Origin of the sequence: Agarivorans sp. OAG1, assembly GCF_037076485.1 — a bacterium.
In the GTDB taxonomy this organism is placed as follows: domain Bacteria; phylum Pseudomonadota; class Gammaproteobacteria; order Enterobacterales; family Celerinatantimonadaceae; genus Agarivorans; species Agarivorans albus.
Genome location: NZ_AP028990.1, coordinates 482,643 through 540,313, shown reverse-complemented (window position 1 = coordinate 540,313; position 57,671 = coordinate 482,643). Strand labels below are relative to the sequence as shown.

General features: G+C 44.7%; 54 protein-coding genes (1 of these 54 only partly in view). 29 read left to right on the top strand and 25 right to left on the bottom strand.

From position 1 onward, the window contains the following. Positions 1-223, top strand: partial view of a fumarate reductase subunit FrdD gene (gene frdD / locus OAG1_RS02605; protein ID WP_152785545.1) — the 3' portion only. 131 nt of this gene lie to the left of the window's left edge; the window shows 223 of its 354 coding nt (coding positions 132-354); the start codon falls outside the window, past its left edge; the stop codon is at positions 221-223. Between the two features lie 84 nt (positions 224-307). Here frdD and OAG1_RS02600 read toward each other — a convergent pair whose 3' ends face one another. The 3 genes from OAG1_RS02600 to efp all read right to left on the bottom strand — a co-directional run bounded on the left by OAG1_RS02600 (position 308) and on the right by efp (position 2,006). Next, entirely contained in the window at positions 308-670 is a 363-nt protein-coding gene (locus OAG1_RS02600; protein ID WP_152785547.1) for a hypothetical protein, read from the bottom strand. A 325-nt stretch (positions 671-995) separates the two neighbouring features. Next, entirely contained in the window at positions 996-1,214 is a 219-nt protein-coding gene (locus OAG1_RS02595) for a hypothetical protein (RefSeq protein ID WP_338623693.1), read from the bottom strand. A gap of 225 nt (positions 1,215-1,439) precedes the next feature. After that, the gene (gene efp / locus OAG1_RS02590; protein WP_040307242.1) at positions 1,440-2,006 is read right to left on the bottom strand and encodes an elongation factor P; all 567 of its coding nucleotides are present in this window, start codon (positions 2,004-2,006) and stop codon (positions 1,440-1,442) included. A gap of 34 nt (positions 2,007-2,040) precedes the next feature. Here efp and epmB point away from each other — a divergent pair, with 34 nt between their 5' ends. Continuing rightward, the gene (gene epmB / locus OAG1_RS02585) at positions 2,041-3,063 is read left to right on the top strand and encodes an EF-P beta-lysylation protein EpmB (protein WP_338623690.1); all 1,023 of its coding nucleotides are present in this window, start codon (positions 2,041-2,043) and stop codon (positions 3,061-3,063) included. Between the two features lie 74 nt (positions 3,064-3,137). After that, positions 3,138-3,452 carry a primosomal replication protein PriC gene (gene priC / locus OAG1_RS02580; protein WP_016402029.1) on the top strand — a complete coding sequence of 105 codons (315 nt, stop codon included), beginning with the start codon at positions 3,138-3,140 and terminating at the stop codon, positions 3,450-3,452. Here priC and OAG1_RS02575 read toward each other — a convergent pair. After that, the gene (locus OAG1_RS02575; protein WP_338623687.1) at positions 3,442-5,349 is read right to left on the bottom strand and encodes an EAL domain-containing protein; all 1,908 of its coding nucleotides are present in this window, start codon (positions 5,347-5,349) and stop codon (positions 3,442-3,444) included. The two genes, priC and OAG1_RS02575, sit on opposite strands and share 11 nt — an antisense overlap. 12 nt (positions 5,350-5,361) lie before the next feature. Beyond that, positions 5,362-5,853, bottom strand: a complete 492-nt coding sequence (locus OAG1_RS02570; protein WP_152785556.1) for a molybdopterin-binding oxidoreductase — start codon at positions 5,851-5,853, stop codon at positions 5,362-5,364. Positions 5,854-6,405: 552 nt separating this feature from the next. Between OAG1_RS02570 and OAG1_RS02565 the strand changes: the two genes are divergently transcribed. Then, entirely contained in the window at positions 6,406-8,397 is a 1,992-nt protein-coding gene (locus tag OAG1_RS02565) for a hypothetical protein (protein ID WP_338623683.1), read from the top strand. A 338-nt stretch (positions 8,398-8,735) separates the two neighbouring features. Here the strand turns inward: OAG1_RS02565 and groL are convergent, their stop codons facing one another. Both groL and OAG1_RS02555 read right to left on the bottom strand, forming a co-directional pair. Then, on the bottom strand, positions 8,736-10,394 hold the full coding sequence (gene groL, locus OAG1_RS02560; RefSeq protein ID WP_016402034.1) for a chaperonin GroEL: 1,659 nt from the start codon (positions 10,392-10,394) through the stop codon (positions 8,736-8,738). Between the two features lie 52 nt (positions 10,395-10,446). After that, the gene (locus OAG1_RS02555) at positions 10,447-10,737 is read right to left on the bottom strand and encodes a co-chaperone GroES (protein ID WP_016402035.1); all 291 of its coding nucleotides are present in this window, start codon (positions 10,735-10,737) and stop codon (positions 10,447-10,449) included. A gap of 331 nt (positions 10,738-11,068) precedes the next feature. Here OAG1_RS02555 and OAG1_RS02550 point away from each other — a divergent pair, with 331 nt between their 5' ends. After that, positions 11,069-11,251: a hypothetical protein gene (locus OAG1_RS02550; protein ID WP_016402036.1), complete on the top strand. Its 183-nt coding sequence runs from the start codon at positions 11,069-11,071 to the stop codon at positions 11,249-11,251. A gap of 72 nt (positions 11,252-11,323) precedes the next feature. On the opposite strand, the gene OAG1_RS02545 is transcribed toward OAG1_RS02550, so the two are convergent. Beyond that, positions 11,324-11,806, bottom strand: a complete 483-nt coding sequence (locus OAG1_RS02545; protein WP_016402037.1) for an FxsA family protein — start codon at positions 11,804-11,806, stop codon at positions 11,324-11,326. Between the two features lie 193 nt (positions 11,807-11,999). Between OAG1_RS02545 and cutA the strand changes: the two genes are divergently transcribed. Together cutA and OAG1_RS02535 are read left to right on the top strand one after the other, a co-directional pair. Next, positions 12,000-12,320, top strand: coding sequence for a divalent-cation tolerance protein CutA (gene cutA, locus OAG1_RS02540; RefSeq protein ID WP_220719151.1), 321 nt, complete (start codon positions 12,000-12,002; stop codon positions 12,318-12,320). Further along, positions 12,296-14,092, top strand: coding sequence for a protein-disulfide reductase DsbD (locus tag OAG1_RS02535; RefSeq protein WP_338623676.1), 1,797 nt, complete (start codon positions 12,296-12,298; stop codon positions 14,090-14,092). Before cutA ends, OAG1_RS02535 begins: the two co-directional genes overlap by 25 nt. 56 nt (positions 14,093-14,148) lie before the next feature. Here the strand turns inward: OAG1_RS02535 and OAG1_RS02530 are convergent, their stop codons facing one another. Beyond that, positions 14,149-16,167, bottom strand: coding sequence for a methyl-accepting chemotaxis protein (locus OAG1_RS02530; RefSeq protein ID WP_338623674.1), 2,019 nt, complete (start codon positions 16,165-16,167; stop codon positions 14,149-14,151). 317 nt (positions 16,168-16,484) lie between these two features. On the opposite strand from OAG1_RS02530, the gene OAG1_RS02525 reads away from it, so the two are divergent. Next, a complete protein-coding gene (locus OAG1_RS02525; RefSeq protein WP_016402042.1) occupies positions 16,485-17,381 on the top strand; it encodes a LysR family transcriptional regulator in 897 nt (298 codons plus the stop codon). Between the two features lie 48 nt (positions 17,382-17,429). On the opposite strand, the gene OAG1_RS02520 is transcribed toward OAG1_RS02525, so the two are convergent. Then, positions 17,430-18,452 carry a helix-turn-helix domain-containing protein gene (locus OAG1_RS02520; protein ID WP_221075830.1) on the bottom strand — a complete coding sequence of 341 codons (1,023 nt, stop codon included), beginning with the start codon at positions 18,450-18,452 and terminating at the stop codon, positions 17,430-17,432. 97 nt (positions 18,453-18,549) lie between these two features. Between OAG1_RS02520 and OAG1_RS02515 the strand changes: the two genes are divergently transcribed. Together OAG1_RS02515 and OAG1_RS02510 are read left to right on the top strand one after the other, a co-directional pair. Further along, positions 18,550-19,482, top strand: coding sequence for an alpha/beta hydrolase (locus OAG1_RS02515; protein ID WP_338623668.1), 933 nt, complete (start codon positions 18,550-18,552; stop codon positions 19,480-19,482). Between the two features lie 74 nt (positions 19,483-19,556). Beyond that, positions 19,557-19,934, top strand: coding sequence for a cysteine-rich CWC family protein (locus OAG1_RS02510; RefSeq protein ID WP_246612309.1), 378 nt, complete (start codon positions 19,557-19,559; stop codon positions 19,932-19,934). Between the two features lie 29 nt (positions 19,935-19,963). On the opposite strand, the gene OAG1_RS02505 is transcribed toward OAG1_RS02510, so the two are convergent. Further along, positions 19,964-20,449, bottom strand: coding sequence for an ABZJ_00895 family protein (locus OAG1_RS02505; RefSeq protein WP_338623664.1), 486 nt, complete (start codon positions 20,447-20,449; stop codon positions 19,964-19,966). Positions 20,450-20,712: 263 nt separating this feature from the next. Between OAG1_RS02505 and OAG1_RS02500 the strand changes: the two genes are divergently transcribed. Continuing rightward, the gene (locus tag OAG1_RS02500; RefSeq protein WP_338623662.1) at positions 20,713-21,321 is read left to right on the top strand and encodes a LysE family transporter; all 609 of its coding nucleotides are present in this window, start codon (positions 20,713-20,715) and stop codon (positions 21,319-21,321) included. A gap of 62 nt (positions 21,322-21,383) precedes the next feature. After that, the gene (locus OAG1_RS02495) at positions 21,384-22,049 is read left to right on the top strand and encodes a response regulator transcription factor (RefSeq protein ID WP_016402048.1); all 666 of its coding nucleotides are present in this window, start codon (positions 21,384-21,386) and stop codon (positions 22,047-22,049) included. Between the two features lie 63 nt (positions 22,050-22,112). On the opposite strand, the gene OAG1_RS02490 is transcribed toward OAG1_RS02495, so the two are convergent. From OAG1_RS02490 to OAG1_RS02480, 3 genes are all read right to left on the bottom strand, one after another. After that, the gene (locus OAG1_RS02490) at positions 22,113-23,603 is read right to left on the bottom strand and encodes a phage tail sheath C-terminal domain-containing protein (protein ID WP_338623659.1); all 1,491 of its coding nucleotides are present in this window, start codon (positions 23,601-23,603) and stop codon (positions 22,113-22,115) included. Positions 23,604-23,699: 96 nt separating this feature from the next. Continuing rightward, positions 23,700-24,311 carry a hypothetical protein gene (locus OAG1_RS02485; RefSeq protein ID WP_338623657.1) on the bottom strand — a complete coding sequence of 204 codons (612 nt, stop codon included), beginning with the start codon at positions 24,309-24,311 and terminating at the stop codon, positions 23,700-23,702. 93 nt (positions 24,312-24,404) lie between these two features. Beyond that, on the bottom strand, positions 24,405-27,926 hold the full coding sequence (locus tag OAG1_RS02480; protein ID WP_016402051.1) for a hybrid sensor histidine kinase/response regulator: 3,522 nt from the start codon (positions 27,924-27,926) through the stop codon (positions 24,405-24,407). Between the two features lie 633 nt (positions 27,927-28,559). Here OAG1_RS02480 and OAG1_RS02475 point away from each other — a divergent pair. From OAG1_RS02475 to OAG1_RS02465, 3 genes are all read left to right on the top strand, one after another. Further along, entirely contained in the window at positions 28,560-30,359 is a 1,800-nt protein-coding gene (locus OAG1_RS02475; protein ID WP_152785681.1) for a DUF294 nucleotidyltransferase-like domain-containing protein, read from the top strand. 8 nt (positions 30,360-30,367) lie between these two features. After that, entirely contained in the window at positions 30,368-31,000 is a 633-nt protein-coding gene (locus OAG1_RS02470; RefSeq protein WP_016402053.1) for a 3'-5' exonuclease, read from the top strand. 162 nt (positions 31,001-31,162) lie between these two features. Continuing rightward, a complete protein-coding gene (locus OAG1_RS02465) occupies positions 31,163-31,975 on the top strand; it encodes a family 16 glycosylhydrolase (protein ID WP_338623653.1) in 813 nt (270 codons plus the stop codon). 63 nt (positions 31,976-32,038) lie between these two features. Here OAG1_RS02465 and OAG1_RS02460 read toward each other — a convergent pair whose 3' ends face one another. Continuing rightward, on the bottom strand, positions 32,039-32,548 hold the full coding sequence (locus OAG1_RS02460) for a hypothetical protein (protein WP_338623650.1): 510 nt from the start codon (positions 32,546-32,548) through the stop codon (positions 32,039-32,041). A 373-nt stretch (positions 32,549-32,921) separates the two neighbouring features. Here OAG1_RS02460 and acs point away from each other — a divergent pair, with 373 nt between their 5' ends. Continuing rightward, a complete protein-coding gene (gene acs / locus OAG1_RS02455) occupies positions 32,922-34,874 on the top strand; it encodes an acetate--CoA ligase (protein ID WP_338623648.1) in 1,953 nt (650 codons plus the stop codon). 201 nt (positions 34,875-35,075) lie between these two features. After that, the gene (locus OAG1_RS02450; RefSeq protein ID WP_152785689.1) at positions 35,076-35,438 is read left to right on the top strand and encodes a rhodanese-like domain-containing protein; all 363 of its coding nucleotides are present in this window, start codon (positions 35,076-35,078) and stop codon (positions 35,436-35,438) included. Positions 35,439-35,505: 67 nt separating this feature from the next. Here OAG1_RS02450 and OAG1_RS02445 read toward each other — a convergent pair whose 3' ends face one another. Both OAG1_RS02445 and OAG1_RS02440 read right to left on the bottom strand, forming a co-directional pair. Continuing rightward, complete coding sequence (locus tag OAG1_RS02445; RefSeq protein ID WP_338623644.1) at positions 35,506-38,685, bottom strand: multidrug efflux RND transporter permease subunit; 3,180 nt, start codon at positions 38,683-38,685, stop codon at positions 35,506-35,508. Between the two features lie 23 nt (positions 38,686-38,708). Continuing rightward, positions 38,709-39,932 carry an efflux RND transporter periplasmic adaptor subunit gene (locus OAG1_RS02440; protein WP_016402060.1) on the bottom strand — a complete coding sequence of 408 codons (1,224 nt, stop codon included), beginning with the start codon at positions 39,930-39,932 and terminating at the stop codon, positions 38,709-38,711. Between the two features lie 182 nt (positions 39,933-40,114). Between OAG1_RS02440 and OAG1_RS02435 the strand changes: the two genes are divergently transcribed. Continuing rightward, complete coding sequence (locus OAG1_RS02435; RefSeq protein ID WP_152785693.1) at positions 40,115-40,765, top strand: TetR/AcrR family transcriptional regulator; 651 nt, start codon at positions 40,115-40,117, stop codon at positions 40,763-40,765. Between the two features lie 25 nt (positions 40,766-40,790). Here the strand turns inward: OAG1_RS02435 and OAG1_RS02430 are convergent, their stop codons facing one another. Then, the gene (locus tag OAG1_RS02430; RefSeq protein ID WP_338623640.1) at positions 40,791-41,633 is read right to left on the bottom strand and encodes an AraC family transcriptional regulator; all 843 of its coding nucleotides are present in this window, start codon (positions 41,631-41,633) and stop codon (positions 40,791-40,793) included. A 142-nt stretch (positions 41,634-41,775) separates the two neighbouring features. Here OAG1_RS02430 and OAG1_RS02425 point away from each other — a divergent pair, with 142 nt between their 5' ends. The 4 genes from OAG1_RS02425 to accC all read left to right on the top strand — a co-directional run bounded on the left by OAG1_RS02425 (position 41,776) and on the right by accC (position 45,593). Further along, positions 41,776-43,161 (top strand): MATE family efflux transporter, encoded by a 1,386-nt coding sequence (locus OAG1_RS02425; protein ID WP_338623637.1) that lies wholly within the window; start codon positions 41,776-41,778, stop codon positions 43,159-43,161. 143 nt (positions 43,162-43,304) lie between these two features. After that, positions 43,305-43,751 carry a type II 3-dehydroquinate dehydratase gene (aroQ, locus tag OAG1_RS02420; protein ID WP_152785699.1) on the top strand — a complete coding sequence of 149 codons (447 nt, stop codon included), beginning with the start codon at positions 43,305-43,307 and terminating at the stop codon, positions 43,749-43,751. A gap of 36 nt (positions 43,752-43,787) precedes the next feature. Further along, positions 43,788-44,240 (top strand): acetyl-CoA carboxylase biotin carboxyl carrier protein, encoded by a 453-nt coding sequence (gene accB / locus OAG1_RS02415; protein WP_016402065.1) that lies wholly within the window; start codon positions 43,788-43,790, stop codon positions 44,238-44,240. Positions 44,241-44,252: 12 nt separating this feature from the next. Beyond that, positions 44,253-45,593, top strand: coding sequence for an acetyl-CoA carboxylase biotin carboxylase subunit (gene accC, locus OAG1_RS02410; RefSeq protein ID WP_016402066.1), 1,341 nt, complete (start codon positions 44,253-44,255; stop codon positions 45,591-45,593). Positions 45,594-45,860: 267 nt separating this feature from the next. Here accC and OAG1_RS02405 read toward each other — a convergent pair whose 3' ends face one another. Then, the gene (locus OAG1_RS02405) at positions 45,861-46,889 is read right to left on the bottom strand and encodes an MBL fold metallo-hydrolase (RefSeq protein ID WP_338623633.1); all 1,029 of its coding nucleotides are present in this window, start codon (positions 46,887-46,889) and stop codon (positions 45,861-45,863) included. A gap of 291 nt (positions 46,890-47,180) precedes the next feature. Here OAG1_RS02405 and OAG1_RS02400 point away from each other — a divergent pair, with 291 nt between their 5' ends. The 5 genes from OAG1_RS02400 to fis all read left to right on the top strand — a co-directional run bounded on the left by OAG1_RS02400 (position 47,181) and on the right by fis (position 50,613). Beyond that, on the top strand, positions 47,181-47,576 hold the full coding sequence (locus OAG1_RS02400) for a hypothetical protein (RefSeq protein WP_338623631.1): 396 nt from the start codon (positions 47,181-47,183) through the stop codon (positions 47,574-47,576). A 107-nt stretch (positions 47,577-47,683) separates the two neighbouring features. Then, positions 47,684-48,064, top strand: coding sequence for a hypothetical protein (locus OAG1_RS02395; protein WP_338623629.1), 381 nt, complete (start codon positions 47,684-47,686; stop codon positions 48,062-48,064). 215 nt (positions 48,065-48,279) lie between these two features. Continuing rightward, positions 48,280-49,158 (top strand): 50S ribosomal protein L11 methyltransferase, encoded by an 879-nt coding sequence (prmA, locus tag OAG1_RS02390; protein ID WP_338623627.1) that lies wholly within the window; start codon positions 48,280-48,282, stop codon positions 49,156-49,158. Positions 49,159-49,321: 163 nt separating this feature from the next. Further along, complete coding sequence (dusB, locus tag OAG1_RS02385; RefSeq protein ID WP_016402071.1) at positions 49,322-50,278, top strand: tRNA dihydrouridine synthase DusB; 957 nt, start codon at positions 49,322-49,324, stop codon at positions 50,276-50,278. A 35-nt stretch (positions 50,279-50,313) separates the two neighbouring features. Continuing rightward, the gene (gene fis, locus OAG1_RS02380) at positions 50,314-50,613 is read left to right on the top strand and encodes a DNA-binding transcriptional regulator Fis (RefSeq protein ID WP_016402072.1); all 300 of its coding nucleotides are present in this window, start codon (positions 50,314-50,316) and stop codon (positions 50,611-50,613) included. A 133-nt stretch (positions 50,614-50,746) separates the two neighbouring features. Here fis and OAG1_RS02375 read toward each other — a convergent pair whose 3' ends face one another. The 3 genes from OAG1_RS02375 to udp form a co-directional block, all read right to left on the bottom strand. Then, positions 50,747-51,808, bottom strand: a complete 1,062-nt coding sequence (locus OAG1_RS02375) for a hypothetical protein (RefSeq protein ID WP_338623624.1) — start codon at positions 51,806-51,808, stop codon at positions 50,747-50,749. A gap of 2 nt (positions 51,809-51,810) precedes the next feature. Next, positions 51,811-53,286: an MBOAT family protein gene (locus OAG1_RS02370; protein WP_338623622.1), complete on the bottom strand. Its 1,476-nt coding sequence runs from the start codon at positions 53,284-53,286 to the stop codon at positions 51,811-51,813. 305 nt (positions 53,287-53,591) lie between these two features. Continuing rightward, positions 53,592-54,359 carry a uridine phosphorylase gene (gene udp / locus OAG1_RS02365; RefSeq protein WP_338623620.1) on the bottom strand — a complete coding sequence of 256 codons (768 nt, stop codon included), beginning with the start codon at positions 54,357-54,359 and terminating at the stop codon, positions 53,592-53,594. A 242-nt stretch (positions 54,360-54,601) separates the two neighbouring features. Here udp and OAG1_RS02360 point away from each other — a divergent pair, with 242 nt between their 5' ends. After that, the gene (locus OAG1_RS02360; protein ID WP_016402076.1) at positions 54,602-55,009 is read left to right on the top strand and encodes an META domain-containing protein; all 408 of its coding nucleotides are present in this window, start codon (positions 54,602-54,604) and stop codon (positions 55,007-55,009) included. A gap of 10 nt (positions 55,010-55,019) precedes the next feature. On the opposite strand, the gene OAG1_RS02355 is transcribed toward OAG1_RS02360, so the two are convergent. The 3 genes from OAG1_RS02355 to OAG1_RS02345 form a co-directional block, all read right to left on the bottom strand. Continuing rightward, positions 55,020-56,069 carry an SO_0444 family Cu/Zn efflux transporter gene (locus OAG1_RS02355; RefSeq protein WP_338623617.1) on the bottom strand — a complete coding sequence of 350 codons (1,050 nt, stop codon included), beginning with the start codon at positions 56,067-56,069 and terminating at the stop codon, positions 55,020-55,022. After that, a complete protein-coding gene (gene zntR, locus OAG1_RS02350) occupies positions 56,053-56,460 on the bottom strand; it encodes a Zn(2+)-responsive transcriptional regulator (RefSeq protein ID WP_016402078.1) in 408 nt (135 codons plus the stop codon). The genes OAG1_RS02355 and zntR overlap by 17 nt, the downstream gene beginning before the upstream one ends. A gap of 122 nt (positions 56,461-56,582) precedes the next feature. After that, positions 56,583-57,002: a VOC family protein gene (locus OAG1_RS02345; RefSeq protein ID WP_338623614.1), complete on the bottom strand. Its 420-nt coding sequence runs from the start codon at positions 57,000-57,002 to the stop codon at positions 56,583-56,585. Between the two features lie 128 nt (positions 57,003-57,130). Between OAG1_RS02345 and soxR the strand changes: the two genes are divergently transcribed. Then, positions 57,131-57,592: a redox-sensitive transcriptional activator SoxR gene (gene soxR, locus OAG1_RS02340; protein ID WP_152785749.1), complete on the top strand. Its 462-nt coding sequence runs from the start codon at positions 57,131-57,133 to the stop codon at positions 57,590-57,592. Positions 57,593-57,671: the final 79 nt, after the last annotated feature.

Here is a 57,671-nt window from a genome sequence, read left to right as displayed (position 1 = left end):
GTTCTCTTATGAGCGACTCCTCGCGTTCTCCCAACACTGGTTAGGCGCAGCAGTGATTTGGATAGTGATTAGCCTGCCGTTATGGTTATGTATGCATCGCCTCTATCACACCCTGCATGACTTTGGCATTCACGCTGGCAACTTAGTAAAAGCTTTGTTCTATGGCGTAGCCTTCGCTGGCTCAATCGCCTGCGCAACACTGCTGTTACTGGGCTTAGTATAAATAGCTAAAAATAAAGTGGGCTAAGTTAATTGCCCACTTTATTTCACCACTACATCATCCCTAACTGCTCGCAATTTATTGCTGCTACCCGCTAAACCCTTCGATAAAACATATCGTACTAATCAGCCCAAATGCCAGCCAAGACAAGTGTTTGGCTTTGGTAAAAAACAGTGCTAGCAAAGCGCTCACTAAAAACACACTGCCAATAATCAATAACAACAAAGTGTCGGCGGGTGAAGCGGTAAACAATAAAGCGGCGAAGCCCAGTGCGCATACAGACAATATATGCCAACAAAACCGCAGAGTGCCCTTGGTAAAATGATCACCGCCCAATAAATGCGGAATGTTCTCACGTTTAAACAAACGGATAAGAATGTACTTTTCACCCAAATAGGAATGCACCACAGCAATTAAGATCAATATCAGTGACGCAACAACAAGCAGCATAACTACTCCTTGGATTCAGAATTTAAAAGACTTAGTACTTAATATACCTTGCCAAAACATAGAACAGCGTAACACTGCTGCTAAGCGTTGCTAAAGGAGTTAAGAAAACTGACTCCCTATAGCAACACCCAAGTTTAGTCATTTTGGTGAAAAATAGATGTAGAGAAGAAATGCGATAAAGCTGCTTTAGCTGCGGATGCCGGAAGGAATAAAATAAAGTTAAGCCTAGTAAAAGGGCGGCCAGTGCAACAATACACTCAGTCAAAAACCAATTATCACAGATAACACTTTTACTAGCTTAAAGAGTAAATACGCTGAGTTGGGCTCAGCCTACTTTCATGTCTCGTTGGCAGTTACGTTTAAGTAAACGAATTTCTGATTCTAACTGCATCTCTCGCTGTTTAAGCATATCCAATTCTGCTTCTTTACAAGCTAACTGCTCAAACACCCCGGTTGGGTAATCACCTGCGCCTTTTGCAAAACTCAGTTTATGGGAGTAACGCTTACTTACATGCCCTACAGGTGCTTCTATCACTGCTTCCATACTGATAACCTTTTTGTCATTAAGTGGGTCGTTGATTAAGCATTGCAGACAAATGGCGTTTGCGCAAAGTTTAAAATTGACTTAAATCAAAGCGATTAACGAGGAAATTTTATTCAACTAGCAAACATATTTTTCATCTAAAAAGTTAGTTGAACAAACTAGATCTTAAACAAAAAACCAAATAAAAAAGGGAGCCGAAGCTCCCTACTATTTTTTAAGTAGTGATTACTTTACACGGCCTACATATTCGGCGCTGCGAGTATCAACCTTAACCACTTCACCAATCTGAATAAACAATGGCACACGCACAACCGCGCCAGTGCTTAAAGTTGCAGGTTTACCACCAGTACCGGCAGTATCGCCCTTAAGGCCAGGGTCTGTTTCTGTCACTTCTAACTCGACAAAGTTAGGTGGCATTACAGCAATTGGATTTTCGTTCCAAGTAGTAATAACACATACGTCTTGCTCAACTAACCACTTGGCCGTATCACCCACTGCTTTTTCGTCCGCGGCAATTTGCTCAAAAGTATCGTTGTTCATGAAATGGTAGAACTCGCCATCGTTGTATAAATAGGCTAATTCGTAATCCATTACGTCGGCAGCTTCTACAGATTCGCCCGACTTAAAGGTTTTTTCTAATACTTTACCGGTTAATAAACGGCGTAACTTAACGCGGTTAAATGCTTGGCCTTTGCCTGGTTTTACAAATTCGTTTTCTAGAATTGCGTATGGTTCGCCGTCGAGCATAATTTTTAGCCCGCCTTTGAATTCACTGGTACTATATGACGCCATTTGGTCCTCTACTTACAAGGTAATATCAATTTCAATGTTGCGAATAATACCGCGAAACGACGCTGCTGTGCAGGGTAATTGGCAAAAAGAGCTGGCAAACGCCATCACAGATCCCAAAGATCTGCTGCAATTTTTGCAATTAGACCCAGAAAACTTCCAATCAGACATTGCAGCCCGCAAATTATTCCCAATGCGTGTGCCTTTAAGCTTTGCTAAACGCATGCAAAAAGCCAATCCTAATGACCCACTGCTACTGCAAGTTTTGCCTCAGCACGCTGAGTTTATTGAAGTAGCAGGCTTTAATGAAGATCCCTTAGAAGAGCACCAAGCCGCTGTACCCGGTTTACTGCATAAATATAAAAGCCGAGTATTATTTATTGTACGTGGCGGTTGTGCGGTTAACTGTAGATATTGTTTTCGTCGCCACTTTCCCTATCAAGATAACAGCCCAAACAAACAAGGTTGGCAACAAGCGCTAGATTACATCGCACAAGATCAAGCCATTAATGAAGTGATTTTTAGTGGTGGCGACCCACTAATGGCTAACGACCAACAGCTTGCTTGGTTAATAGAACAACTAGAACAAATTCCCCACTTAAAGCGGCTGCGTATTCACACTCGATTACCAGTGGTAATTCCAAGCCGAATTACTCACGAGCTGACTCAGCTACTGGCACAAACTCGTTTGCAAACCATTATGGTAAGCCATATCAATCACCCCAACGAGATAAACCAAGAGTTAAGCAGCGCCTTTGCCAAATTACATGAAGCAGGCATTACCTTGCTAAACCAAGGAGTGCTGTTAAAGGATATAAACGATGATGCCAGCATTCTAGCGCAATTAAGTGAGACCTTATTCTCGGCTAATATTTTGCCTTACTATTTATTTTTGCTCGACAAAGTTGCCGGTGCAGCCCATTACGATATTGACGAGCAAAGCGCAGTAGCGATAATGCAGGACTTATATCAACGCTTACCTGGCTTCTTAGTTCCTCGCTTAGCCCGCGAGCAAGCAGGCAAACGCAGTAAAACACCCATAGATATTGGCTTGAGCTAAACTAAAGCAACAGAACAAGGCTTAACTCCTTTTTAAGTTAAGCACGCATTCACCCAAATACAGCGACCACATTCATGGATAAAACCAAGCTCATTGAGCAAATACAAGAAAACCTCAAAGACATCTACCACAAGGCCATTGATGCCGACACGGTGATTCAGCAGCAACAAGAGCAAGGCAAAGCCAAGTATACCGAATTGTTTAAAGACAGCTTATTTAAGGCCAAAGATCGTCAGTTTTTGCCCTATGTGGAAGAGTTAGCAAGTGATTTGGTACTACTACAAGAAAGCCAAGACGATGAGCACTTTGTGACTCAACTAAAAGTAATGGTTGCCAAACTAGAGCAAATCCACGGCTTACTGGCCAACTTTAAACAGCTTACTCGCTAGGGCTTTCTGCAAATGCTCTCAGGTAGGGGGAGAACTCTTCGGCTGGCGCCCAAGCAGCAACAGCCGCTCCCAATACCAACACTTCTTTTGTAATCTCTTTAAGCTGCTCTAAATGCTGTTGATTCTCTACGCCATCTACCACTAGTTTCACCCCCAAGCGATTGGCAAACATCACCGTGGCAATCAACATGGGCTGTTTTTCGCTGGCATTAAGCAGGTCCGACATTAAGGATTTAGCACCGCGCAAGTACTGTACTGGCAGGTGATTAAGCAACTCCAAGGGACATTCTGCACTACCAAAATTATCCAGTGATAAACTCACTCCAATGCGGCGTAACTCTCGAATCGCATCCACACAATCTAACAACATTTGTTGGTCGCTATCGATAATGTTAATGATTAAGCGATGCGGCAATATTCGGCTTTCAATTAATACTTTATTCACCAGTACTAATAAATCGTTGTGTAAAGTGGATGAAGAAATCGACACTGCCAATTGCAAGTTGGTATTTAAGCCATGCTGCCAACGTTTAAGCTGCTGAGTAGATGCACGAAGTACCCAAGATTCTAACGCCACTACACAGCCACAAGCGTGGGCAATGTCCACCAACTCGGCCTGCTCTACCCAACCATAAACCGGATGCTCCCAGCGCGCTTGCACCTCGGCCCCCACCACTTTGTCATTCGCCAAGTCCAAAATAGGTTGATAAAACAAGCTCAAATGCTGGTTTTCTAGAGCATCACGAAACTGGCTAAGTAAATGCTGCTCTCGCTCTTTGGCCAGCTGCATTTGCCCTTCAAAAAACTGCCAAGAGCTACACCGTGACTCCTGCTTAGCCTGATACATCGCAGTATCTGCTTGGCCTAATATGGTGAGCCAATCATCCTGGCTGTCTAAGGCGGTGCTAATACCAATGCTGGTGCCTACAAAGCATTCTCGGTCTTCCAAAGACATTGGCTTTTCTATCACGTTAATTAAACGCTGCGCAAAGCCAGAGCAGTCTTCACTTGAACGCACTCGTGTTTGCACAATGGCGAATTCATCACCACCTAAACGCACCGCGTAATCACAATGGCGCATTTGCCCGTTTAAACGCTGCGCCACCACATTTAAGATGCGGTCGCCATACTCGTGACCATAACTATCGTTAATGCCTTTAAAGCCGTTAAGATCTAGCACCATAATCGCGTAATCTCGGCGATTGTTTTCTAGGCTTGCAATAAATTCTCGTAATCCGGCCCGGTTAGGTAAGCCGGTGAGAACATCGTGATTAGCAAGATAGCGATTAATATGATTCTCACGCACTATCATCACAATTAAAATGGAGCCGCTAATTAACAGCGCACCAATGGCAAAAGACAAAATCAGCTGTAGTTGCAATAACTTAAAGTCAGTTTTCTTATCAAACTCGCTGTTTCGCTGAAACTCTTTATTCACCAAGGTATTGATAGGGGCAGAATACATGTTCAGCCGTTCAATCACCTGTACAAACTTCTCGTGACTAGGCGGTAAGGCTTGTAGCAGAGGCTCGATGCGCTGAACCTCTTGAAACAGCTCTCTAACCAGTTGTCTGGCAGACTTTATATTGTGAAAACCGGCGTTTTCTTGGCCTTCTAACAGCACCGGAAAACGGCTCCACAAAATGTCATAACGCAGCATTAAATCAGAATGCTTTACGCCACCAAGTCGGTAAAGTTGCAGCGCATTAATAAAGCGTCGATGCTCCATTTGCAACTGAACCACTGACCAAGACGTCGACGACTTAGGCGACTCAAGTAGCTGAATAATTTGCCTTAATTGATAAATACTGATGACCGCACTAACCACAAACAGCGATACAACTAAGGAAATTAAGAACTTCTTATATTTTTGCGGAAGCTGGGTAAGCCAATTCATCAATAGCTAGGCTCACTTAACAATAATGCTGCGCAACTGCCAAATCATAAAATCGTTATAGGGCATTTGCAGTAGTTCTGGGTGGTCGTCTATCGGCAGCATTAACCATAACGGGCCTTTATCACGCACCCGCATTGGGCGATCGTTATCAGACCAAGCCAAAATAGGCTCAAACTTCTCTATGTCGGAAAAGTCGATTTCAACTTCATAGTTATTTAAGGCCACTAAGGTAAGCTTGCTTGATTGAGCTCCCGCTAACTCGAGTACTTCGGCTACTTTTGGGCCTTTGTAGTGATGGCGGGTTTCAACCCAAGGATGGCGCGTAACAATGGTGTGCTGCGGCAAGGCCTGTAGCATCTTTAGATCAAAGTCAGCTGCGCCTTGATTATTTCCATGCAGAATAAGCCCGGCAATAGTTAATATAGGTTCGTCTTGTGGGCTGGGTAATTCAGCAGAGCTGAAAGAGGAACATACCAATAAACTTAATGCTAACAAAAATCGCATAACTCGTTCTCCTTAACGTGGTTAGCTGCGCTATATCTAGTTACTTCATCATAAACCATAGCGCATTTGCTGCAGTTGTATCCTGAGTATGCGGGAGTTTTAGCCAATAAAAAAGGGCAAGCTAAAAAGCCTTAGCTTTTTAGCGGTTAAGAAAGCCAATTAAAGCAAACCATCAATAATAAACCAACAAACTAATTTTTGATTGGCTGTGGATGACCCCAACATAAGAAAGTTAGTCAGAAAAGTGATAAGCGGCTTAACTCGCTGGCGCTCTTTTGTTTATTCAGAGCACTTTTTAGCTCTCTATCAAGCCAAACTAGCTAAGTTTTGAACGATAACGAGAACACTATTTCTGGCTTAGATAACTCCCCTCATCACTAATCACCAACACTTTCATCAATAACTCGAACTTAGCTGTTTGTTTTTGGCTCTAGTTGATGCAATATTACGCAGTATTTACTGATATTTGGTGTAAGTTGTTGTTAGTAAGCCAATTAATCATGTAATCACCGAACAAAAAACAGCCAATGCTAAAATGGAGTTTTACATTAGATGAAATGCAGAAATATTACTCAATTCACTCTTCTGGGATTGAGTATCGCTTTAGTGGCCCCTATTGCTCAGGCAACCGACGCCGACATGAACAAATGTATCGACCGAGCTGAACAAGCGGTTAGCGGAAACAAACTCGCAGGAGCTAAATCAGCCATCCCTCGCTGCTGGCGAACGTTACAGTCCAGCATCAACCAGCAAAACAATATTGATATTGAAGCGTATAGCAGTCAGCTAAACGAAATCCAACAAGATTTTGAGCAAGCAGGCGGTGATGCACTAGGCAAATTCTTGCTAATTACTGAAGTTGCACCACTAGACACTAAGTACCATAAAGTCTTGGAGCAGATGCAAAATGAGCTGCGACAGTTGCAGCGAGCTATTCAAAAGGGAAGCAGCGACAAGACGGTTAATCGGCACAATGAGCGCTTTGAAGGCTACGCTAAGCGCGTTAAAAAAGCCGATCCCGATTATGACTTAAGCAGCAGCTATGCCCTACGCGACCAGCTTGTTGCAAAAACTGCACAGGCTGAGCCAAGTGCAAGTGCAACCGCAGCTTCAGTAACTGCATCTTCAACTACCACAAAGCAAGCTGAAGTAGACCAACAAGTTGTTAACAGCTCCGAGCAAAGCTCTAAGCAAAAGAAGAAAACTGCGCGCAGTACTGGTAACAAAACCAACGACGCTCTAAACAAATGTTTTAGCCAGTTGGATAGCGAGCTTCAATCTTCTCGTAACGATGGCTTTAGTCGTCAGTTCACCCGCTGCCAACGCGATCTGCAAAAAGCAATTAACGCCCAAGATACCGACAACGCAGAGCACTATATTGCTCAATTGGACAACTATCATAAACGTGGCACTAACGAGCTAAAGATAGAGCTATTACCACCGCTAGTATTCTACCCACTTGAGCCGATTGACCGTAAAGCTAACACCCAAGTAAAGAACTTACAGAATGCCTTACAGCAAATCCATCGTGATATTTTTAAAGGAGCACCACTCGCCTCCTTGTCCAACACGGTCACTCGCTATGAACGTACACTTCAAAAACTTCAGACTGATTATCCAGACTATGATTTCAGCTTATACACTGAGCTAGCAGCCCGCTTGGACGCACAAGCCAATGCTGCCGATGCCGAAGCACAAGAAGTTCGCCAGCAACGCCTGATGCTCCAACAGCTAGATAGACAACTAATGACCTTATCAAGCCAGTTCTACATCTCAGACAGCTACATCGAGCAATGGGAAGCGATTGGCCCCTCTAGCGAATACACTGAAGGCATCGCAGAGTTCCGCGAGCTATACGCCGATGATGAAAGTATTCAATTCTCCTTAGGCTTTATCGAAAAATACTTTGCAGCCCTAGAAGAGAATGCAGATAAACACTACCAGAAAGATCTGCTACCAATGCTGACAGCAATGGCCGAGTACCAAGATAACTCCGCGCAACGCTACTTCAGTAGCGCGCAAGCCGATAAGATGCGTGATGCCGATGCCCAACTGAAAGCCCTTTTACCACGCTTGCAAAACGTACATGGTCACTCAGAGGTTCTCAAGGACATCATCGCTAACCACCAAGAGCTATCAGCCGCACTTGAACAAAAAATCTCAGCTGGAGAGGCTACCATGCGCCAGCGCCTAGAGAGTGAGCTAAAAGACGCACGTATGCCAAAAGCTGCCAGCAGCCAAGATAAGACCCATCAACAGCAAGTTGAAGAACAGCTAGCCAAGGTGATTGGGCGCACCGAAAGCTATGGCAAGCTAATATCGACTCCCATACGTACCAACAGCAATTGGACGCAAGAGAACCACCCTCTAACCGGCTTACCACAGTTGCAAAAAACTGTCTTCCACGCAGCGATGCAAGACCCTGAAGGTAATTGCCACATCATGCAATTGCACGTTGAGCGTGTTTACACAGGTGACGGCTGGAGCGGCCTAAATCTCACCAACTGGTGGAACGAATATCCCATCATGTGCTCGAAGACTTAAGCCTCATGGAGTAACAACAAAACGCTTGTCTATCGAGCGTTTTGTTACCTTTCGCCAAGTACCACATCTAGAAAAAAGCCCCTTGGTTTAAATAATGTTTAACGCAGCTTTAAAAGGCTTGAATAAATTGGTGATAGTTCTTTCGTAGCTAAGCGACTTGTTACCTCAATTTCTTTATCACAGGCCCTCTAACACCTAGTCTTGTGGAAACAACCTCATTCACAGCTAGCCCACGCAATACTAAAAACCCAAGGTTTAAGCATAAAAAAAACCCGTAAAGCAATGCCTTACGGGCTTTAAGAAACTTTATGAGTTTCTATGAATAGCTGGAGCGATGATTACATCATGCCGCCCATGCCACCCATACCACCCATTCCGCCCATCCCGCCCATATCTGGAGCGCCACCAGCAGCTTTGTCTTCTGGCTTGTCGGTGATCATACATTCGGTAGTGATCATCAAACCAGCAACAGAGCCAGCAAACTGCAGTGCAGAACGGGTTACTTTAGTTGGGTCAAGAATACCCATCTCTAGCATGTCACCGTATACGCTAGTTCCAGCGTTGTAACCGAAGCTAGCTTCGCCTTCTTTCACTTTGTTAGCGACTACAGACGCTTCGTCACCTGCGTTGGTTACGATTTGGCGAAGTGGAGCTTCCATCGCGCGAAGTGCTAAGCGAATACCTACGTTTTGGTCTTCGTTGTCACCTTCTAGGCCAGCAACTTTAGCTGCGGCGCGAACTAGTGCAACACCACCGCCCGCTACAACACCTTCTTCTACTGCTGCGCGAGTAGCGTGAAGAGCATCTTCTACGCGGTCTTTCTTCTCTTTCATTTCAACTTCAGTGGCAGCACCCACTTTAATTACAGCTACACCGCCAGCTAGTTTAGCTACACGCTCTTGAAGTTTTTCTTTGTCGTAGTCTGAAGAAGTATCTTCGATTTGCTGACGAATTTGAGAAACACGGCCTTGAATAGCAGCTTCTTCACCAACACCATCAATGATAGTTGTGTTGTCTTTAGAGATAACTACACGCTTCGCGCTACCTAAATCTTCTAAAGTAGCTTTTTCTAACTCTAGGCCAACTTCTTCAGAGATAACAGTACCGTTAGTTAAAATAGCGATGTCTTGTAACATAGCTTTACGACGGTCGCCAAAGCCTGGTGCTTTAACAGCAGATACTTTAACAATACCGCGCATGTTGTTAACTACTAGAGTAGCTAGCGCTTCGCCTTCTAGATCTTCAGCAATGATAAGCAATGGCTTACCCGCTTTAGCTAGAGCTTCTAATAAAGGAAGCAACTCGCGAATGTTAGAGATTTTTTTGTCAGCCAATAGAATGAACGGGTTGTCTAGTTCAACAGTGCCGTTTTCTTGGTTGGTGATGAAGTAAGGAGATAGGTAACCGCGGTCAAACTGCATACCTTCAACTACGTCTAACTCATCAGTTAGCGCTTGGCCTTCTTCAACAGTAATTACGCCTTCTTTACCTACTTTTTCCATTGCTTCAGCAATGATGTTACCAACAGTAGTATCAGAGTTAGCAGAGATAGTACCTACTTGGGCAATCGCTTTAGTATCTGCACAAGGAGCAGATAGACCTTTAAGTTCTTCAACTGCTGCTACAACTGCTTTGTCGATGCCGCGCTTAAGATCCATTGGGTTCATGCCAGCAGCAACGGCTTTTAGGCCTTCGTTTACAATGGCTTGAGCCAATACTGTAGCAGTAGTAGTACCGTCACCGGCAGCATCGTTGGCTTGAGAAGCAACTTCTTTCACCATTTGTGCGCCCATGTTTTCGAACTTGTCTTCTAGTTCGATCTCTTTAGCTACCGAAACACCATCTTTAGTGATGGTTGGTGCGCCAAAAGATTTGTCTAGCACTACGTTACGGCCTTTAGGACCTAGTGTAACTTTAACTGCGTCTGCTAGTACGTTTACACCCGCTAGCATTTTGCTGCGAGAATCATTTCCAAAAATTACGTCTTTAGCTGCCATGATACCTTTCCTAATATTCGTTCAGCTTTTTCTTAACCAGAAAAAAGGGAGATTATTCTACAATTGCTAGAATGTCTGACTCAGACATGATCAGCACTTCTTCGCCGTCAACTTTTTCAGTTTTAACGCCGTAGCCTTCGTTGAATACAACAGTGTCACCAACTTTTACGTCTAAGGCTTGGATTTCACCATTGTCAAGCATACGACCTTTGCCTACAGCAAGTACTTCACCACGAGTCGACTTTTCAGCCGCAGAGCCAGTAAGCACGATGCCACCAGCTGATTTACTCTCTTGGTCTTTACGTTTGATGATAACGCGGTCATGCAACGGACGGATGTTCATTGCTATCTCTCCTTAAATAAAACAATCGTGTTTTGTCTATGAAAATGCAGCCAAGGGCCACAAAGCTTTAATGTTGAATTTAAGATGGGGGCGTAAACGCTGCATACAAGGGTTGCTAGCAATTTTTTTTTGGTTTTTTGTCTTAAAAACTTGGCCAATATCAAAATGAAAACATTTTCAGTTACAAATTTTACAAAAAACACTTGAACCCAGACAAAAATTTGAGCAGGATCACAGCGACTGGTCGTACTAGACAGTTATACCAACAATTAGATAACAAACTAATAACAAATGTTGGTTTTATTTGGCGTAACAGCGGGAGCACTTGATTATGCAGCAAATCTATATTGCATTTGAGCGTTTAAGTGGTTTTCTAAGCAAAGAGAAAACTGTTTACTTACCTTTTCAAGGTAGCGTTAAAGAAGCCGAAGAGCATCTACGTTCCGACGAGTTTGATTCGTTTTTGTCTACCAGCAAAGGCTTGAATCCTCGTGTGGTAACACAAAGGCACTAATTGCCTGAGCAACAATTATCGATAAAAAAAGAAGGGCTATTGCCCTTCTTTTTTTATATCCAAATTTTGTTATTAATCGTCTTTTCTTTCAAACTCACCCTCAATGGTGCTGCCTGGCTTGTTATCAACCTTGCCGCTAGGTGGATTGGCGTCTTTCACATTGCCCTCTCCAGGTGTTTGAAAACGCATAGACTGCATTTTTAAGGCCTGAGACTTTAACACTCGAGCAGCTAATAGGGCTCGTAGTGGCGGTAGCAAAATAAGCAAACCGAAGAAATCGGTAATAAAGCCTGGCATCACTAACATTGCACCTGCAATGATTAGCATTAGGCCTTCAATCATTTGTTGAGCAGGGGTTTCTCCTCGCTCCATTGCCGAACGCGCCTGAAAAGCGGTTTGTAATCCTTGGCTACGAACTAGAGATGCACCAACCAATGCAGTAAGAATGGTTAAGGCAATAGCGCTTAACGCGCCCATTTGGCTGCCCACCTGAATTAACACATAAATCTCTGCGTAAGACAGGCCAGCAAACAATAAAAATACATATAAAAACAAGGCGTAGTTCCTCAAAGTCATGGAGAAGCTGAAAATCTGCTTCACCTTAAGGGTAAAATATGAGGGCAGTTGGAGCAAATTTAAAGGCTTATGCTCAATAAACCAGCAAACAACAGGACATTTCGCTTATTTAATGGCGCTTCAATAGCTACTTTCTACACTCAAAGTGACATCTGCTTACCAGAGGCTCAATATGGAAACCGCTTGCTATTTAGTTCTCACCACTTTTGATAATGTAGATGCTGCTCAGCACTTTGCGCAGCAGCTTGTAGAAAAAAAATTGGCGGCTTGTGTTAATATTTTGCCGCAAGTCAGGTCTATTTATCGCTGGCAAGACAATATTGAATCCAGTAGTGAGGTACAGCTGCAAATTAAAACCAATTTGCGCTGCTTACATTCCTTACAGTGTTATTTTAAACAGCATCATCCCTATGATTGCCCAGAATTTATTGCGCTACCCATTGAACAAGGAGCGAGTGACTACCTGAAATGGCTAAACGATTCTTTACAATAGTATTTTTGCTCTGCTTGAGCTTACCGAGTATTGCCGACAACTTACTCGACCAACTGCCCGGCCTAAAGGCCTCTCCTAGTTCTAATGCAAATGAATTCTTACCTGTAGATAGCGCTTTTGCCTTCAACTTTATTGAACAAGACGGTGCCCTGCACCTTAGTTGGCAAGTTGCCGAGCAATACTATCTTTACCAAGCTCAGTTTAAAGTTGTGGCAGACGGCCAGTCGATTGATTTAAGCAAACTTCTGCCACAAGGTAAGCTATATAACGATGCTTACTTTGGTGAAGTGTTTATTTACCCGCAAGATGTCTCTTTCTCTGTGCCGCTTAGTGAGTTAAATCAAGCCAACAATATTCAGGTCACTTATCAAGGCTGTGCCGAAGCCGGTTTATGCTATCCACCAGAAACCAAGCAAGCTTTTCTTTCACAATCTTCCGCTGTTAATGCTGGAACACAAGCGCCCAGCACAACAACAACAGCAGCACCAATTGCAAACAACGAAGGCTCGGTACCGATTAGCCAACAATGGGTGCTGGCCGATCGCCTCACCAACAACAATATTTGGCTAAATGTATTGCTGTTTTTTGTATTAGGCATTGGACTCGCTTTTACGCCTTGTGTATTTCCCATGTATCCCATTCTTACCGGCATTATTGCCGGTGCAGGTAAACAGCTAAGCACTAAGCGCGCTTTTAGTTTATCGATGGCCTACGTGCAAGGTATGGCGGCCACCTTTACCGCCTTAGGCTTAGTGGTGGCCAGCGCGGGTTTACAGTTTCAAGCGGCGCTGCAACACCCAATCATATTAGGCGGCTTAGCCGTGCTCTTTGTGGTGCTAGCGCTGTCTATGTTTGGCTTGTTTAACCTACAACTGCCCAGCAGCCTGCAGCAAAAGCTAAATAGCTTAAGTAACCAGCAGCAGGCAGGTTCGTTATCAGGTGCTGCCATAATGGGCATGATATCTGGCCTAGTTGCTTCTCCTTGCACCGCCGCCCCACTCTCTGGGGTACTGATTTACGTAGCGCAAAGTGGCGATCTCGCCTTAGGCGCGATTACCCTATACAGCTTGAGTTTAGGTATGGGCTTACCCTTGTTACTGTTAGGCGCTAGCAGCGGTCGTTTACTGCCAAAAGCAGGGGCGTGGATGAACCACGTAAAAACCTTCTTTGGGGTAATGCTGCTTGCGGTTGCCATTTTAATGCTAGAGCGTTTTTTATCTGCCGAAGCGATTCGCATCCTGTGGGCAGCATTAGTCATTGGCGCCAGTGGTTATTACTATCATCAAAACCGCTTAGCCCTATTAAGTGGCTGGCAAACCTTTAGGCAACTATTGCTGCTAGCAATAATGGCAATCAGCTTGTTGTGGGCCGCTCAACCATGGTTTGCACCTGCGCCAGCCCAGCAGCAGGGAGAGTTTATTCAAGTGGCCAACCTAGAAGAAATGCAGCAACAGCTGCAACTAGCGGCACAGCAAGGAAAACCTGCTTTAGTGGATTTTTATGCAGACTGGTGCACCGCCTGTAAAGATTTTGAGAATAAGACTTTTCACGCTCCGCAAGTTGCTGCCAAGCTGGATAAGATGGTGCTAATCCAAGCTGATGTTACTCAAACTAATGCCACAGCCATTAAGCTGCTCAATCATTATGAAGTGCTAGGTTTGCCCACCATATTGCTGTTTGACCAAAGCGGTGAAGAGTTAAAACAAGCAAGAGTCACCGGCTTTATGAACGCCGAAGCCTTTACCGCACATTTAATCCTTAACGGTTTATAAGCCATAAAAAAGCCACCCTAGGGTGGCTTTTTACTATTCATTATTGCGAGTCAAGCTTAAGCAAATTTAAAACCTTGTACTAAGTCTACCTGCTCTTTAGCTACAGATTCCAAATCATCGCTCAAGCGGTTTAGCTCAGTTACTACTGTAAGGTTTTGCTGAGCAGCGCTAGAGATGGTTTCCATACTGCAAGACACATCCACACTGGTGGTTTGCTGTTGGTTAGTTGCCACACTAATCTCTTCGTTAAGCAGCGATAAATGCTCAATGTGGCTAGCAATATCACCAATTTTTTGGTTAATCGCATTCACGTTACTCGCATTTAGCTCCATGCTCTTATTACACTGCTCAATTTCCTTCACCGCTAGCTCAGTATCTTGCTGCAAACCACCAATCATGGTTTGAATTTCGGTGGTAGAGGAAGCTGTGCGCTGGGCTAACTGGCGAACTTCGTCGGCTACTACCGCAAACCCTCGGCCTTGCTCACCCGCACGTGCTGCCTCAATGGCGGCGTTAAGCGCTAACAAGTTAGTTTGCTGGGTTATGCCTTCAATCACTTCTAGTATGCCAAAGATAGCGTTACTGCTTTCGCTCACATGTTTCACTCTGTCGGTTGAGCTAGCAATGTTTGAGGCCAAAGCTTGGTTGTTTTCTAAGGCTTCTTCGGTTAGACGAACGCCATCTTGCGTGCTATCGCTGATCTCCCGCATACCTTGTGCAGCAGAGTCTGCTCGGCGCGCGACATCTTGAATCGCCTGTTCCATTTCGGTCATGGCGGCCGACACAGTAATACATTGGCTACGCTGCTCATCCAGCTGCTTCATTATGTCGCTACCGTGCTGACGGTTTACGGTAGAGGCTTGCCCTAGCGCTTCACTCTTTTCACGCAAGCCCGTTACAGTGTCTCGCTGCTGTTCAATAACTTGGTTTAGCTGATTGCTCAACATGCCAAACTCGTTGCCACTTTGATACTGACAGCGCTGGCTTAAATCACCATCCGCTAAGTGCTTAAGGGTATTAATCAATTGCTTCAGCGGAGTTCTAATCAACTGCTGAATAATTAAACCCATGGCGATACAGAACAAAATAGTAAGAGGAATAACCACCGCACCACTGTTTATCAAGGTAGAAATACTGCCAGAAGCTTCTTCGATTTGCTGCTCGGTGGCGCTTTGGCTCTCTGCAGTAAGTGCACTTAAATTACTATTCACGTCTTGTAGCTGATCAGTAATTGAGGCTTTAAGCTTCATCAGTTTGTTCTGCTTAATTAGGTATTGTTGGTACTGACCTAACAGGCCACCAAACTCGGTCACTTCGTTAAGTAACCAAGGAATTTGTGTTACTAGCTCATGCTCACCTTGTGCATCTTTTAGTTCTTTCTCAATAATCAAATCACCAAAATCTTCTTCCACAAAAGTTTTGGTTTCACGATTACTGGTAATCACCTTTGAGACTTCGCGAGGATCGGTAGAGTTAAGTACATTAATAGTAGCCAACTGCATAGCCGAGAGATCGGAACTAACTGCATCAAGCAAAATCTTAAGCATACTAGGGTCTTCTTCATCAAACAGCTGACCTAGCAATAAATTAATACGTAGTGATATACCTTGGAAGCTAGCAGTACGCTCAGTTAAGGAAGTGCCGCTAGAAATTACATCTTGATGCAACTCAATAAGGTATTCTGCATCTTCGAATAACAATTCATTTTGCTGTTGAACAAGGCTAAAGTTTTCACTTTCTACGCCATTTTCCGATAACCAATTTACCAATACTTGCTCTGCCGCTTGGTAATCGGCCACGCGTTGATGGTATTGCTCAATAAGCTGGTTAACTTTTTGCTCATCGCGTTCTTGAATAGTGTTATTCAGCACACGTTCAACCGCGGTTAAACTACGATCAAGCTGGTTCGTATGTCCCATTAAAGGGAAAGCTTGAGTGATCACTTCACCCATTGTGTTTTCTGCCTGTTGCATTTGTTTCCATGCAACTAAACCGAGCACCAGCAATACGATACATAGCATTGAAAATGTCGCCAGAATCAACTGGGTAATGGACAATTTTTTATGTACTAGCATCTTTAATCTCACTTCTTTAATTAGTTCACTTCCGTATGTAAGCGCTTACATAATAACCGTGCGACCAGCTGCTAAAGATTATGTTTTCATAATATAAATTTATGAAAACACGTTTTCGAGAGCTGCTCGATCTTTATGCTGAGGTTAATAATATGTTACTGATTAAAAGGGTGATTTGGCTCATAAAACCAGAATAGGCAAGGCTTAAGCCGTGGCACAAAGCACATTCTAGTTATGAAATAAAATTAGTTTTGGCTTGCTATACAGAATCGCTATAGCCGAGTAAGCTAGGCACGTAGACTAACGATGAGCTCAATATGCAACTTGGAAAAATTAACTTAAATTTACTCAGTGCATTGTATTATTTACTGCAAGAACAAAGTGTTACTCGCGCTGCAGAAAAAATGCACCTAAGCCAGTCCGCCATGAGTAAACACTTAGCTAAATTACGCGAAGTATTTGGTGATCCTTTACTGGTGCGAGTGCAAGGACAACTACAGGCAACGCCCAAAGGCATTGAGCTAAAAGCCCAAGTAGCACCGTTATTAGACTCTGTGGAAAACTTGCTACACCAACAAGCCTTTGAGCCTAGCTTATGCCAGCGTACTTTCACCATTGCTACCTCAGACTATGTAAGTGAACACTTACTGCCAAAAGTTCTCGGTGGCATCTACCAGCAAGCACCTCAGCTAAACATTGAGCTATGTAACTGGGACCATACCACCAATCGGCTATTACACAGTGGCGAAGTAGACCTAGGCATGACACTGCCTCCCCGGGATAGCACTGAGTTACACGCTACCACCTTAGGCACCGATCACTTAGTGTGTTTAATGCACCAACAACACCCCTATTTATCGATAGCGCAACCCAGCATGAGCGACTACTGCCGCTACCCACACGCCATCATTACTACTGGTGCAGACAAAAACAGCCATATTGACCGCCACCTTAGCCAGCAAGGTTTACAGCGCCAAATTCAATTTCGTGCCTCTTCCTATCCAGCCACAGTACAAATTCTCAGTGAGACAAGATTCATTCTTACCTTGCCCGCCAAAATCGCCAAACAACTGCTAAAACAGCGCCCTTTAGCAATGGTTGCTTTGCCCTTTGAGGTTAGCCCTTTTGACTACTCGTTGATTTGGCATCATCGCAACCATCACGATCCCGCTCACACTTGGTTTAGACAGCAAATCCATCAAGCAATGACTTAGCCATGTAAGCACTTACTTACCCTCTTACTCATAAATTAAATGGCTTTGCTAACCAACAGCCATATGTTGCTGATGTTGAATACCAAATTGCTGCCGGTAGCTTTCCATAGTCATTGCCATTTGTTTTTTAAATAAACGACGAAAACTGCTTTCGTCTTGATAGCCAACTTCCAACACAATTTTATTGCTGGGTAATTGGGTCGCCTCGAGTAGGCTGCACGCTTGATTTACTCTAAGCCGCTGAAGGTACTGCAAGGGGGAACAATCTAAGGCCGCAGCAAAGCGGCGCTTTAGTTGGCGATCACTAATGTTTAATTCTTGGGCCACTTCCACCATGCTAATGTCTTGGCTGCTATTTCGCTGCAAGTAAAGCTGAGCCTGTTGCACTAAGGCATCTTGATGTTCTGGTTGGTACTGGTGAGCACGATAAGGCGCAGCTGGCGGGGCATTAAGATCCATCATCAACAATTTAGCGGTGTTAATGGCTGTTTGATGCCCGGCAAAGCGCTCTACTAGACGCAGTACTAAATACTCATAAGCCATACTGCCACCAATCGAACACAGTAAATTGCCATATTCAGCAATGGTATTCTGGCTATCAATGCTTAAGTGCGGAAAGGCACGGCGGAAATGATGCTCATTACGCCAATGCATTAATGCCGGATTCTTGCCCAGCAAATCGGCTTGCGCTAGCAAAAAAGCGCCAGTGCACATACACACAATCATTTTGTTATCTGCTACATGCTGCTGAAGCACAGGTATCATTACTTCGCTTTGGCGCATCGCCGTTTGCACTTTTTCAAAGTTGCTAGCCGATTGATAAATGCCAGGAATGATCCATATATCGGGTTGTTCAGAACGCGCTATAAAACTAGCTAAATCGCAATCGGCCTCAATGCGCAATCCATTGGTGGGAGTGACCCGATTACCATCTAGCGACACTAGCTCCCACTCAAACAACGGCATGGCACCAGATTTAATCAAGCTGTAATTAGCCGCAATAAGCGCATCTAATATGCCATTAATACCCGTGCCAAAGCAGTTATCCATTAACAAAATTGCAGCTTTCATAGCCTTGTCCATTTTCACCATCACAATGGCAAATATGACACTTTTTAAGCCTATCAGCAAATAGGATACTAGTGACTAAATCTCAGGGAGAGACTATATGACTCAGCCAAATCAAGCCAACTCACTAAACTGTGATACCCCGCAGCCAAGTAACAAACAAAAACGACACCAACGAGTGGTGCCCTTACGTTTTCAAGCAGCAGGGTTAGCATTTAACCTGGCCGGCTTAGTCAATCAAGCTTGGGCGGCAAACACATTGGCTAAGTTATGGTTTCGTGTTTTTAAGCGGAAGGTTAGCCCTAATACTCAAGCCTTTTGGCAAAGTGCCGAGCAAACCATCACACTCAAGGTAAATCAACATAAGCTACCCTTGCACTTATGGGGGAAAGGACCTTTAGTGGTTTGCTTGCATGGCTGGAGTGGCAGCGGCGTGCAGTTTCGCCATTTTGTTCAACCTTTGGTTGATGCTGGCTACCAAGTTGCGACATTTGATGCCCCCGGACACGGCAGTCATCAAGATTCGCATAGCCACTTACTCGAATTTAGTGACAGCTTAATGGCCATTCAACAGCAAGTTGCCAAGGTGTACTGTGTACTTGCTCATTCCTTTGGTGCTATGGCCACTACCACAGCCCAGTTACGTGGTTTTGCTCCAACCAAGCTAGTTATGTTGGCTCCTCATTTAGATGTAGAAGAGATGTTCTCCACCTATGCCAATCTACTAAACTTACGTCAGAAGCTTAAAGCTACCTTTAAAGAACAAGTGGGACAAAAAATGCAGAAGTTGTTGGCGGGAGACGATCCTTGGCAATTGTTTAGTGTAGAGCGCTTAACCCCGCAAGCTACGCCAGGTTTGTTAATTAGTGATAGCCAAGACCAAGAAGTTAGCCAACAACAATTTAAGCAAATTCAACAGTGCTGGCCAAACGCAAAACACCAGCAAACAGAAGGACTAGGCCACTTTCGCCTGCTAAAAGACCCTCAGGTTATTGCTGAGACTGTCAGTTTTGTTGGAAATCAAAGCCACTAAATGCAAACTCACATAGGAAGCAAAGGCTAAATACTTTATGCTCAAATAAAAGACATTAACCAAGAAACATGCTCGTGGCACAACAAGTCCCTTCAGATTGCCCAGGCTGCGGAGCCTCAGTCGGCTGCACAGCTAATGAACAATGCTGGTGTATGAATATGCCAGCTATTTTGCCAGTAAGTGCAGATCTCAATGAGCGGGCATGTCTTTGTCAAACATGCTTGTCCAAAAAGTTGGCCGAGAAATTAACGCTGTTGATAGCCAATACGCCTCATCATGAATTACTCGAATTAGCGGCACGCTACCGAACACCAGCTAACCAACAAGCTGCCTTGCAAGAACATCTAGACTTCAGCATGGAAGATGGCTTAATGGTTTTTAGCGCTTGGTATCACTTAAAACGAGGCACCTGCTGCGGTAATGGCTGTCGACATTGCCCTTATCCTAAATAAACTCAAACAAACCCAGCAGCAAACAACAGTTAAGCCAAAGTGTTTACTTGCTTAGTGAAAGCTTTATTAGCAAAGCCATAGGCTAAACGAGTTAGCCCCCAGAAGATGAGCAATACAACGGCAATAATTGCATAAAGTGCGTGCAGGTCAATCGACAGTTCAAACAATAAAGCAGCTAGCTCGGGTTGCACATCTAGCCATGCGATAACGCCATAAATCTCGTAAAACGAATAGGCAAATACCGCTAATAGCTCTGCTACAGAGATAAACACCGACGCAAGCCACGACCAAAAGCTCAAGTAGCGTAGCTCTGCACGCATAAGTGCCCGTTGATGGTCTTTCACGAACAACTGCACCGCAATGGAGGCCGACAGCATAAGGACAATAATGCCCAAAAAACTATTCGACTCTAAATCCAACCACGACACTACGGTGCCAAAAACTAACGAACTGGCTAAATAAACCAGTGCGAACCACATTAGGTACTTGTTAAGTGATACTTCAGCCGTTTGCATGCTCTTCCTTTAACCTTACTGCCTAAACTACCCGCGCATATTAACACTAAGACGACAAAATTTAGCATTAGCCCAAACACTTCTACTTACGCAATATCAATTTAATCTGCGCTGAAAAATTCCAGCTCACAGTTTTAAATTGTTTACTCACACATAATTCCAAATTGGAATACTAGAAATATCTATAATTCCATTTTTATAAGCAGTAGCAACTTCTACACTAGCCGCAGTTTTTAAATCTCAATACTTTCAGGGATGAACGCGTGTTAGAAGCATTAAGCGCACTTTTATTAATCAATTTATTAGGCATGTTAAGCCCTGGCCCAGACATGGTAATGGTATTGCGCCATGCCAGCAGCGGAAAACGCCAAGCAGCATTGTGTGTAATGGGCGTATTGCTAGGCTTTAGTATCCATATCGCGCTAGCCATTGGCGGCTTATCTATCATCATTAAACAATCGCCTTTATTGTTTGAAGTATTGCGTTGGGGCGGCGCAGGCTTTTTGGTATTCCTAGGCTTAAGAACCTTATTTAGTCGCTCCGAGCTGATGGAACTCGCCAGCCAAGGCAAACCTAAGCGCGCTAAAAAAGTGGTGCTAAGCGGTATTGCTTGTAACCTACTCAACCCAAAGATTTTAGTTTTTGTAGTAAGCGTATTTAGTCAGTTTATTGGTAGTGAAACACTACTCAGCGAAAAGCTGATACTCGGAGCTGCTTTATTACTAGAAACCGCATTATTGTGGTACCTATTGGTGCGCATTTTATCGCATCATAAAGTGCAAATTCAGCTACAGCGCTACCAACAATGGGTGAATAGATTTAGCGGTACAACCCTACTTGGAATGGGAACTTTGCTCGGCCTTCACAGTTAAGCCCTCTGCAAATTGAAACCCGCAGGGCTTGGTGCTATGGTCAAAAAAAAGGCAGATGAATCATGGTTATGGAAGATACCTACAAGATCATTATCGCTGACGACCACCCCTTGTTTCGTAGTGCTCTTCAGCAGGCAGTACAAACTGCCGTTCCCGATGCTCAGTTACTAGAAGCTGAGAATGTTAACGACCTACTTAAACTGCTCGAACTAGAGCGCGAACCCGACCTACTATTATTGGATTTGAAGATGCCCGGCGCCAATGGCTTCTCGGCATTTACCCACTTACATGGCCAGTACCCTGAATTGCCAATTGTGGTGATCTCGGCCAGCGAGGAAGTAAGCGTAGTACAAAAAGCCAAGCAGCTTGGCGCCACCGGCTTTATTCCTAAATCGACCCCGCTACAACAATTGGTTGCCGCCATTCAACACATTATTGAAGGCGACGACTGGTTCCCAGAAGGCATAAGCTTTAGCGCTCAAGCTGAGGAAGACCCTCTAGCCGAACGCTTAGCCAGCCTTACCCCTCAGCAATACAAAGTATTAGTAATGCTTAACGAAGGCCTGCTAAACAAGCAAATTGCCTACGAGCTAAATGTATCGGAGGCCACCATTAAGGCCCACGTTACTGCGATTTTCCGCAAACTTAACGTGAAAAACCGCACCCAAGCAGTAATCGCCTTGCAGCAATTAGAGCTAGAGCCAAGCCCAGAAGATAACGAGATTTAAAAAGCTTCTGAAAAATTAGAAAGCCCGCTGGTCGGGCTTAGTGTTTTAGGCAATAAATTAAGCTTAAGATTTTTGCATTTGCTGCTGGAAAGTAATTTCAATAAATTCGGCAGGGCGAGTCATCGCAACAAGTACTGTAATCTTTAAAATCCCTTCAAGAATATCCTCACTGGTCATGGTTTCACCTAAGCCAACATGCACGCTAAAGGCTTCTGCTGGCACCGATCCAGCTAAGCCCCCTTGTTTCCAGATTCCTGTAAGGAAGTTAGAAATCATGCTTTTAATCGTGACCCAAGTTTGTGCATCGTTTGGCTCAAATACATATGCTTTAGCCGCTAGTTTTAGCGATTGTTCGAGCATAATCATGGTGCGGCGCACATTAACGTAACGGTAATCCAAGCTATTGCCATCCAGAGTTCGAGCCCCCCAAACTAAGGTTCCCTGACCGGTAAATGAGCGAATCGCATTTATCGATTTACCATTGCCATCTGCGTTTAAGCTTTCTTGCTCTTCGACGGAAACAATCAAAGCAGGTGAAGTGACGCCAACTACTTCAATATTCGCAGGCGCTTTCCATACTCCTTGCATATTGTCGGTCATGGCATACAAACCGGCCATCGCGCCAGATGGAGGCAGCAAATTGAGTTGACTGCAAATTTCTTTAACAAGTGCTGGGTAAGTAATACAGGATGCACGTAAGGCTTTATCAATAACTTCGGGAGTAGGATCGTCATCACCTGTTTCGGTAGCAGTAAGTCCTGCCAACATTCTACCTATATCTGACGTGGCATCAGGTGCACCAAGCTCTGCGTTTATAGCCGCTTGCAATACCGCTTTACCTTCGTCACTTAAAAAGCCGAAGTGAACATCTGAATGACTAAACAAAGTGCTGTTTAGCCATGGGAAATACACAGCGCCAAAACCACCAATCTCTTTATTTGATATTACAGCTCTAAACGCTGCCACACTGTCTTCTTCGTCTTGAAATCCGTTATGAACATCTAACAGTGCAATACGGCTGCGCATTTTACTGCCACAATGCATCAGCATTTGCTGCTGCACCGCGTAACAATCGGCAGCTGCAAGACTGACTGCATCAGGAATCACCACCAGGGTAGGCTCTTGCTCTTCAACTAAGGAAGTAATGCCAGCTAACATTGCGTCTTTAGCCATGTCTGTCGCGTAATCACCAACCGATACGATGTAGCAAGGACCACCGCCATTTAAGAAAAACATCTGCATACTTTGGTACAAACGATACTTATTGCCGCTTGCTGCAACTGTATAGTGCTTGTCATCTAAAGACATATCTGCGCTTGCAGCGTCAGCGGCTTGTGCAAAATCAAACTGCAATCTAGCTCCAAAACCAAAAACACTTTGAAACTCAGCCATCGAGCTTATCCGAATAGGTTTGTTTAGTACTGACTTGTTATTTTTACTAGCGGTTTGGGTATAGCCGATAAATGCCGGTACTGCAGTTGCTACTTCCACGACTGAATTTGGAAACGCATTTTTTTCAACAATATACACACCGGGAGTTTTTATGTTTCTCATGCCGTTTTCCTCTTATAGATCCACTAATATTTCTGAGGCTTTGATCTTCTTTGCTGCGTCGAGATAGGTATAACAAACCAAGAAAACTACACATACTCAAAACATCTTAGTCAAATGCTCTGCGGCCGGAGGAATAAATTTGCTGGTACGATGATAACGCTCTCCATCAAACGACAACCACCCGAGCTTAGTAAGAGTACGTAGATCACGGCTCACTAGTGGCTTAGCAAATGCTGGTTCGAGCTGCTCACATCGCCATTCAGCTATATGTGAGCTTGTTGTACTGTGATAAGTCAGCTCTTCTGGATACTGATCCAGCGCTTGCAACCACCAGAGTTGATGAACACTAATTCCCAATTGGCGCGCTCGTTTTACTTCTTGAGGGTGACTCTCTGCCTCTAATACTAGCTTCTGGACTTCTTGGCGGAGCATCGTTTGCACAAAACCTTTACTATATTCAGCCATCAATGGAATTAGTTCTGCCCAACTAACTAGCAACTCACGATTAACCAAAGACAAATACAAGGTTCTTTCAGCTGTTTCAAAAATTTGCCAACTGCCGGTTGGAGATAACTTACAAGTTGGAGCGGGTAAGGTTTTAGGTTTAGCCACTATAAAACAATCGAACACCTGCCAAGCACTGCCATTCCAATTGGCCATCAGCCGCATATTAGTGCTAAGAAAACTATTTACTCCCCACCTAATCAAGCTACCCCTCCCGTTTATAGAAATGAAAAATTAGCGACATCGTAAGACTATTGTTGTTCAAGTACGCGTTAAAACATCAACCATTCTGTCCACTTAAGAGCTCGGCTTTAGCCAATCATTAGCGCCTTTTTGGCTATTAAGCAGCTGCTGGCAGAGTTTTTTCAAACGCAATGGACGCAGTGGTTTACTTAAGTAGGCAAAACCTTGAGCGCGTACGCGGTCGATTAGATCAGTTTGCCTATCGGCGCTAATAACAATGCCATGACAAGAGAGTTGCCCTTGATGAATTAAGCGCTGCAGCGCTTCTAAACCGGTTTTGTCATAGTCGAGGTGATAATCACTAAGAATTAATTCTGGCACCCAACCGCCCTCTATTACTTCTGCGGCGGTATCGGCATCTTCACAGCAAATCACTTCGTAGCCCCAACGGCTTAGCAGGCTTTCCATGCCGGCAAGAATGTCGGGCTCATTGTCAATACAGAGTACTTTTGCGCCTTGAGTAGTGCTAATGGGAGCACCTTCTAATTGCTTAGCTTTATAGATATTGGCTGCTTCAACCACAGGAACAGTAACGTAAAATACCGAGCCTTTGCCAAGTACCGATTCAACACCAATGGGAATTTCCAGTAACTCGGCAAAGCCTTGGGCAATTGCTAAACCTAAACCTAAGCCTTCTTCCCTAGCTCGGCCAGACTTTTGTAACTGTTGAAACTCTTCAAAAATTTGCTGCTGTTTGCTTTGCTCAATACCAGGGCCATTGTCCCATACTTCCAAACGTAAGCTATTGCCTTTGCGGCGCGCCCCCAATAAAACCTTACCTTTAGGGTTGTAACGTAATGCATTGGTAAGAAAGTTCTGCAAAATGCGGCGTAACAATTTGCTGTCGCTGCTTACAGTAAGCTTGCTGGTATGTAACTTAAGCTCTACCGCTTGTTGTTGGGCTAAGGGGATAAATTCAGCATGAATATGGTCAAGCAAATGGCCTATTTCAAATTGCTCTTTACTTACCACCACGCGACCTGACTCAAGGCGTGAAATATCCAGCAAATCACTAATGATTTCCTCGGCAGAATACAGCGACTTATCGATGCTTGCAGCCAAAAACTTGGTGTCGTTTTCTAAGTCGGCTTCAAGCAAAGAGCCAGCAAACAGCTTAGCGGCATTTAACGGCTGCATAAGGTCGTGGCTTACCGCCGCCAAAAAGCGCGTTTTAGATTGGTTAGCTTGCTCTGCGGCATGGGTAGCATGCACCAACTGTTGGTTAATAGACGATAACTGTTGAGTACGCTGGGCAACTCGCGCCTCAAGAATCTCGTTAGCTTGTTTGAGCATGTCTTCTGCTTGGCGAAAGGTGGTAATGTCACTAAAGGTCATTACATAGCCACCATTTGGCATCGGGTTACCTTGCACTTGAATCACCCGACCATCACGCCTGATCCGTGAAGAGGTGTGGCTATTGCCACGACGCAAATGCTCTACCCTACGTTCTACGTGTTCTTCAATATCACCCGGACCACACAAACCATTGATAGCATTATGGCGAATTAGATCTTCAATCGGCCGACCTACTGCAATCATGCCATTAGGAAAATCGAATAGCTCGGTATAGCGGCGATTCCACGACACCAATTTTAGCTCTTTATCTACAATGGCAATGCCTTGATCAATGTGCTCAATGGCCCCTTGTAACAGGTGTTTATTAAACTGCAGTAGCTCCGAGGCTTCTTCGGCAATCGAGGCAAACTCTTCAAGTTGAACTTGCTTACCTTGCAGGGCAGAACCCAGCACTAAACGCGCCGACGATGAACCAAATACCCCACCTAACATGCGTTCCGTTTCGGCAATCAGCTCCACCGGCGCTTGTTGATTAGGGCTAAGGTCCAGATCTCGAGAGCTCGCATATTTACCAAATGCCTCGCTAATGCGTTGAGTCCCCAAAAAGCGCGATGCCAGCATGTGAAGCTCTTCTACACTCACCTTTGATTGGTATAGCGCGCCGGCATCATCACTTTTACCGGTTTGGCCAACAAAGTTACTGGCTTGCAGCCACTCGGAAACGGCTGGGCTAGATAACTTAGACACCAATAAATACGCCAGCAAGTTACCCAACAAACTAAGCACAATGCCCCAGTTTTCATTGGAGATCAGCGCGTGACCAGCAAGTTGCGGTGCAGTCAGCCAATCGGCAATCCATTGGTTAAAAATCAAGGGATTTAGGCCATCGGTCATATTGAGTAAATTGAGTAGCCATAAGCTCATGCCCACTAACAAACCAGCATAAACACCGGTTCGATTGCCTTCTCGCCAGTACAAACCAAAGATAAGTGGAATCGCTAATTGAGCGATTGCAGCAAAAGATAAGAAGCCAATATCAGCAAGGTTTGTTAGCTCACCCAACATTAAGAAGGTGCCCCAAGCCAACAACAAAATCACCAAAATGGTGGTGCGGCGAACATTAAGCAGTAGTTCGCTAAACTGAGCAAAATTGCGACGGCTCAAACCGCCTTGTTTTAGCAGCAGCGGTAACACTAAATCGTTGCTCACCATAATGGCTAAAGCAATGGTCGACACCACCACCATGCCGCTGGCGGCGGAGGTTCCACCTAAAAATGCCACCATGCCTAACCAATCATGCCCTGCCGCAAGCGGTAAACTAATTACATAGTTATCGGCGGGCGTATTTGCCGGTAGCAAAACATCACCAGCAAAGGCGATGGGTAATACAAAAATAGCCAGCAACACCAAATAGGCAGGAAATAGCCAACGCGCGGTTTTTAAATCATTAACTTGGTTGTTTTCTACCACAGTTACATGAAATTGGCGGGGTAAACAAATAACTGCCGACATCGCTAACAGCGTGGCAATTACCAAATCTGTCACGTCGGCAACGCTAATCTCTTGCCATTTAAAGCTAAAGGACTCACTTACCGCTTGCTGGGCGCTAAGCGGCAAATCCCACAGTATCGATACCGCTAGCAAACCCACACAAACAAAGGCCACCAGCTTAACCAGCGACTCAAAAGCAATCGCTACAATCACCCCACGGTGATGCTCCGTGGCATCAATATGGCGAGTGCCAAATAACATGGTGAATATCGCCAAGGCGATACTCACAAACAAGGCGATTTGCGAGCTACTGCCTTTGCCCACGGCTTCACGCATTGCATCGCCGCCAAACAAGTCTAAACCCATCACAATGGCGCGTAATTGCAATGCGATATACGGCAAAACACCAATAATACAAATAAGTGAAATAACTACTGCTAAGGTTTGTGACTTGCCATAACGTGCTGCGATAAAGTCGGCAATGGTTGTGATGTGTTCGCGTTTAGCGATTAACACCACTCTAGCGAGTAGTTTCCAACCAAACAGAAATAGCAGTACCGGACCAAGGTAAATGGGAATAAAAGATAAGAAGTTCTCGCTGGCTTGGCCCACGGTGCCGTAAAAGGTCCACGAGGTACAATAAACAGCGATAGAAAAGCTATAAAAAGCCGGTTGCCAGCGCAAACGGGCACTGGCATTTTGATCGGTAAAATAGGCGATCACAAATAGCAAACCCAAGTACGCCAACGACAGCGGGATAACTAACCAGCCCTCACTTACTATTTGCATTTATTCTTTCTATCCTTGTGATCACTAAGCCATTTAATACAAGGCTTAACCCAGCCTCCACTATCAACAACTAGAACAACATCCATTTTTCTACCTGCCTACAAACATTGATTTACTGCTCATTTTATCTGCAGCTCGTTCACTTAACTTACGCTAGCAAAAAAGATTGTCGATAACTGTGATTAATACAAAGAGTTATCAAACTATTACTAGGGTCTGTTGATCTTTGCTGATGGTTTTTGCAGCAATTTCTTAGCCATTTAGGCAAGGCAGTGAGTGTGCAGTTAAGTGGGCTGAATAATCACTCGCTAACGCTGAATAAATGGCTAAGAAATGCTGCCCGCAGGGTTCGGGTAAGCGAACTTTACTCTTTGTTAAGCACTTCTTGCTTAGCCCACTAGGCTTCTAAGTGCTCGCCGCGATTAAAGCCCGCTTAGCTCGAACAAAATTTCAACACCAAAGATCAACAGCCCCTAGGAAAGCAGGGAATTTAAACTTAACAAAAACTGCATTTTCTAGCTGCCAAAATCCGCTTAAGGCCGCGTTTAGACTAAAGTCGTCTAGGTTCGCTAAGCAAAAAATATCATGCTAAATACGGATAAATACCTGAGTTAAACACGACTAGGTGAGGCAATGAGTACCGACTTTAATTTTCAGCACCCGCCCTTTGATCAGCTTGAGCCCAAGCAGCGTGAACTGGTGTCTAGCAATCTAGACATTCACTATTTTCAAAGCCAGCAAAAAATAGTTACAGCGGGCGCACAAGCCTCCAGTTTGTTCATTATTATTAAAGGCCAAGTTGAAGAGCGCGCCGACAATAATGATGAGGTATTTGCCCACTACACGCTAGAAGACTGGTTTGATGTACGCTCGCAATTTGGCGGCTATGCAAAACATGACTACATCGCCCTAGAAGAAACCCTTTGTTACGCCCTGCCTAGCCAAATCTTCCGCCGCTTAGTGAGTGAAAACAGCGATTTTGGTGACTATTTTCAGCGTGACTTAGCCACCCGTCACCAACTGGTAGAGTCTCGCGAAGGCAATAAGAACTTGGCAGAGTTTATCCTCACCACCATTGATGAACGCAACGTACAACCCGCAGTGGTCATTGAAGGAGAGACCTCGCTGCAGCAAGCCACCCTAATTATGCGCGAGCAAAAGCTTGAGTCATTACTGGTCAATCACGACGGCTGCTTTGGCATGCTAACTGGTACCGACTTACTCCATGCTGCAGTACTGGTGCAGCAATCTCTCGATACTCCGGTTTGCCAGTTAGCCAACTTCAACTTAATCAGTGTGAACAAAGGCGATTTTTTGTTTAACGCCATGCTGTTAATGACGCGCAACAGCATCGAGCGAGTGGTGGTAAAAGACCAGCAAAAGATCATTGGCATACTTGAGATGGCGCATCTGCTTAGCTTGTTCTCGACCCACTCTCACGTATTGGCTTTACGCATTGCTCGCGCCTCAAGTATTGAAGAACTCAGCGAAGCGGCACACACCCTCAATAAACTAGTAGAAAACCTCTGCAATAACGGCATTCGCACCTTATTTATTATGAAGTTGCTAGCCACCATGAATGAGCAAATTATTAGCCGAGTGTTTGAACTGAGCATCCCTCACCAACATCACAACCACATATGTTTAATGGTGATGGGCAGTGAAGGTCGCGGCGAGCAAATCGTTAAAACCGACCAAGATAACGGCTTAGTCATCGAAGATGGTTATGATTGGCCAGAGCGACAACAGCAACTAAATCAGTTTAGCGAATACCTGCTCGAGTTAGGTTATCCGCCTTGCCCCGGCAACATTATGGTTAACAACCCAGAATGGGTGCAGCAACAAAGCCAATGGAGTAAAACCATTGCCAATTGGATAGAAACCGGCCACGGCGATGCCATGATGAACCTCGCCATAGTATTAGATGCCCACGCCATTGCAGGCAATAAAAGCCTTCTGCGTAGATTACGCAAAGATCTAATGGCACAAATGGCTAATCGCAGCGTTACCTTGGCGTTTTTTGCCCAGCCAGCCTTAAAGTTTCATACCCCACTCACCATGTTTGGCAATATTAAATCCAAACAAGCAGGCTTAGATATCAAGAAAGGCGGGATTTTTCCTATTGTGCATGGGGTGCGCGCCCTAGCCTTAGAACATGCAATTAGCGCGACCAATACCTTAGAGCGCATAGAACAGCTCGCCTCATTAAAAGTGATAGACGAGGACAGTGCAGCTAACCTTAAAGAAGCACTATTGCTGTTTTTTAAACTGCGTATTCAACAGTTATTCCCCGCTGAAGAGGGCCAAGACTATCACGTGCTTAAGCTAGACAAACTCAATCACAGTCAGCGAGATTTATTACGCCATGGCTTACACGTTGTGAAAAAGTTTAAGCAGCTATTAGCGCTACACTTTAATATTCGCGATTACTAGGCGGTTAAATGTTGCAGCGTTTGCTTTACCAACGAAAATATAAAGACAGCGAATTCGCCACGTTGTTTGCCCCTTATCGGGGTAAAGAATATGTAGCATTAGATTTAGAAACCACCAGTTTAGACACCAAACTGGCCGACATCGTTTCGATGGGTGCGGTCATCATCAGTGAAAATCGTATTTTGGCCAGCCAGTGTTTTGATATAAAAATTCGCGCTACCGATAAACTTGCTGGCGACTCAATTAAAGTGCATCGCCTTCGCCACAGTGATTTAGCCCAAGCCTGCAGCATTGAAGAGGCTTTGCCGAAGCTGCTGCAGTTTATTGGCGCTCGGCCAATCGTGGGTTACAACATTGGCTACGACCAACGGATTTTAAACCGCCATTGCAAACAACGTTATGGTTTTAAATTGGTGAATCCACTCATCGACGTAGGTCGAATGTTTGCCGACAAAGTACATGTAGACCACGTGGGTATAAGCCCCAACCAAGACTTAGTGCATATATGTCAAAGTTTAGGTATTCCGCTATCTGGTCGCCATCAAGCGATTGACGACGCGATAACTGCAGCGATGATCTATTTGCGTTTACAACTGGGCCCAAGACCAACCAGTGCGCTGCCTCAAGCCATATCAGCTTAACCACCCTGTTGATAAAATAAACGCTAGTATGAATGGGATTTCATCGTTCAATTAAGCTATAAGCGCTTAATCACAGCTCTGTGATTTGCCGAGAAAAGCCGCTAGTTCCAAGTATATTTTAAGGCTACATTAGCCCTAGTTTTCTCCAGTTTGGAAGGTTAAATGAAAAAACTCGCCCTATTAGTTTTACTTGCCAGTTCAGTCTCTTACTCTGCCTTTGCAGAGCAACCAAACCAAGATACCTTGGCCCAAACCGGTGCGCTAAACAGCAGTAAAACGCCGCTATTTGGCGCCGAAGTTTACAGCAACGACAAAGTGCTATACGGCAAATTTGTGGTACGCATGAAGTTAGTATCCGAGCCCGGAGTAGTTTCGTCGTTTTTCACTTACGACAACGAATCTTGGCAAGGCAATGGCATTCCGTGGAGCGAAATAGACTTCGAAGCCATTGGTAAAACGCCTCATCAGCTGCAAACCAACCTCATCACTGGCCAAGCCAATAAACGCAAACACAGCGAAAAGAAACACAAAGTTCCACAGCTAGAAGAGTTTGTTGAATACGCCATAACCTGGACACCAAACGAGATTATTTGGGAAGTAGATGGCGAAACAATCCGCCACGACACCGCCGAAAATTCAAAGCAAGTTATCGCCATGCGCGACATTCCACAAAGTTATCGCATGAACATTTGGATTTCGGAAGCCATTGGCTGGGTAGGTCGCTTTAAAGCCAGTAGTTTGCCACTTCACCAAGTTGTAGATTGGATTGAGTATTACGAATACCAAAATAACGGAGAGTTTGCCTTAACTTGGCGTGACGATTTTGACAACTTTGACCAAAAGCGCTGGGGCAAAGGCGATTGGGGCTTTGAATCAAACTTAGTCACCTTCTCTCCGAACAATGCCAACATTGTTAACGGTAAGCTAGTTCTTAGCCTAAGCGCCGAAGGCATGGATTTAGACTACAGCGAGTAACTCAATCAAGAATCCCAGCCATCTAGCTGGGATTCTTTAAAAACTAGTTAACCTGAGCTCAGCTTAGTTATATTGAGTTTCACTAGTTCTATCAAACACCTCACCTTGAGTGTTATCAACAGTGAGTTTAATTCTGCCGGTATTGTAGCGGGTAATCATAACCTTTGAGTTGGTCTTCAAAGCCACTTCATCGGCTTGAGTTATTTCCATCACCTCACCTGAGTTAGACTCCACCAAGTACTGAAAAGCCTCTATCTCTTTATTATTATTGGCTTCTATTGCCGCGCCCACTAAGCCAATTACCGCTAATGCCGCTCCCGCATCACGTGCGTTTTCACTACGCCCAGCACCAGCCATAAGACCGCCAGCAGTCGCGACAGCGAGTCCAGTATGTAAGCCTTGTTTATCTATATCAGAGGGTTTTACTCTTACCTGCTTAACACTAAGAACCACTGCTCGTGTCACCTGAACCGCACTTTCATCAGAATTATGTACATCTGGATCATAACGGTCGGCCATACTTGAGCACGCGCTGGTAACAATAACCATGGCAATGACGAGAAGTTTTTTCATAGTGTTTCCCATTTGAGCTTGTTAAAAAACCCAAATGTACCCGCACTTGAACAAGTTATTAAACGAACACCTTTAAGCGAAACTAACAGCTAAAGTTATCTCCCTTAGCTGCAAAAACCACCAAAGCAAAATAGCGTTAATTAGAAAGTGTTGCTTTAGCTCGCAAATTAATCCAACACAGGCCGTGAGCCGCCTCTCAGTTTCATCGCACAACATAAAAAATCACTTTGATTAATAAAGCATTTTACTATTCTTCACAAATAATTAACCAAAAGTCTAATTGTCGACAACCTGTGTCAGTGCGAGTCTAGATTAAAATCCGAGACGTCAATGACGATATCCCGCCTCACATCGAGGAAGCAAGGAGAGGAAGATGAGTGAACAAAAGCTGTACCCCGTTAAAGCTAACATTGCAGACAACTGCTTACTAAACGATCAGCAATATCTAGATATGTATCAAGAATCTATTACCCAGCCTGATCAGTTTTGGGGGAAGCACGGTAGCGAGTTACTCGATTGGATCCAGCCTTTTACTAAAGTAAAAAACACCTCATACGACCCTGGTCATGTAAGCATCAAATGGTTTGAAGATGGCCTGCTAAACGTAAGTGCCAACTGTATTGACCGTCATCTACAAGAGCGCGGTGACGAGGTAGCAATTATTTGGGAAGGCGACAACCCAGAAGAAGACAGCAAGCTCACTTACAACGAACTGTACCAACAAGTTTGTAAGTTCTCTAACGCGCTTAAACAGCAAGGCGTTAAAAAAGGTGAAGTAGTGTGTTTGTACATGCCAATGGTACCAGAAGCAGCGGTGGCCATGTTGGCTTGTACCCGTATTGGTGCCGTGCACTCGATTGTATTTGGCGGCTTCTCTCCGGAAGCACTAGCCGGTCGCATTATTGATTCAAATTCTAAATACGTGATTACTGCCGATGAAGGTGTTCGCGGCGGGCGTGGCGTACCACTTAAAGCCAACGTAGACCAAGCCTTAGAAAATCCAGACTGTGAGTTTGTTAAAAGTGTTGTGGTACTAAAACGTACCGGCGGTGAAGTAAACTGGAATGCCAACCGCGATGTATGGTGGCACGACATTACCGAAAACCAAGCTGCCGATTGCCCACCAGAGCCAATGAATGCCGAAGACCCGCTGTTCATCCTTTATACCTCTGGCTCTACCGGCAAACCTAAAGGCGTATTACATACCACGGGCGGTTACCTGCTTTACGCCACAATGACCTTTAAGTATGTATTTGATTATCACCCAGGCGATATTTACTGGTGTACCGCCGATGTCGGTTGGATTACTGGCCACAGTTACTTGGTATATGGGCCATTAGCCAATGGTGCCACCACCATCTTGTTCGAAGGTGTGCCTAACTACCCTACCTCAGCTCGTATGAGCGAAGTATGTGACAAACACCAAGTGACCATTTTATACACGGCTCCAACCGCTATTCGCGCCCTAATGGCGCAAGGTGATGCCGCCGTGCAAGGTACCAGCCGCAGTAGCCTGCGAATTATGGGCTCGGTAGGTGAACCGATTAACCCAGAAGCGTGGGAGTGGTATTACCGCACCATTGGTGACGAGCGTTGTCCAATTGTCGACACTTGGTGGCAAACCGAAACCGGCGGTATTTTAATTACTCCACTACCAGGAGCAACCGCACTTAAACCTGGTTCTGCGACTCGCCCATTCTTTGGCGTGCAACCAGCCTTAGTAGATAACGAAGGTAATGAGCTAGAAGGCGCTGCCGAAGGTAACCTGATTATTAAAGACAGCTGGCCAGGACAAATGCGCACCGTTTATGGTGACCATGAGCGTTTTGAACAAACCTACTTTTCAACCTTCCCTGGAACCTACACCACCGGAGACGGCGCACGCCGCGACGAAGACGGCTACTTCTGGATTACTGGTCGTGTAGATGACGTACTAAATGTAAGTGGTCACCGCATGGGTACCGCCGAAATTGAAAGCGCACTAGTTGCCCACCCTAAAATTTCAGAGGCTGCCGTGGTAGGTGTTCCTCATGAAATTAAAGGCCAAGGCATATATGCTTACATCACCCTTAATGCCGGTGAAGAGGCCAGCGCCGAGCTACATAAAGAAGTGAAAGCCTGGGTACGTAAAGAAATTGGCCCAATTGCCACGCCGGACATTTTACACTGGGCAGAGGCTTTACCTAAAACCCGTTCAGGCAAAATTATGCGCCGTATTTTGCGTAAGATTGCCACCAACGAGACCGACTCTCTAGGTGATACCTCGACCCTAGCGGATCCATCAGTGGTTGATAAGCTAATAGAAGAAAAATCGAATGCAGCTTAATTGCTAAAACCAAAAAGCCGCTTTAGTTAGCGGCTTTTTTCTGTCCAGAAATAATGCAACTTGGTACCAATCTGTATCCAAAAGTTAACAGCAAGCTTAAAAAATCGTTTAACCAGATCAAGAATTTCGTCATCAATTACCGATACACTATTAAGCAATTTCACATCACCACACTGGCTTCTGAACAAGGATGAGAAGAAGATGATTAATGTATTTAAAAGCCTAGTGCTTTGCAGTTTTATAGGTCTATTGTCTCAAGCCCACGCTTCAGAGCGCTCCGATCTTGCTTGGCAAAGCGTAGAGCAACAACACGCGATACTCATTGATGTTCGCAGCGAAGGAGAGTTTAGCCAAGGGCACTTGAGTAACGCACATAACATTCCGCACACCGTGATTGCCCAGCAGATCACCGCCATCACCAAAGATAAAAGCCAGCCTATCGTTGTTTATTGCCGTTCGGGTAATCGTTCTGGTTACGCCTTACAAGTATTACAAGCTATGGGTTACCAGCAGGTGGTAAACGGTGGCGGCTTAAAAGAAATGCTCGCCTCAAAAAGCCATTGAACACCCCATACAAAAACGCCGCTACATAATCTGTAACGGCGCTTTAGAGTAATTGCCACTGTCTGTGTTACTTAGCAGCCAATATATCAGCGTCTAGCGCCAGCGGCTCGGCTTGCTCACTGGTTTTAGGATTACGCTTTGCCAGCAAATAGTAAAATAGTGGGGTAAGTAGCAAACCAAAAATAGTAACCCCAATCATGCCAGAGAACACCGCCACTCCCATCGCTTGACGCATCTCTGCCCCTTCACCAGTAGAAAACACCATTGGCACAACCCCCATAATAAAGGCGATAGAGGTCATTAGAATTGGCCGTAAACGTAAGCGTGATGCTTCTAATACCGCTTCCATAACTGTGCGACCTTGGTCTTGTAACTCCTTAGCAAACTCGACAATTAAAATGGCATTCTTCGTAGCCAAGCCTACCAATACAATCAAACCAATTTGAGTGAAGATGTTGTTGTCTCCACCCCAAAGCAATACCCCACTAATGGCCGATAACAAGGTCATAGGAATGATTAAAATAATCGCCATTGGCAAACGCAAGCTCTCGTACTGAGCAGCTAACACCATGAATACCAAAATAATCACCAAGGGATAAATCAGCATTGCAGTATTACCCGACAGCTTTTGTTGATAGGTAAGCTCGGTCCACTCAAAGGTCATACCGATGGGCAAAGTTTCCGCCAAAATCTGCTCAATGGCAGCCTGCGCTTCACCCGAGCTATAACCCGGCGCTGGCCCACCATTGATCTCGGCAGTGGTATAGCCGTTGTAGTGCATCACTCGGTCTGGGCCCGCCACATAAGAGACATCAACAAAGGAGCCTAGCGGGATCATCGCACCATCGGCATTTCTCACCTTAAGTTGGCTAATTTGCTCAGGCGATTGCCTAAAGGACTCATCGGCTTGGATATTCACCTGATAAGTTCTGCCAAACTTATTAAAGTCATTTACATAGGTTGACCCCATGTAAGCTTGCAAGGTAGAAAATACTTCATCTATCGCCACCCCTTGTTGCATGGCTTTGGTTCTATCCAAATCCAAATCAAGCTGCGGCACATTTACTTGGTAACTTGAAAATATGCCGGTAAGAGCTGGCGTAGCCCAAGCCTTCTGCATCACTTGCATGGTGACATTGGCCAACTCTTCATAACCAAGGTTTGCGCGGTCTTGGATCTGCAATCTAAAGCCACCAATAGTGCCTAAACCCTGCACCGGTGGTGGAGGGAAAATCGCAATAAAGGCTTCTTGAATACCAGCAAACTGTTGGTTAAGCGCACCAGCGATGGCATTGGCCGAAAGGCTAGGGTCTTGGCGTTGGTCAAAATCGGCCAAAGGTGTAAACAAAATCGCGCTGTTTGGGCTGTTGGTAAAGCCGTTAATACTTAAGCCAGGAAACGCCACCGCGTGTTCAACCCCAGGTTGCGCCAAGGCAATCTCAGACATTTTTTTCACTACCGCTTCGGTGCGCTCTAACGAGGCAGCATCAGGCAACTGAGCAAACGCCACTAAGTATTGTTTGTCTTGCCCTGGCACATAACCAGTAGGAGTGGTGTCAAATTGATAAGCCGTAAGCCCTAATAAACCCACATAAATAATGCCAACCAAGGCCGACAAGCGAATTGTCTTTTTGATGATGCCACCATATACATTGGCACCTTTATTAAATAAGCGATTAAACGGCGCAAATATAAACCTGCCAAACAAGCTGTCCATAATGCGAGTTAAACGGTCTTTCGGTTCGTCGTGACCTTTTAGCAACAAGGCAGACAAAGCAGGACTCAAGGTTAATGAGTTAATCGCTGAAATAAAGGTAGAAATGGTAATGGTTAAAGCGAACTGCTTGTAAAACTGTCCGGTTAAGCCAGACATAAAAGCAGTAGGAATAAACACTGCCGCCAGTACTAAGGTAGTTGCCACAATTGGCCCCGTCACCTCTTTCATGGCGCGCTGGGTAGCCGCTACCGGGCTTAAACCTTCGGCAATATTTCGCTCTACGTTCTCCACCACCACAATGGCATCATCCACCACAATACCAATCGCTAATACCAAACCAAATAACGACAAGGCATTGAGCGAGAATCCCATAAGGTGCATAAAGGCAAAGGTACCGACTAAAGAAACCGGTACTGCCACTAATGGAATGATAGAAGCGCGCCAAGTTTGTAGGAACAGCACCACCACTAATACCACCAGTAGTACCGCTTCAAACAAGGTTTTAACTACCGCTTCAATAGAGCCACGCACAAACACCGTTGGGTCGTAAACGGTGTCGTAGTTTAGGCCTTCCGGAAAGTTTTGCGCTAACTCGGCCATACGCGCACGTACATCTTCAGAGATCTGGATAGCGTTCGAGCCAGATGCTTGAAACACACCAATAGCAATTGCATCCTTGTTGTCGAGTAACGAGCGTAATGCATAACTGCTAGCACCCAACTCAACCCTAGCAACATCTCGCAAGCGGCTAACTTCGCCTTGCTCGCCCACTTTAATGATGATGTTCTCAAACTCTTCGGTGGTACTTAAACGCCCCTTCACGTTAATCAAAATCTGAAAATCAGACTCACCGCTAGGCTGTGCGCCCAAACTACCGGCAGCGGCTTGCTGGTTTTGCTCTCTAATCGAAGCGATAATTTGATTGGGGTTTAAACCTAGAGCAGCCACTTTGTTAGGGTCTAGCCAAATTCTTAAGCTGTAATCACCCGCACCAAACAAACGCACAGCACCCACACCTTCAATTCGGGCTAGCTCGTCTTTAACGTTAAGTGCCGCATAGTTGGATAGGTACAATAAGTCGTAGCGATCTTCTGGTGAACTAAGGTGAACCACCATAGTGAGATCGGGTGATGACTTTTCGGTCACAATACCTAAGCGCTGCACTTCTAAGGGCAAACGCGGTGTGGCGCGATCAACTCGACTTTGCACCTGCGTTTGAGCTTGGTCGATATCGGTGCCAATGGCAAAAGTAACGGTCAGCGTCATGCGCCCGTCAGAGGTGGCCTGAGAAGACATATACAACATGTCTTCAACACCGTTAATTTCTTGCTCAAGCGGTGAAGCCACGGTTTCGGCAATCACCTTAGGGTTTGCCCCAGGGTAGTTAGCTGTAACTACTACTGTTGGTGGCACCACTTCTGGGTACTCGGTAATGGGTAATTGCCATACGGCAATGGCACCGCCAATAAACATCAGCAGCGATATAACGGCCGCAAAAATCGGCCGTTTAATAAAAAACTGAGAAAACATGGGCGAATCTATCCTTGTTGAACTTACAACTTAGCGTTAAGGCTTAATTGCTGATGTTGTTGGTCAAGTAACTGTTGAGACTCACGCAAGGCAGAAACAACCTCTTCGCTAGCCATCGCGGTGGCAATTGGCGTTACCTGCATTTGCGGCCGTACCCGCTGAATACCGTTAACCACAATTCGCTCTGAACCCGATAAACCTTGGGAAACAATCCGCAAGCCATTAATCCGCTCACCCAACACGACCGGGCGATATTGCACCTGGTTGTTTTCGTCCAATACCAATACAAACTTGTTGTTTAGGTCGGTACCGACTGCTTTGTCATCAATTAATACCGCTTGATAAGAACTACTTCCTGCTATTTGCAAACGGGCAAACATACCTGGCAGTAATTCCCCACTAGGATTACCAAAGCTGGCACGTAAACGGATAGTACCGGTGCCGCTGGCTACGGCATTATCGATAAAGTCTATCTGGCCTAGGTGCTTAAATATTTGCTCATCAGCCAAAGCCATTTGCACTACCGCTACAGTTTCTTGCGCGCCTTGCAGCGGCAATACGTTGCTTAACTCTTGGTATTTCAAAAAGCTTTGCTCATCTACATCAAAGTAGGCATGCATATGCTGGGTAGACACAATACGAGTAAGCTGGCTAGCGCCAAGGTTTACATAGTTACCTTCGGTGATAAGCGCGTTAGACACTCGGCCGCTAATGGGAGCGCGCACCTCGGTAAAGTCTAAATCCAAGCGAGCTCGAGATAAGGCTGCAGTAATCGATGCCACTGCTGCTGCACCCTGCTCTCGCGCCGAAAAGCGATTATCTAAAATTTCATCAGAAATGGCGTTTTGCTTGTTCAAGGCTTGGGCCCGCTTGTACCCTTTTCGCGCCAGTTCTAAGCTACTTTTAGCACTTTGTAGTTCTGCTTCTAGGCGAGCGACTTCGGCAGCAAAAATGCGGCTGTCGATTTTAAACAGCACTTCACCTTTTTCTACCAAGCTACCTTCGTTAAACAGCACTTGTTCGATGTAGCCCGATACTCGCGGCACCACCATCACGGTTTGTGGTGCTTGCAGGCGACCGGTATACACATCGGTTTCGGTAATGCGTTCAAGCAATACTTCGGCTACATCTACACTTGGTGGTGGAGGTGCTTGATTGGTCGCAGCTTCCGGTTTTCCGCAAGCCACTAGGAAAATGCTTAAAGCACTTACTGCGATGAGTTTTGTTAGATCAAAAACTGATGCCATCTTCGTTCCCTCAAGTGATGATAAATTGATATATGGATGATATTTTGTTTTGTACTGGCTGGTATATTAATCACGAAGTATGATCGAGATCAAGATCTTTTTGTACCAAGTGGTATTTAAATATCTAGACAGGTCTGAGTGGCTTAGCTATGATCAGTTTAATGATAAATTGAGGTAGAAAAATGTCCCCCAAGTGCTGTTCTCACATTGGTCGTCCACGCAGCTTTGACGCAAACCAAGCGCTAGAAAAAGCCTTAGAAGTATTTTGGCAAAAAGGCTACGAAGGGGCATCGTTAAATGATTTAACCCAAGCCATGGGTATTAATAAACCCAGCATGTATGCGGCTTTTGGCAATAAAGAACAGTTATTTTTGCAGGCCATAGAGCTTTACGAATCTCGTCCTCAAGCCTATTTCTATCCCGCCCTTGAGCAAGATACCATTTACGACGTTGTGGATTACATGTTGAAAGGTGCAGTGGCTAATTTAAGCGATCCCTCGCAACCGCAAGGCTGTGTGATTGTGCAAGGTGCTCTGTCGTGTAGTGAGTCTGCAAGTACCATTAAACAAGCGTTGCAGGAGCGCCGTGCTCAAGGCAGCATTGCCTTACAACAGCGTTTCGAGCGTGCCAAAGAAGAAAAAGATCTCACCGCCGATGCCGATCCAGAAGCGCTCGCCCACTACTTGGCAACGGTGTTACAAGGTTTAAATGTTCACTCCACCAATGGCGCAACAGAAAAACAATTGCAGCAAGTCGCTTCACTCACTTTAGACACCTTTAAGCGAGTAAGCAGTGCAAAAATAGCCGCCAGCTTGCAAAGCATGAGTAAATAAGGCTCATCACCAATCCAACTAGTTGTTATTGGTTGAAGCTGCGCCGATAACGTCCAGGAGAAACCCCAAAGCTTTTCTTAAAGCGATGCGCAAAAGCAAAACCATCTTGGTAACCTAATTGACTGGCGATAACGTCTATCGACCAGCGGCTTTCGCGCAGCAAATAACTGCCATGCTCCAAACGTAAACGGCTTAGATACTGCTTGGGGCTGCATTTAAACTCTTGCTGAAATAAGCGATAGCAGTGCGCTTCCGATACCGACAAACGTTGCGCCATCTCGGCTACTGTCCATGGATAGTGTAAAGAGGAGCGCAATTGCTGCTCTAGTTTGTGCAATGGGCTTGGCTCGGCATTTTTTAGCGGCTTAAGCAACTGCAATAAATAGCGTTTGATAAGTTGGGTTAAGGCCGATTCTACTAGAGGATCTGCCTTCGCTTTAGTTTCCTCATCCAATAACAACTTCATGCACTTATCAATATTTTGACTAGAGTTAATCTTCAGCACTTTGGCATTTTTGGGAAAGCGATACCAACTAATGTCTGCAGAAAACTGAAACCAATTATGCCGCCAAAAGTGGCTAGCCAAGCTGAGCGAGTAATTAACCCCAGCAGGCAAAATAACTAAGTCGTTTGGTCCCAAGCGCTGACTAAACTCAGAAGTATGTAAACTGCCCGCTCCCGCCATAGAAAACAACAAAGTGTGTTCCTGTGGAGCTTTGCGGCTAACAAAGTACTCACCTCGCAAATACGACACCCCAGATAAGTTAATCTGCAATTTAGTTAACTCTGAAAATCGTTCGGTGGTTAAAAAGCGCTCAACACAGGCGGGGCCTATCTCGAACTTATCTTGCCAATGTTGCTCAGACATAAATGATAGTTTTGAACATATTTTTGATAGCTTCAATTATGTGGAAAGCCCAATATATAAGATAGTATCGCGCCCATAATTATTTATCACCACTTATAACTAGATAGCTTTTATCTGATGCAAGTCACATTTTGAGGTTGTTATGTACGCATCTCCTATTACTTTGAATCGCTCATGGCTAGAGCAGTTCTGGCGCCTAGCTTGGCCAATATCTTTACAAGCAGTATTACTAAGCTTATTAGGCTTAGTAGACGTACTAATGGTTGCCACTTTAGGTGATGCCGAAGTCGCCGCTGTAGGTTATGCCGGTCGCGCATTCTTTGTGGCAATCGTAATCTTAAATGGCTTCTCGACAGCATGCGCCATTTTAAGTGCGCAGCACTGGGGCACTAAAAACTGGACAGCCATTGGCCGCACTGTGGCTTTATCTTTTTATGCTGGACTTATTTTTACCCTGGCAACCTTAGCCTTCATGCTTTTCAGCCCTAGCACCATTATGCAATGGGGCAGCAGCGATGCTCATTTAGTTGCTATTGGCAGCGATTATATTCGCGCAACCGCCTTGATGATTCTGTTCACCTTGCCAGTGATTGTGTTTGAGTCAGCTCTGCGAGCAAGTGGCAATACCAAGCTGCCGCTGTACATTAGTGTTTTTGCTGTTATTGCCAATATCGCGCTTAACCAAGTATTGATTTTTGGTTTTGGCTCGATCCCAGCAATGGGTATTGTTGGCGCAGGTGTTGCGACAGTTATCGCACGTTTACTGCAACTCGTTGTATTGTGGGGCAGCCTTTGGTGGCAAAAACACCCATTACTAAAAGTATGTTTAATTGGTTTTTGGCAGTTTAAACAAGCTGAGCTAATCAAATACGCCAAGCTTGCTGTGCCACTCGTTATAAACTTTAGTATTTGGTCGAGCGGTGTATTTGTATTTGCCACCTTGTATGGTCAATTGGGAACGAACGCATTGGCGGCTATGAGCCTAATTAGCCCAATAGAAGGTATCGCCATCTCGTGTTTTATGGGATTCTCAGCAGCTTGCTCAATAATGGTGGGCAATAAATTGGGGGCTAACCAATTTAATCAAGCTTGGGTAGATGCACGCTTAGCCTTGTTAGTTAGCCCTATTGCCGCCATTGGTATTGGTGTAGCTATTTGGTTATTGAGCTATCCTTTATTGAACTTGTTTGGTGCTTTAGAGTCAGAAACTTTGCAACTTGCCCAACAATTAGTGTTAGTGCTGGCAGCCTCTACTTGGCTACGTATTTTTAACATGGTGCTAATTAACGGTATTTTGCGCAGCGGCGGCGACAATAGCTTTTGCTTAATGTCGGATACATTCTGCCAATGGGGTGTAGGTTTAATGCTTACTTCTATTGCCATTTTTGTGTTCGATGTAAGCTTAATTACCGCCTTCTGTATCGCATTAAGTGAAGAAGTATTTAAAGCTATGTTGTGTTTTTGGCGCATGAACCAGAAAAAATGGCTACGTAACCTAACTACCGAGCCTCTCGCCGAAACCAACTGATTAGACCAGAAAAATGCTGCCATTTTCTGCGAAAACCCTATAATTGTCGAAAATGTCGATGACATAGCACATTTATCTTTGATAAATGTGCTAATCTTAAGAAATCGACAAGTTCTATAATTTAAGCTGGTTTTTCAACGAAAATGACTGATAAATTCTCTATTTTGTTACTCAATGGTCCAAATCTAAACTTATTGGGCAAACGTGAACCTGAAGTCTACGGTCACCAGAGTTTAGACGACATTGTTGAACAGCTACGCCAGCAAGCCAATGACCTGGGCGTAAATCTGCAAGATTTCCAGTCCAATGTCGAAGGCGAACTTATTAATCGCATTCATCAAGCCATGGGCGAGATCGATTTCATCATCATCAACCCTGCGGCTTTTACTCATACCAGCGTAGCGCTGCGCGACGCGCTACTGGGTGTGAACATTCCGTTTATAGAAATTCACCTATCTAACGTGCATGCACGTGAACCCTTCCGTCATCACTCTTACCTTGCCGACAAAGCAGAGGGAGTGATATGTGGTTTAGGTAGTCAAGGATATCAATTTGCTTTAACTGCAGCGCTAAACAAGCTGCAGAAATAGCTATTTAATTAACCTAATACGATAAAGAGAGCCCTTATGGATATTCGCAAGATTAAAAAATTAATCGAATTAGTTGAAGAATCTGGTGTTGCTGAACTAGAAATCACCGAAGGTGAAGAGGCAGTGCGTATCAGCCGTAACTTCAGCGGTGCAGCTCAAGCCGTATACGCTCCAGCGCCTGTTGCAGCACCGGCCCCAGTTGCAGCAGCTCCAGCCGCCGCACCTGCTGCTCCAGCTGCTAGCGAAGTAGCTTCTGGCCACCAATTATTATCGCCAATGGTAGGTACTTTCTACCGCTCTTCATCTCCAGAAGCACAACCATTTGTGCAAGAAGGCCAACAAGTTAACGTAGGTGACACCCTATGTATCATTGAAGCCATGAAGATGATGAACCAAATCGACGCCGACAAATCTGGCGTGATTAAAGCCATTTTGGTTGAAGACGGTGACGCCGTTGAGTTTGATGAACCGCTATTCATCATCGAATAAAGAGGCATTTGTATGCTAGATAAAGTAGTTATTGCTAACCGTGGTGAAATTGCCCTGCGTATTTTACGTGCATGTAAAGAGCTAGGCATTAAAACGGTAGCTGTGCACTCAACAGCCGATCGTGATCTTAAACACGTATTGTTAGCCGACGAATCAATTTGTATTGGTAAGCCTGCGGCAACTGAAAGTTACCTAGACATTCCGCGCATTATTGCTGCTGCCGAAGTTACCGATGCCGTGGCCATTCACCCGGGTTATGGTTTCTTATCTGAAAACGCTGAGTTCTCTGAAATAGTAGAGAAAAGCGGGTTTATCTTTATCGGTCCTAAAGCTGAAACCATCCGCATGATGGGTGATAAAGTTGAAGCGATTAAAGCCATGAAAAAAGCCGGTGTACCTTGTGTACCGGGTTCTGATGGCCCACTGGGCAGCGATGAAAAACAAAATGCGGCCATTGCCAAACGCATTGGCTACCCGATTATCATTAAAGCTGCTGGCGGCGGTGGTGGTCGCGGTATGCGTGTTGTTTACAGTGAAGACGAGCTACATACCTCTATCGATTTAACCCGTACCGAGGCTGGCTCATTCTTTGGTAACGACATCGTATATATGGAGAAATACCTAGAGAATCCTCGCCACGTAGAGGTTCAGGTATTATCAGACGGCCAAGGTGGCGCTATTCACCTAGGTGAACGTGACTGCTCAATGCAACGTCGCCACCAAAAAGTGGTTGAAGAAGCTCCAGCACCAGGTATTACTGAAGACATGCGTCGCAACATTGGTGAACGCTGTACACGTGCATGTATCGAGATTAACTACCGCGGCGCAGGTACCTTTGAGTTCTTGTATGAAAATGGCGAGTTCTACTTCATTGAGATGAACACCCGTATTCAGGTTGAACACCCAGTAACTGAAATGGTTACCGGCATCGACTTGATTAAAGAGCAGTTACGCATTGCTGCTGGACAACCTTTGTCATTTAGCCAAGAGCAAGTGAAGTTAACCGGCCACGCGATTGAGTGTCGTATTAATGCTGAAGATGCGGAAACCTTTATTCCATCTCCAGGTCGCATTAACCGTTTCCACCCACCGGGTGGCATGGGCATTCGTTGGGATTCACATGTATATGCGGGTTACTCAGTTCCACCATACTATGACTCGATGATTGGTAAACTAATTACCTACGGCGAGAACCGTGACATTGCCATAGCGCGCATGAAGAACGCCCTTTCTGAGCTGGTGATCGACGGCATTAAAACCAACGTTCCGCTGCAAGAGAAAATCATGCAAGACGAGAACTTCCAGTTTGGTGGAGCGAATATTCACTACCTAGAGAAAAAACTCGGTATGTAATTCGCGAGCTGTAAAACTATAAAAGGCCTTAAGAATACTTAAGGCCTTTTTTCTTTGTATGGCGAGACTATTTAACCTGAGCTAGGGATAATTAACTGGTTTCTAACAGCTATTTTTACTTATTTCGGTGTTGAAGCCACTTGCAATAGGCTAGCTATTGGCGCGCAGCTTCGCCTTGAACTAAGCAAAACTATCTCGCCAGAAACATGAAACTGGGTTAGGTACAGTCTTGCAAAGCTATCGTCATTTCCTTATCCCGAGTTCAGGTTATTTGAGAACGCGCCACCACGCTTCTGTACCTTGGCTTTGCCCAACAGTGAACACCTCACCTATTTTAGGTGTCACTAGTTGCACATTGGCTTGCTCGCTTAGCTGACTAATTCTCTCAAGCGGTTCATACCAAGAGTGAAAAGCCAAATCAAAGGTGGAGTTATGCACCGGCATTAAGGCCTTCCCTTTTAAATCCAAGTGAGCTTGCAAGGTTTGCTCTGGCGTCATGTGTACTGCTGACCAATCTTTGTCATAAGCGCCGGTTTCCATCATGGTTAAATCAAAGGGGCCATAACGCTCACCAATTTGCTTAAAACCATCGAAGTAACCAGAGTCTCCGCTAAAAAATATTCGCTGCTCCGGCGCATCAATCACATAAGATGCCCAAAGCGTTTGGTTGGCGTCAAATAAGCCACGACCAGAGAAATGCTGTGTTGGCGTGGCTGTCACTGTTAAATCGCCAAAATTGGCCGACTGCCACCAGCGCAAGCGTTGAATTTTTTGGCTATCCACTCCCCAATCTAGCAGGTGTTGATCAACCCCTTCAGGCACCACAAAATGCTGAACCTTGTCTTTTAACAGCTTGATGCTGTGCTTGTCTAAATGGTCGTAGTGATCATGGGAAATAATTACCCCATCAATACTGTCGAACTCACTGAGCTCGAGCGGGGGTTGATGAAAACGCTTCGGGCCAATAAAACTAATAGGAGATGTTCGCTGCGAGAATACCGGATCAATCAACCAGCGTTGCCCAGCCACCTGCATGTAAACACTCGAATGACCAAAGCGAATAACACTGCTTTGATCAGCAGGCAAAGCGTCAAGCTGAGAGGCGCTCAAAGGCATCACCGGAATGCCATTACTTGGCGTGGCATCTACTCGCTGCTCACTCACATAACGCCACAAAATACCCCAAGCCGAGGCATTAGCTGGCGTAGGCTGTGCATTTTGGTACTTACCATTATTAACTTGGGTGGTAAATACCGTGTTGTCAGCCTCTAAGGCTGAAGCGAATGGTGTACTCATTAATCCTCCCAAACAAAAACTAATAACCTTGTTTCGTGTGCTCAACGTGGCGCCCTCTTAAATTACACCGAGGAGTTTACTTCCAAGAAACAACAAAGTAAACCCATTGGTTTACCTTATTTTGAGACGTCAAATGTAAGCAAGTTGTTACAGCAATATCTAGTTGGGCCATGGCTTGAGCCTGCAGTTTCCAAAATTTGTCTTACACTTAAACCATCTTAGTTAGAGCAAAGTTATGCTTTGGGAAGTGATAATTTAGCCAACACCTAGAACGGAATTGAGTGCAATGCCATGATTATTAAACCAATCTATGAAATATTGCCGAGCCTTTACTTGGCTGCCGGCTCAAGCTCGGTAATATGGATAGACTCTACCCTGGGAGTAGCAGGTGGTGTGTTGCTATTTTGCCTTGGCTCGCTTATTTGGGTAATGCGCTCTAACTTTCGACGTTTAGACCAAGCGGAGCATGCTGGTAAACGCTTCAATATTCCTGAATCTTTATACGAATTTATGCCCTTTTTGTTTATTGGCTTGGCTCTCTCCTTAGCATCTACACAGCAATCAATTGCCGCCTACGCCATTGCAGCACTGTGTTTATACCGAGGCTGTTCCTTACTCTACATGCGTCATCGTTACCGTCGGCATACTTGGCAAAAAGTGCCCAGCACAGTGAAAACCAGCAACTAGCTTTATTTACTAATAAACATACAAACAGACAATTTGGCTAACTCTCGTAATTGAGTCTATGCTTAATTATGTTAATGGAAGGTTGCTAGATGTAACAGGGAGGGCTTATGCTGCCACGTGCCATATACGAGATTTTGCCAAGCGGATATTTATCTGCCGGTACTGGGTCAATGCTATTGCTTGAACCTTGGCTAGCTCATGTTGGTGGTGCATTGCTATTTTGTATGGGCGCGCTTATTTGGGTGCTTCGCTCAAACTACCGCCGTTACGATAAGTACAAAAAATCATTTGCCCGCAAAACCAAGGCGATTCCCGAGCCAGTTTACGAATTTATTCCCTTTTTATACCTTGCCTGCAGCGTACTAGTATTAAGTCTTATGTTTAATACACCTGCGCTAATTGTTGCAGCTTTAGCGGGATGTCGTGGTTTAGTTTTATTGTACAAGCGCGCGCAGTATCGCAATCGCGGCTTAAGCCCTGCCAATTAACCAGCAAAAATCTGTTTAAAAAAAGGCTAGCTTATCCCTAGCCTTTTTTGTTTACTCAAGCCAATAAATAGCGGCCTTGGCTTATAAACAAGCTCTCCCATTAGAGACAACAAATGCTAGTTGCGCTCTCTCCGCATTAAGGGATTTCAATTTTTAGATGATAAGCCTTATCTAACGCAGTACACTTGCCGCCTAATCTAGAAGAGGAGCGGACAATGCCTTGGATCCAGCTAAAAATAAACGCCACTAAAGATACTGCCGACGCCATTGGAGACATTTTAATGGAAACCGGCTGCCAAGCCGTGACATTCTTAGACCGCCACGACACGCCTGTATTTGAGCCCTTGTTAGGTGAAACGCCGTTATGGGGAGATACCGATGTGCAGGGCCTATACGATGCCGCTACCGATATGTCGCCTATCCTTAACTTCTTAACCGAAGCGCTTATTCTAGAGGAAGGCAACTACAAACTAGACCAACTAGAAGACAAAGACTGGGAACGCGAATGGATGAAAGACTTTCATCCGATGCAGTTTGGCGAACGCTTGTGGATTTGCCCTAGCTGGACAGACGTACCCGACCCCAGCGCGGTAAACGTAATGCTAGACCCGGGCCTAGCCTTTGGCACAGGCACTCACCCAACCACAGCACTTTGCTTAAAATGGTTAGACCAACTCGACCTTAGCAACAAAACCGTCGTGGACTTTGGCTGTGGCAGCGGCATATTAGCCATTGCCGCGATTAAGTTAGGCGCTAAACGGGTGGTTGGGATAGACATTGACCCACAAGCAATTTTAGCTAGCCGCGACAATGCCGAACGCAATGGCGTGGCCGACAAGCTCGAACTCTACCTACCTAAAGACCAGCCTAAAGATTTCCAAGCAGACATTGTAGTTGCCAATATATTGGCTGGCCCACTTAAAGAGCTCAGCGAAATCATCCTAGCCTATTTAAAGCCGCAAGGTTCAATTGCCCTATCAGGCATTTTAGAAGAACAAAGCGATGAAGTAGTTGCCGCCTATCAAACACAGTGCAATATGGATCCGGTTGTTCTTGATCAAGAATGGTGTCGATTAAGCGGAACAAAGCGCTAAGTTCACCAATAATGTGGCACAAACCCTCTACTAAAGGGTTTGCTGCCATATTCTGTAGCTAAAAATCCAGCTTTTTTTTTGAAAAATGTTCAAAATATAGCCTTTTCAGCGTGCCTAAAAAGTCGTAAACTACGCCGCCCTGAGATTGAGAAGAACGACAGTCATGCAAATAGGCAGTTACAAGCTGGACAATCCGGTGATACTCGCGCCTATGGCTGGAATTACCGATCAACCCTTTCGTCGCTTATGTTGGCGTTTAGGTGCGGGGCTTACGGTTTCGGAGATGGTGTCCAGTAACCCACGGGTTTGGAACAGCCAAAAATCACTAAACCGTATGGTTCACCTAGATGAATGTGGCATACGCAGCGTTCAAATAGCAGGTTCAGATCCAGAATTGATGGCTCTCGCCGCCCAACATAACGTGGCAAATGGCGCGCAAATCATCGATATCAATATGGGTTGTCCCGCTAAAAAGGTAAACAAAAAGTTAGCTGGTTCGGCGCTATTACAGCAACCCGAGTTAGTTAAACAAATTCTTGATGCTGTTGTACAAGCAGTTGATGTACCTGTGACACTTAAGATTCGCACTGGGTGGTCACCAGAACATCGCAATGCTTTGCAAATTGCCAAGCTTGCAGAAGCTGCCGGTATTCAATCTTTAGCCATACATGGTCGGACGCGAGCGTGTATGTATAAAGGTTTAGCCGAGTACGACACCATCAAAGCAGTAAAACAAGAGGTTTCGATACCTATTGTGGCAAATGGTGATATCACCACACCGGAGCAAGCCAAGCATGTTTTGGATTACACCGGCGCGGACGCCATCATGATAGGTCGAGGAGCGCAAGGTAACCCTTGGCTTTTCAGAGAAATTAATCACTTTTTAAGCACCGGGCAGCATTTAGATGCACCCAAAGCCGAAGAAGTGAAGGAAGTAATGCTTCACCACTTAGACAACCTATATTCACATTATGGGGAGTACCAAGGGGTTCGTATCGCTCGCAAACATGTGGGGTGGTACTTGAAGCAATTAGCGGACACGGATGAGTTTCGTAGCCAGTTTAACCAGCTTGAATCAGCCCTGGTACAAACGTCCGCGATTGAACAGTTTTTCGAATAGTTGTGATCATTAATTAATTAAAAAGAGCGTCAAGTATGTTTGATTCAAATACCACCACAAACACACTTTCTACTATGACTAGCAGTGCAACTAGCACTGAAGTGAAAGAACGTCCATTACGCGATTCAGTTGAGCAAGCATTGCGCAACTACTTCGCACAGTTAAATGGCGAAGATGTGTCTGAATTGTACGAATTAGTACTATCTGAAGTTGAAGCTCCGTTGCTTGACGTAGTTATGCAATACACTCGCGGCAACCAAACCCGCGCTTCAATCATGTTAGGTATCAACCGCGGTACTTTACGCAAGAAATTGAAAAAATACGGCATGAACTAAACACCTGTTCATAAGGTATTGATTAAAAAGCCAAAGTGAGTATTCTCACCTTGGCTTTTTGTTTTTTCTAGCTATTAAAATGTATTAGCTTGAGCTTAAATCATTCATTTTCCTGGCAGCTCACTTCCTTAAGCTAAGGTCTATGAGCACTCGAATTTAGATAATCGATTAACTGTTCTGCTGCAAATCTATATCCTTCAGATCCCCAGTGTGTGTCATTCGGCAAGTAAATATCAACAGTTCCACGTTCAACTTCGTCCTGAATCAAACTATCCAATCGAAGCATCGATAACTCAGAGTATTTACCCAATGAGGGAATAAGGCTGAAGTTTGCATATTGCTGATCAGCAAGAACCTTCGAATAAGCTGATAATTTGTCGGGTGCGATCATTAACACAAATCGAGTTTTACCATTTTTCTCGACAGCTTTCTGAATAGCTAATAAATTACAGGCCATAAGTTCAAGATCTTCAGCCTCCAAATATTGCTTGTCGAAGTCGTTTTCATGTATCAGCAGCTTATTTTTCACCTGGCTAGAAAACAGCCCCAGGCGTGTAACCTCAAGAGCAACAGTGTCGCTAACGTTTAGCCCAATCGTTCGGGATAAAGCTTTTAATAGATAATGGCTAGCCTGATCTAAATCTAAGCTAAAGTGATTAACCTCTCTAGCTACAGAATAAGTTGAATAGTGGCGATTATTGTCTAGTTGAATTGTTGGTAACTCTGAGTGAGAAGTTTTCTGTGGGAACTGACAGTCTTTTTGTGAGGAACGTTTATATAAGCTTGCTTCTACACTTTGAAAAACAAATAGCTTTGGTGGTTTTTCCAGAAACAATGGGCTAGATAGCAGTCGACTGGCTCCCCCCTGATTAAAGTGTAGCACTTGTGCGGTAAGCCCAGTAGCTTCAACAAAGTAGTTCACCCAGTTGTTATTAAGGTCGTCCTGTGAAAATGAATCACCTAGCACGACTACGTCACTATAGAATTGGTAGCTTTTCTTATTTTTTTGAAAAAGTGCATCGCGATAAAAATTTTGGGGCTGGTTCCATCCAAAATCATTCTCGCTGAATCCGGCAGTTCGAGTTAAGTTGCCTATGGTCGGTGATTCCAAATATGCACTAGTCGCCACCAATACAATACTGAAAAAACCAATAGACAAAATTACAATACAATTAAAACGATGAAAGCTAGCCATAATCAAAACCGAAAATACAGGAACTCACTAACGTTATTCATATTAAGAATGACATGTAGTGCAAGAATTGAAATCAAAACAGCCCAAACAAAGTTAGCTCGGAATCTAACTTTATCGGCACCGGGAAGTAAACCGACAATCTGCAAGCTATTTGGTAAAACCAATACAGCAAAAGTTAACCCCAATATCCATTTAGTTACAGAAAAATGCTTTCTGAATAGGTCATTGTAAAATAAGCTCCCACTACTATCATAAAATGGGCTAAACCCTAGCATAGATTTCCATATCTGCATTGCTACCTCTAAAGACTCTGCACGAAATACTACCCATGCAAACACTACACATGTAAAAGTAATAAGCCAGCTGATACCTATACTCACCTGTCGTGGTAAATAATAATTTGCTTTAAACCTAGTTAATTGATGCCACTGATGATTAACAACCAACATCACACCGTGCATCCCCCCCCAAATAATGAATGTCCAACCAGCCCCGTGCCACAAACCTCCGAGTAACATAGTTATTAGCAAATTTTGGTATCTTCTGAAGCTTCCTAAGCGATTACCTCCCAAAGGTATATAAACATAGTCTCGTAAGAAACGAGAAAGAGTAATATGCCATCTTCGCCAAAACTCTATAATGTTTAACGATTTATATGGAGAATTAAAGTTAAATGGAAGGGATATACCAAACAGTAAAGCTACACCTATAGCCATATCTGCATAGCCAGAGAAATCAAAATACAGCTGAAATGTATAACTTAAGGCTCCATACCAAGCTTCAATAGGGGCTAATACAACTCCTTGTTCTGCTGCAGTAAATACCTGAGACACATAAACCGACAACTCATCTGCAATCAGCACCTTCTTAGCTAAGCCCAAAATAAACAAACACAATCCGGTAGCAACTTTTTTAGGGTTATATTGGTAGCAACTATCATCCAAAAACTGCGGCATCATTTCTTTGTGGTGAACAATAGGGCCTGCTATAAGCTGAGGGAAAAACGTCACGAATAAGCAGTATTGAAGAAAATTATACTCTCTTGTCTCTTCACGATAAGCATCTATAAGGTAGGCGACTTGCTGAAAAGTGAAAAAAGAAATAGCCAAAGGAAGAACAATCGATTCTAAATGAATATTGCCTGAAATAACGAGGTTGAAGTTATCTACAAAAAAATTGGCATACTTATAATAAGCCAATAAAGCTAGGTTCAAAGTTATTCCAAAAACCAGAATCAGCTTTCTATTCGAATGGCCACTTGCACGATGATTAAGCTGCACCCCTATTGCGTAATTGAACAACATAGACCCCATAATGAGTCCCAAATACGCTGGGTTCCACCATCCGTAAAAAAATAAAGATGCCCCCACCAACCAAGAAACAGCAACCCGATGATGCCCTCGGTTTCCAATCCAAAAATACACTAAGCATACAATGGGTAAAAATAGGAAAACAAAAGCGTAAGAATTAAATAGCATTAAATTGTAGACGCCACCGACAAAGTTTTTTTTATTCTAGCTTGAGAACGCTTCAAGATCTTTACTTTACATTTTTTAGATAAATACTGAAGAGCAATACGCTAAACATCAAAACCCATCAAAGCAAGCGCTTAAGTTACACTTCTACAAATTAAGACGCTGATTTAAATGCTATTATTTTTACAGAGATCGCCGATAACTCCGTTAAAGCGAACAAAAAAGCCCAGTAGACCTTAGCGATTTACTGGGCACAAATTTGGAAAGGACTGCCAATACATCAGACAAAATGTATTGGCACTTTGTGTTTAGCCGAGCATCTTACGTGCGGCTTCAACAACAATGTTTACTGCTTGGTGTTCGGTGTTTTTCATCAGGCTTTCGTCTGGGATCTCTTGCTGGGTTCTATTCACAATTACACCTGCTACACAGCCTGCTTTTAAGCCTTGCGAGGCACACATGGTAAATAAAGTGGCGCTTTCCATTTCAAAGTTAAGTACGCCCATGGCTTGCCATTCTTCCATTGAACCTTGGAAGGCTTTAACTACGCGGCCAGACACCGTGTCGTAACGCTCTTGGCCTGGGTAAAAGGTATCGCTAGAAGCAGTTACACCCACATGGCAGGTTGCCTTGGCGTCTAATGCCGCACTGTTTAAAGCTTGCATACAAGAAAAGTCGGCAACCGCAGGAAACTGCATGGGAGCAAAGTGGCTGCTGGCGCCGTCTAAGCGAACCGAAGCGGTAGTTACAATTACATCACCCACATTAATATGTGGCTGGATAGCGCCGGTAGTTCCTACCCGCAAGAAGGTGCGAATACCTAGTTGTGCCAACTCTTCAACCGCAATTGAAGTAGACGGCCCGCCAATGCCGGTTGAACATACAACAACGGGTGTACCGCCCAATTTACCTAGGTAAGAGGTAAATTCACGCTGCGAGGCTAAAAACTCCGGTTCTTCTAATAACGAGGCAATACGTTCTACGCGCTGCGGGTCGCCAGGAATAATGGCTAAAGTTGCGCCTTTTAGCATCTCTGGGTTTAAGCCAAGATGAAATACACTCGCTTGCTGGTTCATGTTTACCTACTTAATGTCGTCCAATGATTGATGAGCAGAGCATAGGACGAGAACTGAGCAATAAGTGTGAAACATCTCGCATTTGAAGCGAACTTAGCAGCAAATAGCCTAATAGTTACTGCTTGTGTTGATCAAAACGTCTGCTCAAAAAAACATTAAATTTATCAATAATCGAACTTTTCTTGGCCGCTGTGTTCTACAATAGCCTGAAATAGTTTTTGTGCTTACTTGAGGTAACAACCATGAATAAACAGCTACTTATTGGCTTAACTTTAACCCTAGGTTTAGCCGGCTGTGCCAGTAAACAATCGGAGCCAAGCATGGACTTAGCAGATAGCCGTTGGTATATGACGGGTGATTTCTACAACATTGCAGATATTAAGCTGCCAGCATTTACCTTAGAAGAAAATGAAAATGGCTTTAAAATTTCTGGCACCACAGGCTGCAATAACTTTTTTGGCCAGGCAGAGTGGGATGGAAAGCAACTCAACGTTACCCAACCAATAGGCATGACCCGCATGTTGTGTGACGATATGGCAAACAAAATTGAAATGGAATTTGTTCAAGCGCTAGAAAAGCCTTTAGTGAGTGATGGTGAGAATTTACGCCTAAACAACGGTGCAATGTTTAAGCGCGTACCAAAAAGCTAAGTCTTTAGTTTTATACGGTAGCGCTAAACCAGCGCTGCCGTGCATCTTTAATCCCCGCAACAGCCATCAATGCTGCAATCACAGCACTACTACTCAAGACCCACCAGCTAGTAACTAATTGATGCTCTTGCCACTCCACCGGATTTACTTGCCACTGCCATTGAGCAATTGCCCAGTCTAATCCCCAACCAAATGCCATAGCGCTAGCAACCACCCCAACTAAATAAGCGACCAATGCTCGCATGCCCATTTCTTGGCGAACCAACATTAGTGTTGCGATGTTAGTGGCTGGGCCAGCCAACATAAATACCAAAGCAGCTCCTGGAGATATACCCGCAATAATTAAACCTGCAGCAATGGGGGTTGAAGCAGTGGCACAAATGTACATGGGGATCCCCACCAATACCATTACCACCATGGTGATCCATCCTTGCCCCCATCGAGTCATAAAACTTTCGGGTAAGTAAGTTTGAATGAGTGCCGCAAAGACTAAGCCCAACACTAGCCACAAGTAGCTATCTTCCACTAACTCTACAAAACTATGCAGCCATTGCTTGGTATTAACTTTTGCCCTGCTCTGCGCTGGCGAAGGCTTGGCTTCACTGGCACAGCTGCTTTTGCCACTACAACAGCTTTTAACTTCAGTAGCGCTGGCTGGCTCGTCCTCGCCTTTGCCAACCAATAAGCCGGCTACAATAGCACTTACTATTGCCGCGATTGGCCTCACAACCGCCATTACCGGCCCTAGCAGGGCATAAGATACGGCTACTGAGTCTACTCCAGTTTCTGGGGTAGCAATTAAAAATGAGGTAGTGGCACTTTTAGACGCGCCAGCGCGGCGCAATCCCATTGCCGCGGGAATAACCCCACAAGAACACAAAGGCAGCGGCGCACCAATAAATGCGGCTTTAACTGTGGTGCTGGCTTTGCTGTTACCCAAGTGCTTGGCTAACCAACGGCTAGGTAAGCCTAACTTAAGGCTAGCTGCAATCACAAAGCCCAAAAACAACCATGGGGCTGCGCTTAAGAAAAGGTTTATAAAGTTATTCAATAGCATCATCTAAGGCCTTTAGTATTGAACAGGAACGTGCACTTTCTTCTCCGCCACAGCAGGCATCGTGAAGAGTTTTAAGGGTTGTTTCAAAGGCTTTTAGCTCTGCTAGTTGCTGCTGCACCTTAGCCAGTTTTTGCCCTACAACATTGCTTACATCATTACAGCTGGCAGTTTCTGCATGCTCTCGCAGAGTAAGTAGCTCCAATATATCTTTAATTGATAAACCGGCTTGTTTAGCGCGCTGAATAAACCTCAAACGCGCTAAATCTTGCTTGCTGTACATGCGGTATAGGTTCTCGCCACGGGCAGTCGGCACCAACAAACCTTTGCGTTCGTAAAAGCGCAAGGTTTCCACCGTTAAACCACTTAGCTTTGCTAGCTCACCAATCTTGTACATAGCCATCCTCCATTTCTTTTATGATAAACCCTGTAGCTAGGTAGAGGGTCAAGAGTTTTATGAAAGAAACAAAAAAGCCTGATAAAAATCAGGCTTTTGGGGATAGTGATTTTGACCTTGCGCTACTCGTAGCGATTACGCTCTTCCGGCAAGTCTGAAGAATACTCAACAAACTCCACTTCAAAGTTATTCGGATCGCGAAAATACACATTACGGCGATGGCGACTTTGGGCTCCTTCATGGTGAATCTGAAAGCCTGCATTTAACATACGAGTGATTAAGCCGTCTAAATCAGCCGTAATGTAAGCAAAATGCGCCATACCTACTTGATTTCCTTCGAGCGGCCGATTCTCCCCATACCCTTGATCGTTAAACGTGAGGTATTGGTCATCATCGCCAAAATGTAACCAATGCCGCTCTACCCCATACCAAGTTTGCTTACCTTCTCCTCTCACTTGCCAATGAGGAAAAGCAGCCTGATAAAAAGCTAAGGTTTGCTGCATGTCATTTACCACTAAGTTCAGATGTTCTAATTGCATCATGTTCTCCTTTGCGCTTTTAGCGCTAATTAAAGCTATTTATTGTTTCTGTACTTATCAGCCTAAAACCTCAACTTAAGTTGAGGTAAAGAGATTTTTTGCCTAATCTTTAAAATTTGTAGGAGGTAGCTATGCAAGATCGACCTAAACAGGCCTTGTCTGTTGGTTTTGTGGCTAGACGCTGTGGCATTAAGGTGTCTACGCTGCACTTTTACGAAACTAAAGGTTTAATTAACAGTTGGCGTAATCACGGTAATCAGCGGCGCTATCATCCCGATGTACTGCGGCGAGTATCGGTCATTAAGGCTGCTCAAAAAATGGGGATAAGTTTGGCAGAGATAAAAGCAGCTTTTGCCAAACTACCCAATCAACGAACCCCTAATAAAACCGACTGGGAAGCGCTCTCGCAGCAATGGCGCGAGATACTAAATCAACGTATCAAACAGTTGGAGAATTTACGCGACTCCCTCACTGGCTGCATCGGATGTGGTTGTTTATCCATGAAAAGCTGCCCGCTTTATAACCCCGATGACCAGCTCGCCAGCGAAGGACAAGGACCAGTTATTTTAAACCGCAATAACCAGTCCTCATAAAAAAGTCATCTTTTTCCCGCATACTTGAGAACTATTTACTGCCTTAAAGCGTTCTATTGTTGATAACAAAGGAGTGTCT

Coding starts and splice junctions, on each gene's coding strand:
- cutA (WP_220719151.1), top strand. CDS start 12,000: ATGGAAACCGCTTGCTATTTAGTTCTCACCACTTTTGATAATGTAGAT.
- OAG1_RS02600 (WP_152785547.1), bottom strand. CDS start 670: ATGCTGCTTGTTGTTGCGTCACTGATATTGATCTTAATTGCTGTGGTG.
- priC (WP_016402029.1), top strand. CDS start 3,138: ATGGATAAAACCAAGCTCATTGAGCAAATACAAGAAAACCTCAAAGAC.
- OAG1_RS02490 (WP_338623659.1), bottom strand. CDS start 23,603: ATGAGAAACATAAAAACTCCCGGTGTGTATATTGTTGAAAAAAATGCG.
- OAG1_RS02460 (WP_338623650.1), bottom strand. CDS start 32,548: ATGAAAAAACTTCTCGTCATTGCCATGGTTATTGTTACCAGCGCGTGC.
- epmB (WP_338623690.1), top strand. CDS start 2,041: ATGTTGCGAATAATACCGCGAAACGACGCTGCTGTGCAGGGTAATTGG.
- OAG1_RS02395 (WP_338623629.1), top strand. CDS start 47,684: ATGCTGCCACGTGCCATATACGAGATTTTGCCAAGCGGATATTTATCT.
- OAG1_RS02525 (WP_016402042.1), top strand. CDS start 16,485: ATGCAACTTGGAAAAATTAACTTAAATTTACTCAGTGCATTGTATTAT.
- OAG1_RS02475 (WP_152785681.1), top strand. CDS start 28,560: ATGAGTACCGACTTTAATTTTCAGCACCCGCCCTTTGATCAGCTTGAG.
- OAG1_RS02505 (WP_338623664.1), bottom strand. CDS start 20,449: ATGCAAACGGCTGAAGTATCACTTAACAAGTACCTAATGTGGTTCGCA.
- OAG1_RS02515 (WP_338623668.1), top strand. CDS start 18,550: ATGACTCAGCCAAATCAAGCCAACTCACTAAACTGTGATACCCCGCAG.
- OAG1_RS02370 (WP_338623622.1), bottom strand. CDS start 53,286: ATGCTATTTAATTCTTACGCTTTTGTTTTCCTATTTTTACCCATTGTA.
- OAG1_RS02405 (WP_338623633.1), bottom strand. CDS start 46,889: ATGAGTACACCATTCGCTTCAGCCTTAGAGGCTGACAACACGGTATTT.
- OAG1_RS02440 (WP_016402060.1), bottom strand. CDS start 39,932: ATGGCATCAGTTTTTGATCTAACAAAACTCATCGCAGTAAGTGCTTTA.
- fis (WP_016402072.1), top strand. CDS start 50,314: ATGTTTGATTCAAATACCACCACAAACACACTTTCTACTATGACTAGC.
- OAG1_RS02570 (WP_152785556.1), bottom strand. CDS start 5,853: ATGCGATTTTTGTTAGCATTAAGTTTATTGGTATGTTCCTCTTTCAGC.
- OAG1_RS02575 (WP_338623687.1), bottom strand. CDS start 5,349: ATGAATTGGCTTACCCAGCTTCCGCAAAAATATAAGAAGTTCTTAATT.
- OAG1_RS02345 (WP_338623614.1), bottom strand. CDS start 57,002: ATGATGCAATTAGAACATCTGAACTTAGTGGTAAATGACATGCAGCAA.
- OAG1_RS02435 (WP_152785693.1), top strand. CDS start 40,115: ATGTCCCCCAAGTGCTGTTCTCACATTGGTCGTCCACGCAGCTTTGAC.
- OAG1_RS02465 (WP_338623653.1), top strand. CDS start 31,163: ATGAAAAAACTCGCCCTATTAGTTTTACTTGCCAGTTCAGTCTCTTAC.
- OAG1_RS02595 (WP_338623693.1), bottom strand. CDS start 1,214: ATGGAAGCAGTGATAGAAGCACCTGTAGGGCATGTAAGTAAGCGTTAC.
- zntR (WP_016402078.1), bottom strand. CDS start 56,460: ATGTACAAGATTGGTGAGCTAGCAAAGCTAAGTGGTTTAACGGTGGAA.
- OAG1_RS02520 (WP_221075830.1), bottom strand. CDS start 18,452: ATGAAAGCTGCAATTTTGTTAATGGATAACTGCTTTGGCACGGGTATT.
- OAG1_RS02355 (WP_338623617.1), bottom strand. CDS start 56,069: ATGATGCTATTGAATAACTTTATAAACCTTTTCTTAAGCGCAGCCCCA.
- udp (WP_338623620.1), bottom strand. CDS start 54,359: ATGAACCAGCAAGCGAGTGTATTTCATCTTGGCTTAAACCCAGAGATG.
- OAG1_RS02555 (WP_016402035.1), bottom strand. CDS start 10,737: ATGAACATCCGTCCGTTGCATGACCGCGTTATCATCAAACGTAAAGAC.
- acs (WP_338623648.1), top strand. CDS start 32,922: ATGAGTGAACAAAAGCTGTACCCCGTTAAAGCTAACATTGCAGACAAC.
- OAG1_RS02565 (WP_338623683.1), top strand. CDS start 6,406: ATGAAATGCAGAAATATTACTCAATTCACTCTTCTGGGATTGAGTATC.
- OAG1_RS02425 (WP_338623637.1), top strand. CDS start 41,776: ATGTACGCATCTCCTATTACTTTGAATCGCTCATGGCTAGAGCAGTTC.
- soxR (WP_152785749.1), top strand. CDS start 57,131: ATGCAAGATCGACCTAAACAGGCCTTGTCTGTTGGTTTTGTGGCTAGA.
- OAG1_RS02430 (WP_338623640.1), bottom strand. CDS start 41,633: ATGTCTGAGCAACATTGGCAAGATAAGTTCGAGATAGGCCCCGCCTGT.
- aroQ (WP_152785699.1), top strand. CDS start 43,305: ATGACTGATAAATTCTCTATTTTGTTACTCAATGGTCCAAATCTAAAC.
- OAG1_RS02535 (WP_338623676.1), top strand. CDS start 12,296: ATGGCTAAACGATTCTTTACAATAGTATTTTTGCTCTGCTTGAGCTTA.
- dusB (WP_016402071.1), top strand. CDS start 49,322: ATGCAAATAGGCAGTTACAAGCTGGACAATCCGGTGATACTCGCGCCT.
- OAG1_RS02470 (WP_016402053.1), top strand. CDS start 30,368: ATGTTGCAGCGTTTGCTTTACCAACGAAAATATAAAGACAGCGAATTC.
- OAG1_RS02495 (WP_016402048.1), top strand. CDS start 21,384: ATGGTTATGGAAGATACCTACAAGATCATTATCGCTGACGACCACCCC.
- OAG1_RS02450 (WP_152785689.1), top strand. CDS start 35,076: ATGATTAATGTATTTAAAAGCCTAGTGCTTTGCAGTTTTATAGGTCTA.
- accB (WP_016402065.1), top strand. CDS start 43,788: ATGGATATTCGCAAGATTAAAAAATTAATCGAATTAGTTGAAGAATCT.
- OAG1_RS02400 (WP_338623631.1), top strand. CDS start 47,181: ATGATTATTAAACCAATCTATGAAATATTGCCGAGCCTTTACTTGGCT.
- accC (WP_016402066.1), top strand. CDS start 44,253: ATGCTAGATAAAGTAGTTATTGCTAACCGTGGTGAAATTGCCCTGCGT.
- OAG1_RS02360 (WP_016402076.1), top strand. CDS start 54,602: ATGAATAAACAGCTACTTATTGGCTTAACTTTAACCCTAGGTTTAGCC.
- OAG1_RS02550 (WP_016402036.1), top strand. CDS start 11,069: ATGCAGCAAATCTATATTGCATTTGAGCGTTTAAGTGGTTTTCTAAGC.
- OAG1_RS02375 (WP_338623624.1), bottom strand. CDS start 51,808: ATGGCTAGCTTTCATCGTTTTAATTGTATTGTAATTTTGTCTATTGGT.
- groL (WP_016402034.1), bottom strand. CDS start 10,394: ATGGCAGCTAAAGACGTAATTTTTGGAAATGATTCTCGCAGCAAAATG.
- efp (WP_040307242.1), bottom strand. CDS start 2,006: ATGGCGTCATATAGTACCAGTGAATTCAAAGGCGGGCTAAAAATTATG.
- OAG1_RS02445 (WP_338623644.1), bottom strand. CDS start 38,685: ATGTTTTCTCAGTTTTTTATTAAACGGCCGATTTTTGCGGCCGTTATA.
- OAG1_RS02530 (WP_338623674.1), bottom strand. CDS start 16,167: ATGCTAGTACATAAAAAATTGTCCATTACCCAGTTGATTCTGGCGACA.
- prmA (WP_338623627.1), top strand. CDS start 48,280: ATGCCTTGGATCCAGCTAAAAATAAACGCCACTAAAGATACTGCCGAC.
- OAG1_RS02480 (WP_016402051.1), bottom strand. CDS start 27,926: ATGCAAATAGTAAGTGAGGGCTGGTTAGTTATCCCGCTGTCGTTGGCG.